The sequence below is a fragment of the Sandaracinomonas limnophila genome, assembly GCF_004005965.1.
Classification (GTDB): Bacteria; Bacteroidota; Bacteroidia; order Cytophagales; family Spirosomataceae; genus Sandaracinomonas; species Sandaracinomonas limnophila.
Genome location: NZ_SACY01000002.1, coordinates 346029 through 403699 on the forward strand (window position 1 = coordinate 346029; position 57671 = coordinate 403699).

Genomic DNA, 57671 nt, shown 5'->3' on the forward strand with positions numbered 1-57671 from the left:
CCTAGGTGTAAAGTTTATCAAATCGAGAAACATTAGAATATTACAACCTATCAAAATCAAAAACTACTATGATGTAGAAAACTCACTCTTGATTTTGTACAAAGGGCAAGTTTCATTTGGTGAAGAAGAAACCCATGTAGAAGAGGGTGATATGTTGTTTATTCCAGGGGGTAAAATGATCAGTGTTACTTATGGTAATTCTGAAAAACCAAAACCAGTAAACAACGAGGAGTTTTTAACACATAGGGAGTTGTATTTCGACTTAAACATGGACCCTCAATTGATTGGCAGCCAAGAGAATTCTTTTGGTATGGTATCTTTTGAAGCCAAAGTTTTTGATTCGGTAAATTTCTTTACGAGCTTAGACATTCCTCCTTTCATAATTAAGAAGGATGATAAATTAGCTCAAACGATTCGCGAGATTTTAACGGAAGATATGTCCGACTTTATTGGAAAAGGACGTATTATCAAAATTAAAACGGAAGAAATCGTAATTGAGATTATTCGTTATATCATAACGCATCGTTTGTTCGTTGAGCAATTAGCAACCAATTCAACTTATTTCAAAGATCCTCGCTTAATAGATATTTTTGCATTTATTAAAGACAATATTGGTGGTGACCTTTCGAACAAAGTTTTGGCTAACGTTGCAAATGTTTCAGAAGATTATGTTGGACAGTACTTCAAAATGTTAACGGGTATCAATCCACAAGATTATATAGAATACCAACGTATGGAGGCAGCGGTTGGTTTATTACGTACAACTAAAAAATCGATTCGTGCGATTGGTGCAGAAGTGGGTTACAAAGACACCGCATATTTCTGTCGCCGTTTTAAAATGATGTTCGGCATTCCGGCAGGAAAAATGAGACGAAGAGAATCATTGATGAATATATAAAACAAAAATCCCCGCCTTTCGACGGGGATTTTTTTATAATAAATACTTCAACTTAATCACTTCCCTTTCCGTCAAGTATCTCCAATTACCTCTTGGCAAATCTTTTTTAGATAAACCAGCAAAGGTTGTTCTATCTAACTTGGTCACTTCATAACCTAGGGATTCAAAGATACGGCGAACGATACGGTTTTTACCTGAGTGAATTTTCACACCAATCACATATCCATCTGGAGTGATTCGTGCCAAGTCGTCTACTTTGATTTCGCCGTCATCTAATTTTAAACCTGCCAATATTTTCTGAAAATCTTCCTCCGCTAAAGGCTTATTCAATTCTGCCTGATAAATTTTTTCGATTTCAAAGGAAGGATGGGTTAAACGATCTGCTAATTCTCCATCGTTAGTCAACAACAACAAACCTGTTGTATTTCTATCCAAACGACCCACTGGATAAATACGAGCATCTCCAGCATTTTTCACCAATTCCATTACCGTTTTGCGATCATTTGGATCTTCAGTTGTGGTGATGAAATCTTTTGGTTTATTCAATAATACATAAACAGGTTTTTCTCTGTTCAATTTTCTATTACCGTAACGAACCACATCCGTTGGACCTACTTGGTAACCCATTTCCGTAATTACCTTGTTGTTTACTTTGATTTCACCAGATTCAATCAACTTATCTGCATCTCTGCGGGAACAAATTCCTGCATTTGCAATAAATCTGTTCAAACGAATTGTATCAGAATGTTTTTCTTGTTGTTTAATCTTTCGCTGAATCTTGGAAGGCGCATTTTCTTTGAATCGATCAATGCGGTAATTCGGAGAATACCCCGGACCTTCGTCGTGGCGATTTCTTGATTTGAAAGTATCTCTCGAAGAAAAGCGTTTTCCGCCTCTTCCTTCTCCCGACTCTTCACGATTAAATTTTTCATCTGCACGCGCACGAAACTGCTTTTTCTTATCTTCAAAACGCGCATTTGCATCTGGTCTTTCTGTTCTTGCGTCTCTCGTTTCTCGTCTCTCGTCACCATTTTCCGAATTAAAACGTGGTTTAAACTCACGTTTTTCACCACCTCTATCTTCTGAATTGAAACGTGGTTTATACTCGCGTCTTTCCCCAACTTTATCCTCTGAATTGAAACGTGGTTTATACTCGCGTCTTTCTCCACCTCTATCCTCTGAATTGAAACGTGGTTTATACTCGCGTCTTTCTCCACCTCTATCCTCTGAATTGAAACGTGGTTTATACTCGCGTCTTTCTCCACCTCTATCCTCTGAATTGAAACGTGGTTTGTACTCGCGTCTTTCTCCACCTCTATCCTCTGAATTGAAACGTGGTTTGTACTCGCGTCTTTCTGGTCTTCCGTCTCTCGTCCCTCCTCTCTCGTCTCTATTTTCTGAATTAAATCTTGGTTTGTATTCGCGACGCTCTGGTCTCTCGCCTCTCGCTTCTCGTCTCTCTGGTCTTGGACCTCTGTTTTCTGAATTTGAACGAGGATTCTCGTTGTTTGGAATTCTTTTTCTCATAAAATATGCAACATCACTGCTGTATTACACCTGAAACCGTTTTCAGGATATTTAATAAATTTATGCAAAGGTACGAAAAATGATGTGGATAGCTTGCAACAAATCCTTAAATTTGATAATCTGTAATTCATACAAAGCCCTATGGCCACTTTTTTTAAAAAAAAATATTCGATTTTAGCCATCTCACTGCTTTTAATAGCATGTAAAGGAGATGAACATTTATTTACTAAAGGTCAAACTTATTTTGAAAAAGGAGAATATGAATTAGCAATTCAGTCGTTAAAACCGCTGGCAGCCAGAGGATTTGATCCTAACCAAACTAATTTTTTGATTGCAGAATCTTATCGCTTATCTAATAGAATCCAATTTTCAGGCCCCTATTATGAAAAGGCCAAAGCGGCTGGGAATTTAGACAAATCTATACCGTTTCAAATGGCTTTTGCAGCCAAGGCAAATGGTGATTATAGTTCCGAAAAGTCTTATTTACTAGAATTCATCAAATCGAAACCCAGTAAATCGCAGAAAACAAGGGCTGAATTGGAATTGGTTCAAATTGATAAAATAGCAGAAATATCCAAAAAGAAATACCCTGTAGAAATACAAAACCTAGAGGGTAACACTCCCATGGCTGAATTTGCGCCCAGAATTTTGGACGGCGATTTAATTATTTCCGCATCAAGAAAATCCGAAATTTATAAAAACAATGGACTACCGTTTTTGGGACTCTATCGTGCCAAACTTAGTTCACCAACAATAATAATGCAACCTGAGTTGTTTTCTAGTACCATTTTTCAAGGAAACGCAAATGAGGGAACTCCAGCATTTACAAAAGATGGCAACACCATGGTTTTTGCAAAAGGGAATAGTGGCAAAAATGACATTAGTCCAGATGTAGATTTATACATTTCAAAAAAAGATAATGGCAATTGGAGTACTCCTTCGCTTTTAAGTCTTTCTGATTCTTTGGCTTGGGATGGCAGTCCGACGTTTTCTGCTGATGGGAAAACCTTGTATTTCGCCTCCAACAGAAGAGGTGGAAAAGGCGGATTAGATTTATACCGTGCTAATATTGATAATTCAGGCAGAGTTGGCCGAGCAATTAATTTGGGCTCAGTGATTAATACGCCAGGAGATGAAATTTTCCCATTTGTTTCGGAAGACGGAAAATTATACTTTTCGTCCAATGGGCATCCAGGATTAGGCGGACTAGATATTTTTGTAGCCACTAGAGATGGCAATACAATTGAAGTAGAATCACTTGGGAATACCATTAATAGTATTTCTGATGATTTTGGTTTAATAATGTCGGATGAAAACAAAGGCTATTTTGCGTCAAATAGAGCCGGCGGCAAGGGTGATGATGATATTTATTATTTTGTTGGAAAGGGGAATGAGGATAGATGGTGGTCTGATGAAATCATTGAAAAAGTGAAGGAGGAAAACTCTCCAGAAAAATTGGTTCATTATTTCGTAAAAGCCCAATTTGTTGATTCAAAAAACAAAGGGTTACCAAAAGTGAAATATCGTTTACGAAAAAATGGAGAGACGATTTCGAATGAGAATTCAGACTCAATTGGGAATTTACCAATTTTAGAATTATCGGAAGGAGATGAATTAGAAATTTTGGCTGAAAAGGACGACTTTTTAACCAAGACCGAGAAATTCTCAATGGAAGGGCGAAACATTCCTGTTCAATTACTTACAAAAGCTGTTACTGATACGTCCTTTACTTGGAAAATTTTAATGGAGCAACCAGAGGTAGGTAAAGAACTGACTCAACTATTGCAAATTTCACCAATTTATTACGATTTAGACAAATCGGATATTCGTGCAGATGCCGCGATTGAATTGGACAAAATTGTACAATTTTTGAAGGATAATGAACAAATTTACATTGAATTAGGTTCACATACAGACTCTCGTGCAACTGCAAATTACAACATGAAATTGTCGCAAAGAAGAGCAGAGTCTGCAGTAAAATACATAACTTCAAATGGCATCAATGGAGCAAGAATTAAGGCCAAAGGATATGGGGAAACTCAATTGATTAATGAATGTGCAGACGGTGTAAATTGTTCGGAAGAAATGCATCAACAAAATAGAAGAACTGAATTTGTAATAACTGAAATAAAGTCTGAGTAGAATGAATTATGTGTTAAAAAATGGGCAAATTGTAAATGAAGGCAAAATTTTTGTTGCCGACATCCGTATTGTCAAAGGTAAAATAGAAAAAATTGCAAGTGAAATCACTGAACAGGCAGGTGACCACGTCATAGACCTTTCAGGAAAGCATGTATTTCCTGGAATGATTGATGACCAGGTACATTTTCGTGAACCTGGTTTAACGCATAAAGCATTTATTGGAAGTGAATCGAGAGCAGCCGTAGCAGGAGGTGTAACGAGTTTCATGGAAATGCCAAACACTGTTCCTAATGCATTAACCCAGGATTTACTTGAAGACAAATATCAAATTGCCGCCAAAACATCCGTAGCTAATTATTCCTTTTTCATGGGTGCTTCGAATGAAAATTTTGAGGAAGCAATGAAAACCAATAAGGTAAATGTATGTGGTTTGAAGATCTTTATGGGATCATCTACTGGCAATATGTTGGTGGATAAAAAAGAAGTTTTAGATAGATTTTTCAAGGAAGCTGACATTTTAATTGCCACACATTGTGAAGACGAGCATACAGTAAAAACAAGATTAGAACAATTTAAGGCTCAATATGGAGAAAATGCACCGGCAAGCCTCCACCCTATTATTAGAAACGAAGAAGCTTGCTTTATTTCTTCTTCAATGGCAGTAGAATTAGCCAAAAAATGGAATACTAAATTGCATATTTTACATATTTCAACGGAAGAAGAATTAGCTCTTTTTGATACCACAAAAGCCTCAAAAGACAAGCGAATTACCGCGGAAGCTTGTGTTCATCATCTTTGGTTTGATGCTGGCGATTACGAAACCAAAGGAAATTTGATCAAATGTAATCCTGCCATCAAAGAAGCTCGACATAAAAAAGCCATTCGCGAGGCCATTCGAACTGGAGCCATAGATGTGATTGCGACCGATCATGCACCACATACTTGGGAGGAGAAACAACAAGGTTATTGGAAAGCTCCATCGGGTTTACCTTTGGTTCAACACCCAATGTTGATGTTATTAGATTTGGCCAAGGATGGTGAATTTACATTGGAATTAATTGCGCAAAAAACAGCCCATGCTGTTGCGGATATTTTTCAAATTGCCGACAGAGGGTACATAAGAGAAGGTTATTGGGCAGATTTAGCAATAGTAGATTTAAACAAAACATATACCGTAAATAAAAGTAATATTTTATATCACTGTGCTTGGTCGCCCTTAGAAGGCCACACATTTTCAGCAAGTATCGATAAAACCTTTGTTTCAGGACAATTGGCCTATTCAGAAGGGAAAATCGTTGAAGGCACACAAGGAAAACGCATGTTATTCAATCGTTAGTTTATGCGGCAAGCTTCTACACTTAAATCATATTTCTCCGAGTATGCCATAGAAGCGGGATTGGACGAAGTGGGAAGAGGCTGTTTGGCTGGACCTGTAGTAGCTGCGGCAGTCATTTTACCCAAGGATTATTTCCATCCTTTATTAAATGATTCAAAACAACTTTCTGCCAAACAACGAAATACCATTAAATTAGACATCGAAAGAGAAGCCATTTCCTTCGCTATTTCGGAAGTAGATGCCCCTACAATTGATAAAATCAATATTTATAAGGCAAGTATGCTAGCCATGCACCAGGCTGTGGATGCTTTAAAGGTAATTCCAGAGCACCTTTTGGTCGACGGAAACAAGTTTATCAGCTACCCATTAACCCCTCACACCTGTATTGTAAAAGGAGATACAAAGTTTTTTTCAATAGCAGCTGCTTCTGTTTTGGCAAAAACCTACAGAGATGAGCTGATGGAAAAATTGGCTTTGGATTATCCAGGCTATGGTTGGGAGCGAAATGCGGGTTACCCAACAATTTTGCATAAAAAAAAAATTATTGAATTAGGTCTAACTCCATTGCATAGACTGACCTTTCGGAGAGAATTGTAAATTGTTAATTATTAATTGTAAATTGAAAGTTGAGAATTGAAAGTTAAAAATTGAAAATTCGAAATGAAGTTTAAACTATTTTTAATGCTTTATATTCTTCTAATGACATGTTCGTCCTTAGAAGCACAGAACTTTTCAACCTCAATTGAAAAGGCAAAATGGCATCAAAAAAACCTTAATCGAATCGTTATTTCTTCTGATTCGTCTTTTCAAAATGGTCGAAAATTAGCTCAAAAATTAGGTTATAAATTAAGAGACACATTAGGGAAGAATAAAATAATTAGCTTACAATCAATTACTCCGGGGGGAGAACCTTTATACCTAACAACCCACTCCACTACCTTGGCAGGTAAAATGACGAAAACAAATGCACTTTACAATGGGGGCAGTTTGGGCGTTTCCATTTCAGGCAAATCTGACACCTTAAAGGGCAAATTAGGCATGTGGGACGGTGGTTCCATTTTGGAAAACCATGTTGAATTAGTTGGGAGAACGACTAAACAGGCAAGTCAAACCAGTACACTGAGCAGCCATTCGACCCATGTAGCAGGAATTCTAATTGCCGCAGGAAAAAATGCAAGTGTTATTGGTATGTCGCCTGAGGCGGATTTGAAATTTTGGGATTACGACAACGATGCCACTGAAATAGCTGCTGCAGCTAAAGATTTATTGGTCTCAAATCACTCTTATGGCTATCAGGCAGGGTGGGTTTACGATGATACCCGCTCCAAATGGACTTGGTGGGGACTTGATCGGGTGAGCAAAACAGAAGATTATAAATTTGGAAATTACGATGATAATTCCAGACAATTAGACCAAATTGCCTACAATGCTCCGCAATATTTAATTGTAAAATCTGCTGGTAATTCACGTTCAGAAAATGGCCCGACAGTGAGCGCAAATAACAGCAATTATCTCGAAAAATATTACATACGTAATACTTCAACATTAGATTCTCTCCCAAGAAGTAAAAATGATGGATACGACATTATTTCCACCAATGCCAATGCAAAAAACATTCTAACCGTTGGCGCTTTGGAGTCAACTCTAACCATTCCACAAAGAGCAAGTGGATTTAATATTTCCTCCTATACTGCCTGGGGGCCTACCGATGATGGCCGAATCAAGCCAGATTTGATGGGGATTGGTTCAAATATTTACTCTTCAACCAACAGTACAACAGGTACACAAACCAATTTATACGAATACAATTCGGGCACCTCAATGGCTTCTCCTCAGGTTGCAGGTTCCTTACTTTTGTTACAACAATTGTACTCGCGCACAAACAAGGGCCAATTTATGCGTTCTGCTAGCTTAAAAGGACTTGCTTTGCATACAGCATTGGATTTGGATGTGGCAGGACCCGATTACAAAACAGGTTGGGGTGTTTTAAATATGGAAGAAGCGGGTTCAGTTTTATTGAATAAAAACAACAATTATTCTTTGAGCGAATTGAAATTAAGTCAGTCTGAAACCAAGAAAATTTCTGTTACTGCTTCAGGAAATGGACCATTGGTGGTCAGTATCAGTTGGACCGACCCCGAAGGAAAGACCCAGGGAGAAATTTTAAATGATAGAACGCCTCGATTAGTTAATGATTTGGATCTTCGAATTAAAGATGGCACTATCACTTTCAGTCCCTATATTTTAGACCCTTATTTCCCAGACAAATTGGCTGCAACGGGTGACAACATTTTGGATAACTTTGAAAAAATAATAATCCCAAATGCAGTACCTGGGAAAACCTATGAAATTTCAATTACTCACAAAGGAACGCTAACCTATGCCACTCAAGATTTCACGTTAATCATTTCAGGAATCAATGGCAAAACCTATTGTTCGCCAAATTCTCCCAAAACTGGCATTTTAAAACTAGTTAAAATCAATAATTCAACAAGCCAGGCAGCAGAAATGGGTAAAACTAGTCAAGTAAATTTAGATATCGCTAATTTAAGTTCAGGTTTTGTGAATGCATTTGTTGATTGGAATAAGGACGGCGATTTTGATGATGCAAACGAATGGGTTAAAAATGCAGGGAGCTTTACTGCCAGTACTTATAATTTTGACCTTTCTGTTCCAAATTCCTTATCAACAAATTATATTTATCGTTTACGAATATTTGTAGCAAATCAAAATGTAACAAATGCCTGCTCGGAGATTTCAGATGGAGAAGTTAAAGATTTTGGTCTTCAAATTTTAGAGTCTAGTTATGATTTGGGACTTGAAAAAATCAGCCAATCAGGTGGAGCCTTCTGTGCGGGCACTGGAAATTTATTGTATACGAGTATTCGGAATAAAGGTTCGAAAACCTTTGGAAAGTTTGATGTAATCTTTAACATTTTTGAAGAGGGGGCTCTCAAAAAATCCATCACAAAAAATGTAGATTCTTTGCAAACCAATCAAGTGAAAGATCTTGGCTTTACGATTGATGTCCCATTGATCAACGGGAAAAATTATACGTATGAAGCAAAAATAATTGCAGCAAACGATCAAATTAGCAATAATAACCAACTTTCTCAAAACCAACTATTAAGTCCAAACGGAAGCCCAAGTGTAACTGGATTGTCCTGCTCGTTGTCAAGTTTAGTAGCCCTAAGCTCCAACACAAATTCTTTTTGGTACAATTCTAAAAATGCATTATTGGGCACAGGGACAACACTTTCTGTCGATAAGGGAGATACATATTTTGCAACTATTGGGGGTGTAAGTCAAAACCTTGGTCCAAAAACTAAATATGAATTTGGAACAGGAACTTATTATTCCAATTTTGGACCTGAGCCAATATTTGAAATCAAGACTCCAATGGTTTTGGAAAGTGCAAGAATTTATACAGGAACCGCAGGAACGATAGATTTTTATGTGACGGATATGTCAACTGGTGAATTAGTTTCTAATTCTTCCATCAATTTACCGGCAACCAGAATACAAAAAAATATTGTTGCCCCTCCAACCCAAATTTCTGACGACAAAACCGACCAAGGAATTGTGGTCAATTTGAATTTACAATTTCCCAAGGTAGGAAAGTATAAAATTACGCAGGTTTGCCAAGGTGGAGCAAGTATTTTTAGAAGCAATCGTATAAAAACTGATACGGAAACTGCTCCAACAAATATTGGCTTCCCTTATAATTCAACAGACAATCTAATTTCTTTAACGGGTGCTTTGTACCAGGGCGGAGTAATAACTTCAGGCTATTATTACTTTTATGATATGCAATTTAAATCGCTTGGCTGTGCCTCAGAAAAAGTTTCGGTACCAGTAAAAGATATAGTTTCTCCCGTAATTACACTATCGCAAACCGGAACAAAAACTATTTGCCCAAATTCAACTGAAACAATTAACCTAACAGCAAGTGCAAATCAATCGATTGCATACCAATGGCAAAAAAACCAAGTAGATATTGCGGGACAAACAAGCTCTAAGTATAGTCCAACAACTTCCGGAATCTACCGAGTAAAAGCTACCAATGCAGATGGATGCGCAAATACATCTTCTACTTTTGAGTTAAAGGTCTTAACAACATCAGTGCCAACCTTGTATTACAACTCAAATGGGATTTTAGAATCAAATGCCAGTGGAAATATAAGTTGGACATTTAATGGAAACGCAATTCCGGGTCTTTCTACCAATACATATATGCCAACAAGTTCTGGCACCTATGTTGTAAAAGGGTTAGATGCTAATGGTTGTATTGGAAGCTCTTTAGGATTAACGATTACAATTTTAGGCAATCAAGAGTCAAACCAATTTAAAATTTTCCCAAATCCAAGCATTGGCAACCAATTATATGTACAATGGCCCGATTTGCCTATAGGTACAAATTTTACAATTGAAGTTTTAGATATTTTAGGGCAGCAAAAATTAACCAAGGATATCAACAATTTGAATGCAAATTCAATTTTAGATATTTCCAGCCTATCATCTGGGGTTTATTTTATCCGAATATTGAATGAGTTAAAATCAGAAACGATCAAATTTATTAAGAATTAAGTCTTATTTAACCCAGAAAAAAATCATTCGAGGCGAGGTCAATTCATCAAATGCTTCAAGGGCATAATTACCTCTTAAATCAATATTTTGGAATCCTGCTTGTGCGGCGTATGCCAAAAAATCATTTTTCTGAATCATTTCAACTTTTTCTTCGAAATGATATGATTTCCCCTTATCTGTAAACTGAATTGATTTAAACAAATATCCATTTTGGGCAAAACGTTCTATTTTAAACTTAATATCTCCTTTTTGTACAATTTCAGATGGCACCAAATTGGCCATTACATATACTGGATTAAAAAAATCTAAAATCAACAATCCATTCTTATCCAATCCTTGAAAAAAACGGTGGAAGGCTAATTGATTTTCCTCGGGTTGATCGAAGTAACCGAAACTAGTGAAAAAATTAAATATGACTTGGTAATGATGTTCTTTAGCAAGTGGTTTTCGCAAATCGTGTTCAAAAAAATGTAAACCAGATTGTTCAAATTTCTTTGCCTCCTCAATATTGGCAGAGGATAAATCAAAGGCCTCCACATCAAAACCTAAATCAAAAAGGGTTTTAGCATGTCGACCTTTTCCACAGGCAGCATCCAAAACCTTGGAGCCTGCTTGCAAATTTAATTTCTTTTGAAGGTTCGAAATAAAATCAAAAGCTTCTTGGTCGTTTCGTTGATCATACAAAATATGATAATAAGGTGAATTAAACCAGGTTGAAAACCATTCAGATTTCTCTTCCATTTTATTTTCGAATGGATGGATTCGTTAAAAAATCTTGGTAAGCTAATCGAATACCCTCATTCAATTCAATTTTATGCTTCCAGCCAAGTCCGTGTAATTTGGAAACGTCCATTAATTTTCGTGGAGTTCCGTCTGGACGGCTGGTATCCCAATGAATTTGACCTTCAAATCCAACGATATCTTTTACATTTGTTGCCAATTCTTTAATAGTAACATCCTCTCCGGTTCCAACATTCACCAATTCTTTTTCGTTGTAAGATTCCATCAAATACAAGCAGGCTTCAGCCAAATCATCTGCATGTAAAAATTCTCGCATAGGCGAACCAGTTCCCCAAAGCGTCATTTGTGTAAGATTTTTTTGTTTTGCCTCGTGAAACTTACGAATCATTGCTGGTAAAACATGAGAATTCTCGAGGGAGTAATTATCGTTTGGACCATACAAATTGGTCGGCATTACAGAAATAAAATTACAGCCATATTGATCGCGGTAAGCCTCACACATTTTAATACCTGCAATTTTGGCAATGGCATAAGGTTCATTCGTTGGCTCCAAAGATCCTGTCAACAGATACGATTCCCTCAAAGGCTGCGGAGCCAATTTAGGATAAATACAAGAAGAGCCCAGAAACATCAATTTTTTCACTTGCTGCAAATAACTTGCATGAATAATATTGTTTTGAATGGCCAGGTTTTCGTATAAAAAATCTGCTCGATACGTGTTATTAGCAACAATTCCTCCAACTTTAGCCGCAGCTAAAAATACATAGTCAGGTTTTTCCTCTTCAAAAAAATCAAAAACTGCCTGTTGATTTATAAGGTTTAATTCTGTAGAAGTTCGGGTAATAATGTTTGAATATCCATTTTTTTCTAAACCTCTTAAAATAGCAGAACCTACCATTCCCCGATGTCCAGCCACATATATTTTCGCGTTCTTTTCCAATTTTATTGCCAATTTTATGCAAAATTAAGCAATCAAAAATAAGTATGCGATTATTTGTTTAATTTTGCACAATATTTCGAAAAACTGTCGTTAAAGTCGAATGCAAAAGCTATTCTTACTTTTATTCTTTATCGGATTGAACCTGGGCATTCAGGCTCAAAAAATCGACTTTAGCTCAAATAAAAAGCCATTAATAGACACAACCGTTCATTCAAAAGGTTTATTGGGAGGGCGACTAAGCACTGGGTTAGAGGGTACAGGTGAGAAAGTGAAAAAGGCAAAAGAAGATTTCAATAAAATCAAAAATGATAGTCAAGACATTTTAAATGACCTAGGTATTCACCGAGTTGGAAAATCTATTTCCAGAAATATAAAAAAGAAATTTCAACCTAAAGATGAATACGAGGGTATTAAAACAATCAATCGCATTTCCACTTATGGAAGTGGGAATCGAGCCACGGTTGAGGAAGTTGCTGTGATAAAATATGTAGAAGACGAAAAAGTGAGTGGATACCTTCAAGAAATTTGGTGGTTTGATACCCAGCAAAATCGAATTGTAAATACGCCATTAAAGGATGCTAAAAATCCATTAATATGCCATGGACCCTACAGAAAATTTGTTAATCAAGTTTTGGTAGAAGAAGGTTTTTTTTATCAAGGAGGTAAAGATGGTCGTTGGGAAAAATATGGCACTGAAAACGAATTATTAGACAAAATAAGCTATCAAAAGGGCTTCCCGAAGGAATCAACCATCAATTATTACGATGCGGAAAAACAGAAAATAAAAGAGGTTATCCCAAGAGTATACGGGAAGGTTCGCGGCCAATACCTTTCTTTTTTCCCCAATGGATTATTGGCTGAAGAGGGTAAATTAGACGATAGTATAAAGGTGGGCCGGTGGAGAGAATTTCATGAAAAAGGAGCCTCGGGCAGATTGAAAAAAGAATGGCGTTTTGGAAAAGATAAATTTGAAGATTTCAAACCAGTTTTAATACAGGAGAGAGATAACCAAGCCAAGGTAATTTATCAAAATCCAGATAAGTGGGACTAACATGATTCAAAAAAGATTACTTTTTTTGATGTTACTTTTTATTGGACTCATTTTTAAAGCAGTTCCGGTAAACTCATTTGCCAATCCCCAACATACTGCTCATATTTCAGAAAAGTCAAATTATACTTTTTTTGATTTTAGTACTGATTTAGAACAAGTAAATTTCGACGATGACGAATCTGAAGACGATGATTCAGAATCTCTTAAATCAGCTAAGCCCTTTTTAGGAGAAGAGTCGGAATTAGAACACAAAGAATTAATTTTCGCTTTTTTCCCCCCTAAAAAAATAATGGGAGAATTTGCGCCAAATTATCATCCTCAACCTATCTTTTCAGCCCCTTTTTCTCCTCCAGATTTTTGTGCATAATAAGCTATTTATTATCGTACAAAAATTATTTTATGGAGAAAAATCAATATTTAAAATCATTTATTTCCACTGATTGGAAATCAGGAATTGCGGTATTTTTAGTCGCACTTCCGCTCTGCCTCGGTATCGCCTTGGCATCTGGTGCACCTCTAATTGCAGGACTCATTGCAGGAATTGTAGGTGGCACAGTGGTGGCCATTTTATCTGGTTCAGAACTTTCAGTTTCGGGACCCGCCGCAGGTTTAACTATTTTGGTATTCAATGCCATTCAAAGCTTAAACTCCTATTCAACCTTTTTGTTGGCGGTAGTTTTGGCCGGATTGATTCAAATTGGATTAAGTCTTTTAAAACTTGGCAAAATTGGTAGCTTTTTCCCATCCTCAGTTATTCGTGGCATGTTGGTGGCTATTGGAATTGTGATTATTCTAAAACAAATTCCCCATGCTTTAGGAGACGATTTCGATTTTATAGGGGAATTTGAATTTTTTCAACAAGACGGGAATAACACATTTGGAGAAATAATGGCGGCCTTTTCTACTTTTAAACCTGGCGCCATTATTATTTCCATTTCAGGCCTTTTTATTCTAAGTAATTGGACAAAAGCTGCTGAAAAATTAGAGTTTCTTAAAAATATTCCTGCTTCCTTAATTGTAGTATTGTTGGGCATATTTGCAAATTTTGGATTTAAACTACTGATCCCTGATTGGTATTTGGGAGATTCAAAAGACCACATGGTTAATCTTCCAAACTTTGCATCATTTGGCGATTTTTTGCACGTTTTCCAATTTCCAGATTTCTCTGCCCTGAACCAGGGTGGAGTTTACAAAGTTGCTCTGACCTTGGCAATTGTGGCAAGTTTGGAAACATTATTGTCCCTAGAAGCAACCGACTCCCTTGATCCTCAAAAACGGATTTCATCTGCCGACAAAGAATTATTGGCCCAAGGAATTGGCAATGTAACCAGTGGACTGATTGGAGGGATACCTTTGACCTCGGTAATCGTTCGTTCATCAACCAACATTTATGCCGGCGCAAAAACTAGAATGTCAGGAATCCTCCATGGTATATTATTATTGATTTCCGTATTATTTCTAAGCTCTTGGATGAACCTCATTCCTTTGGCCTGCTTGGCAAGTGTCCTTCTTTATACAGGTTATAAATTAGCACACCCAAAAGAATTCAAAAAGGTTTTGAGTGAAGGTTGGAAACAATGGGTTCCCTTTCTAACGACTATTGTTGTAGTAGTTTTTGTAGATCTTTTATGGGGCATATTTATTGGAACGAGTATCGGTTTATTATTTGTAATTTTTACAAGTTATGAATCTGTTATTACGGTCCACCAAAAAGAAAATTCTTTTTTAATTCGCTTCAAAAAGGATGTGACCTTTCTACATAAAATGACCTTAAAAACCATTTTACAAAAAATCCCGGAAAACTCTTTAGTCTTTATTGATGCTAAGCAAGCACATTTTATGGACCATGACATTCAATTGATGTTAAAAGAATATATGGAAACAGCCAATCTAAAAAATATTGAAATAGACTATCAAAAAACACATGAAAGAATATAAAAGATTACTGTTGAACAATAAGGCTTGGGCAGCAGAAAAACTAGAAATCAATGAATCGTATTTCAACGATTTAGCTCTTGACCAAAAGCCCTTATTTCTTTGGATTGGCTGTGCAGATAGTCGCGTGCCAGCGGAGGAAATTACACAATCAAATCCTGGGGACATTTTCGTACACAGAAATGTAGCCAATCTGGTGGTTCATACCGACATCAACCTGCTATCCGTTTTACAATATGCTGTAGAGGTTTTGGAGGTAAAACACATTGTAGTTTGTGGACATTACAATTGCGGTGGAGTAAAAGCAGCTATGACCAATCAAGACTTTGGATTGATCAATAAATGGTTGAGAAATATCAAAGAAGTCTATGAAAAACACTACCAAGAATTACAACAAATTGCTGACGAAAAACAACGATTTAACAAATTAGTTGAAATCAATGTATTGGAACAAGTCAACAATTTAGCAAAAACAACAATTGTTCAAAAGGCTTGGAACAATAGGCAATATCCACATTTACATGGTTGGGTATTTGATATGCACGTTGGAGAAATCAAAGAAATTGTGAATATCAATGCAGGTGAATATGAAAATCCGATTTTTAGTTACAAGTTTTAACAAAAAAAGAGGCCTCGGCCTCTTTTTTTATGCTTTAAATAACCGAAACTCCAAAGCTACTCTCGACTTATCCATTTCATCGTTTACGGCTAAACCGTGGATTAAATGCGATGTAAAAATTAATACTTGTCCATAATCAACTTTCGAACGTACCAAATCACTTTTACCTTCCCAAGACTTAATCATTCGAACTCGGTAAGTATTTCCCTCAATATGGGCACCTTCAAACGTCCGTACGATGTCCTTTTCGTTTATAAAATGACTCTTGGGCGCCAATGGCAAACTAGATTTTTCCGTTACTCCAGCAATGGGTATCCAAAAATTAATAAACTGAGGAATAAATCCTTTATCTACACCTTCGTAAATATCCTTATGCGGCGGATTGTAATCTGTTGACAAAGGTCTATTAATTCGAACAATGATGTGCATCGCCTCATTGGCAACCGGATCATGATCTGTCAATTTGAAATTTAATATCTTTTCTAATCGTGGAATTAACGATTTTACAGAAAAGCTAAAATCACCTGAAAACAAATCTCTGGTACGTTTAACAACTTTATAATGATCCTCATCTTTTTTCACAAAATGATGATAATTTTCGAGTGTAAATCCCGTAGTATCAATTCCACATTCTTGTTGAATTAATTGGGCAACACTTTCTGTTAATCCACCAATTAAAGCTTCAAACTCTTCTGCACTTAAAAAATCCGACTCCACATAGCCTTCATTGTACCAAGGCTGGTGAAAAGCAATATCTTGGGTTTCATTGGAAAGTACTTCATCTTTACCAGACCTAAATTCAGGAGCATTTTCAATAGAAAAGCTACGTTCAACTCCTTCGATGTTAAAACTTGTGGTATTGCTCATATTAAAGAGTTGATTTTATTTTCAATTCATCTAATTGTGCAGCAGCCAATGGAGATGGTGAATCAATCATCACATCACGACCCGCGTTATTTTTAGGGAATGCGATGAAATCGCGAATAGATTCTGTTCCACCAAATAATGAGCAAAGACGGTCGAAACCAAAAGCTAAGCCTCCGTGTGGTGGTGCTCCGTATTCAAATGCATCTAATAAGAATCCAAATTGTGCTTTAGCCTCCTCTGGAGTAAATCCAAGCACCTCAAACATTTTAGATTGCAAATCTTTTTGGAAAATACGAATTGATCCGCCGCCAACTTCCACACCATTTACTACTAAGTCGTATGCATTCGCACGAACTTTACCTAAATCGCCCGACATCATTGCGTCGATGTCCTCAGGCTTAGGACTTGTAAACGGATGGTGCATAGCAAACCAGCGATTTTCCTCCTCACCGTACTCCAACAAGGGGAAATCAACTACCCAGTGTACACTGTATTCATCTGGATTACGTAAACCCAAACGATTTCCTAATTCTAAACGCAATTCATTTAATTGCTTGCGTACTTTGTCGCCATCACCTGAAAGAATCAACATTAAATCTCCCGGCTCTGATTCAAATGCAGCAACCCAAGCTTTTAAATCCTCTTCTGTATAAAACTTATCTACAGAAGATTTAATTGTTCCGTCCAAATTGTATTTCACATTCACCAAACCTTTCGCACCAATTTGTGGACGTTTTACAAAATCAGTTAACTCATCAATTTGCTTTCTAGTATATTCAGAAGCCCCTTTTACATTGATTCCCACTACCAAATTGGATGCATCAAAAACCTGGAAATCCTTTCCACTGGTCAAATCTCTTTCCTCGCCCTTCAATTCCACAAATTTCATTCCGAAACGAATGTCTGGTTTATCGGAACCATAATATTTCATTGCATGCGCATAGGTCATTCTAGACACCTCGCCTACTTCTATATTTTTAACTGTTTTAAACAAATGTTTAATTAAGCCTTCAAACACATTCAACACATCTTCTTGTTGAACAAAAGCCATTTCACAGTCGATTTGAGTAAATTCTGGCTGACGATCGGCACGTAGATCCTCATCTCTGAAACACTTTACAATTTGGTAGTAACGGTCGAAACCAGAAACCATCAACAATTGCTTAAAAGTCTGTGGGGATTGTGGAAGAGCATAAAATTCTCCAGGATTCATACGAGAAGGCACCACAAAATCTCTTGCACCTTCAGGTGTAGATTTAATCAAAACTGGAGTTTCAACCTCAATAAATTCCAAAGAATCTAAATAATTTCGAACCTCTCTTGCCATTCGGTGACGCAATTGCAAGCTGTTTCGAACAGGATTTCTGCGTAAATCCAAGTATCTATATTTCATGCGAACATCATCCCCTCCATCAGTTTCGTCTTCTATCAAGAAAGGAGGCAATTTCGCAGGATTCAATATTTCAACAGAAGAAACCTTGATTTCAATATCTCCTGTGGCTATTTTATCATTTTTCGACAATCGCTCAACCACCACACCCTTTGCTTGAACTACAAATTCTCTACCTAAAGAACGTGCAATTTGCAAGGTATTGGCATCTGTTTTACCTTCCTCCAACATCAATTGGGTAATTCCATAACGGTCTCTCAAATCCACCCAGATCATACCCCCTTTATCTCTCATTTTTTGAACCCAACCACACAAAGTCACCTCTTGCCCAACATTTGCTAATCTCAACTCACCGTTCGTATGCGATCTAAACATAAAATTTTTCTATTTTTTTAAAAACAAATGCAAAATTACGTAAAATACAGGGCAGAGAAAAATAAACACTCAAATCTTTACAAAAATTGATTCAGATCAGACACAAAAAAAGGCGCCCAATTGAGCACCTTAAAAATTCAAAAAAATAAAACAAAAAATTTAAAGGGTTAGGTTTTAATTTAAGGGGTTAGGTTTTTAATTTAGGGTTAGGTTTTATAACAATTAGTGGTTTTGATGTTTCAAAATTACAAGACTGAAATTTAAGAAAAGTTGTGATTTTGCAACTTTTTCAATTTTTATGAAAAAATTTGGAATTATTGGTTCGGGAATTGCAGGAATCGCATTGGCAATAAGAGCAGCTAAAAAAGGGTATAAAGTGCACGTTTTTGACAAAAACCCCTACCCAGGAGGCAAATTAAGTCAAATTACCCTGCAAAATTACCGATTTGATGCGGGTCCCTCTCTATTCACCTTACCTCATTTGGTGGAAGAATTATTTGAACTCCATAGTAAAAACACAAGAAATTATTTTTCGTATCAAAGACTTCCAGAAATATGTAATTACTTCTGGACAGATGGAACTCAACTCAAAACCTACCAAGAAATTGACCAAACAATCCAAGAACTTGCCAGTGTTTTAGGTGAAGAAGAAACGCTACTTAAACAATATTTCAATCGAATAAAACAAAATTATGAAATTCTGAATCCCCTATTCATTGAAAAATCTTTACATAAATTCAGCACCTGGACAAGTAAAGAAGCCTTGAAAGGATACACAAACATTCCAAAACTTGGACTGTTTTCTACAATGAATCAATTTAACAAAAAGCAATTCAAGAACCCTAAAACGGTTCAATTATTCAATAGATATGCCACATACAATGGATCAGACCCCTACCAAACTCCTGCAACTTTAAGCATAATCCCGCACCTTGAATATCATTTAGGAGCCTATTTCCCCAAGGGAGGAATGATTGAAATAGTAAATTCTTTGGTAAAATTGGCACAAGAAGTAGGAGTAGAATTCCATTTGGGAGAAGAAGTACAAAAGCTACTAATTGAAAAAAATAAAATTTTGGGATTTCAAACTGCCAAAAACAGGTATGAATTTGACCAGGTTGGGTCCAATTTAGACATTGAGCTTTTTTACAAAAAATTTATTTTAGCAAACGAAATACCTGTAAATTATTCAAAATTAGTCCAAGAAAAATCAAGCTCTGGAATTATTTTTTATTGGGGCATCAATCGAACTTTCAAGGAATTGGGCGTTCACAACATCTTTTTTTCAGACAATTATCAACAAGAATTCACCGAAATATTCCAAGAAAAAACAGTTGCTCTTGACCCCACCGTTTATGTGCACATTTCCTCCAAAGTAGAAAAAAACGATGCCCCTGAAAATGCTGAAAATTGGTTTATTTTAGTGAATACACCAGCCAATTCGGGACAAAACTGGGAGGATTTCGCTCGAATTACCAGACAAAAGGTCATAGACAAAATCAATAAAATTCTAAAAGTTAACATAGAAGATCAAATTGAGGAAGAGGATTATTTAGACCCCATCCGAATTGAAAATCGAACAGGTTCCACCGGCGGAGCCTTGTATGGGAATTCATCTAATAATAAATTTTCTGCTTTCCTAAGACATCCAAACTTTAAAAAATCAATTGAAAACATTGTTTGGGTTGGAGGAAGTGTACATCCCGGAGGAGGTATCCCCCTATGCCTATCTTCTGCAAAAATTGCAGCTGAATCTTTAAAGGATTAAGGGAATTTATATAGCTTTGCAAAAAATTTAAGCAAATGATTCAAAGACCCCAATCGATATTTTTAGCCCTAGTTATTGTCTGCCAAGTGTTTGTGTTAACCGGTGTAAGAATTTGGACAAAAATTCACATCGACGGACAAGAGGTTTTTGTTACTATTACGCAAATGCAACAAGTATTGAATGGGAAGGATATTGCTGAAACATCTCATATTGCGCTTTCAGGATTATTAGGCGCGTCCTTGGTATTAACCATCGGAATTTTATTTTCCTTTAAAAACAGAATGCGTCAAATGATGATGGGTTTAATCAATTCCATGCTCATAGCTGGAACGGTTGGATATGCCTTTTTCATTATTTTCAAACAGGCAATTCCTCTATTCGCTCCAGAGCAAAATGGAAAATATGACCTAGGATTTTATGCCTTAGTTATTGCCCTTTTAGGAAATATGATTGCCAACAGACTGATTAGAAAGGATGAAATGTTAGTGAGAAGCTCGGATAGGATGAGATAGAAATTTTTAATTGTTAATTGTTAATTGTTAATTGTTAATTGATAATTGTTAATTTCTGAAACAACCCCATAACTCATAACCCATAACTCATAACCCATAACCCATAACTCATAACTCTAAACAATTCCCTCCTTCAACAAATCGTGTAAATGGACAAAACCAACGGCTTTTTGGTTTTCTAATACTACCAATTGTGTGATATTTTTTGATTGCATTGTTGCCAATGCCTCAGTTGCAAATTCATTGGAATTTATTGTTTTGGGATGGGTATTCATCATATCCTGAATAGTTAATTTAGACCAATCGGAATGATTTTCCAACATTCTGCGAACGTCGCCGTCAGTGATAATTCCCAATAAGTTGTCTCCATCAACTACTGCTGTTGCACCCAATCGTTTAGAAGAAATTTCATGGATTGCGTCTTTTATAGAAGCATTTGGACCAATTTGTGGAAATTCGTGTGAAGGATAAATGTCAGCAACTTTTAAATACAACCGTTTCCCCAATGCGCCGCCGGGGTGGTATTTGGCAAAATCTTGTGCAGAAAATCCACGTGCTTCCAACAAGCAAATAGCCACTGCATCTCCTAAAGCCAAAGCAACGGTAGTTGAAGTAGTAGGAGCTAAATTAAGAATATCGGCCTCCTTTTCTGCCAAAGCATGCAAACGAAAATCTGCCTGTTGACCCAAATAGGAATCCAAATTGGAAACCATTGCAATCAAAGTAACACCCAACCGCTTAATCAATGGAACCAAAACTTTAATTTCGGGTGTATCTCCCGATTTAGAAATGCAAATTACGGAATCCCCCTTTTGAATCATCCCTAAATCACCATGAATGGCATCAGCCGCGTGCATAAACAAGGCGGGAGTCCCTGTAGAATTGAAAGTTGCCACTAATTTTTGGGCAATTATAGCCGATTTACCAATACCTGTAAAAACCACTCGCCCCTCCTGATGCAACAAATGTTCAATACAAGAAATGAAAGAGTCATCAATTAATTCACTTACACGCAGAATTGCATTCGCTTCTTCTTGCAAAATTTTTTTTGCTGTAGATTCAATATTTTTGCTTAATTTCAATTTACAGAGTTTTTGGTGCTACAAAGATACCATAAAAGAAATTAAAGAGTAGGAACACTGAACCATTGTTTTTGATATATGCCTAATTCGATTTCAAATGATGTTTTAAAAGATCAGCTTAAAAAGACCTTTGGGTTTGACCAATTTAGGGGTGAACAAGAGCACATCATTCAAAATACCTTAGCAGGAAACCACAGCTTTGTACTAATGCCTACGGGTGCCGGCAAATCCTTGTGCTATCAGCTGCCTGCCATTGTAATGGAGGGAACAGCCATTGTTATTTCACCGCTCATTGCCCTCATGAAAAATCAGGTGGACCAGATGCTGGCCTTTGGTATCAATGCCCAATTTTTAAATTCTTCCCTAACAAGAGTAGAAATTAATAAGGTGAAAACGGAAATTTTGGCGGGCAAGGTCAAGTTACTTTACATTGCGCCAGAATCACTAAATAAACAAGACAATCTATCGTTTTTAAAACAAGCAAACATATCGTTTGTTGCCATAGATGAGGCTCATTGTATTTCCGAATGGGGCCATGATTTTAGACCAGAGTATCGAAAAATCAAATCCATCATTGAAGAGGTTAATCCGAAATTACCTATCATTGCGCTTACCGCTACAGCAACTCCTAAAGTTCAACAGGATATTCAAAAAACCTTAGGACTTGAAGATGCAAAGGTTTTCAAATCCTCTTTCAATAGAAAAAACCTTTATTACGAAATCCGTTCTAAACACGAGGTTGATAAACAATTGATTCGTTATATCAAATCACATACAGGTAAGGCAGGAATTATATATTGTCTAAGTCGTAAAAAAGTGGAAGACGTTGCCGACCTTTTGTTGGTCAATGGAATTAATGCACTTCCGTACCATGCTGGGTTGGACCCTCAAATTAGAATCAATAACCAAGAGGCATTTTTAAACGAAGAAGTGGATGTAATGGTGGCAACCATTGCGTTTGGAATGGGAATCGACAAACCGGATGTGCGTTTTGTAATACATTATGACGCTCCTAAATCTTTAGAAGGTTATTATCAGGAAACAGGTAGAGCCGGCAGAGATGGTTTAGACGGAACCTGCATCTTATTTTTTGATCATGACGATATTGAAAAATTAGACAAATTCAATAAAAATAAAGGGGTTTCGGAAAAAGAAAATGCCAAAATTTTATTGGCCGAAATGGAAGATTTTGCCAATTTAGGAATTTGTAGAAGAAGGCAATTACTTCATTATTTTGGAGAATATTTAGGAGAAAATTGTGGATTTTGCGACAATTGTCAACACCCTACCCAAAGTTTTAAGGCAGAAGAAGAGGCGGTTTGGGTTCTAAAAACTATCCAAGAAACAGAAGGAAAATTTACCATTGAACACATTGCCGACATTTTAGACGGCACACAAAATCAATTTGTTGAAAGTTATGGACACGACAAATTAGAATATTTTGGGAAAGGTGCTAATCCATTCTGGGCAAAGGCTGAAACAGATGAAGAAGACGAAGATGAGGATGACGAAGATGAGGAAGAGTTAGATGATGACTTTGATGATGAGGAGGAGGAAAAGCCGAAAACCAAAAAGAAAAAAGCTAAAAAATTAAAATCGAAGAAAAAAGAAGAGGAGAATATTATTCAAGTTTCACCTTGGATTTCATTTATCAAGCAATTGTCGATTTTTGGATTGCTAGAAAAAGATATTGAAAACATTGGCTGCTTAAAAATCAGTACCAAAGGAGAAGAATTCATTCAAAACTCCTATCCTCTAACCTTCCAAAAAGATCATGATTATAAAAAAGAGGTTCAAGATGCAATAGACGAAGAGGAAAATGCAGGGATGAATGCAAAGGCTTACGACCAAGAGCTTTTTGAAGTATTAAAAAATCTACGTAAAAAAATTGCGAAGGAAAAAAACCTTCCCCCATTTGTTATTTTCCAAGACCCTTCCTTAGAGGAAATGGCAACTACATACCCCGCCACGCAAGAAGAAATGGCTCAAATAAATGGGGTTGGTATGGGAAAAGTAGTTAAATTTGGGAAACCATTTTTAGAGGTCATCAACCGATACGTTGAAGAAAACGAAATTGAAACTGCGAAAGAGGTTGTAGTTAAGTCCACTGTAAACAAATCCATGATAAAAATTTACATCATCCAGCAAGTGGATCGTAAAATTGATTTGGACTTGATTGCAGAACAAAAGGAATTATCAATGGAGGAATTAATCAACGAAATTGAAGCCATTTGTTATTCTGGAACCAAATTAAATCTGGATTATTATATCAATCAAGTCATTGAGCCAGACAAGCAGGATGAAATTTATGATTATTTCTTAAATGCTGATACCGACAATATTTCTCAAGCATTGGAAGATTGCGATATTGACGATGTAGTGGAAGAGGAACTTCGATTAATGAGAATTAAATTTTTAAGTGAGTTAGCAAATTAAATTTATGAACGTTTTATTACTAGGGTCAGGAGGAAGAGAACATGCGTTTGCTTGGAAAATGTCCCAAAGTCCGCTTTTAAGCAACTTATACATTGCCCCAGGGAATCCGGGTACAGCTGAAATTGGCACGAATTTGCCGATTGCGGTTACCGATTTTGAGGGAATAAAAAGTGCAATTATTAGTCATCATATAGAGTTGGTAGTTGTTGGTCCTGAGGAGCCCTTAGTAAGAGGCATCAGAGATTTTATTGAGGCCGATGCAATGATTTCGCATGTGGGTATTGTGGGTCCAGGAAAATTAGGTGCACAATTGGAAGGAAGTAAAGATTTTTCCAAAAATTTCATGAATCGTCATAAAATCCCTACTGCAAAATCTGAAACTTTTATAAAAGATACTATTGAGGAAGGATTGGCCTATTTGGCCAATAATGTTTCCTTCCCAATCGTCTTAAAGGCCGACGGTTTAGCTGCAGGAAAAGGGGTAATTATTGCTCAAAACTTAAAAGAAGCTCAAGATACCTTGAAAGAAATGTTGTTGGATGCCAAATTTGGCGATGCAAGTTCTAAGGTGGTTATTGAAGACTTTTTACATGGCATAGAATTATCTGTTTTCGTATTAAGCGATGGTGAAAACTATGTTATTTTACCCGAGGCGAAAGATTATAAAAGAATTCGAGATAATGACGAAGGCTTAAATACGGGTGGCATGGGTGCCGTTTCTCCTGTACCTTTTGCCAATGAGAAATTCATGGAAAAGGTAAAGTCTAAAGTTGTTGAACCAACTATCAAAGGACTTAAAGAAGATGGAATCCCTTACCAAGGTTTTATTTTTATCGGATTGATGAACCAAAATGGAGATCCTTCTGTAATTGAATACAACGTCCGAATGGGTGACCCAGAAACAGAAGTAGTATTACCGAGAATCGAATCAGATTTCTTATCTTTGTTGTTTGCGGCTTCTAAAGGGAAGCTGAATGGCATAAAAATTGCATTGAGTGAACAATTTGCCGTTACCACGATGTTGGTTGCTGGCGGATACCCGGAGGATTATCGCAAGGGCGATGTGATGTCGGGCTTTGATCTAGTGAAAGATGCAATTGTATTCCATGCAGGCACCAAAGAGCAGGATGGCAAAATTGTTACATCGGGTGGACGCGTAATGGCCTTAACGGGCATGTCAAACACCTTAGAAAGTGCAATTCAAAAATCCCAAAAAGCAGCAAATGCCATTCAATACGAAGGCAAACATTTTAGAAAAGATATAGGTTTGGATGTATTGAGGTACAAACCTTAAAAAAAATATACAATGGCTTGTAAGTCTTGTTCAACAGGAGCTTGTGGTTCCATTTCTGGAGACCAAAAAGTAAGCGGCTGCCAAAGTAATGGTGGTTGTGGCTCGGGTGGTTGCAATAAAATGAACGTTTTTGATTGGTTAACTGATGTGGACGTACCCACGTTCCAGCGTTACCCAATTGTAGAAATAAAATTTAAAGGAGGTAGAAAAGAGTATTTCAAAAATGCTGACTCACTTTCTTTACATACTGGTGATGCCGTCATGGTAGATACTGGCACGGGGGCCCACCTAGGTATTGTTTCACTTCAAGGGGAGTTGGTTCGATTGCAATTGCTCAAAAAAGGGATTAAAGATGATGATTCCATCAAAAAAATTCTTCGACTAGCAACTGAAAAAGATATAGAAAAACACGAATTATCTATTTCAAAAGACATTGCTGCCATTCATAGATCTCGAGAAATTATTCGAGATTTAAAATTAAATATGAAATTGTCGGACGTCGAACATCAATCTGATGGTGTTAAAGCGACTTTTTATTATTCTTCCGACGACCGCGTGGACTTCCGCGAATTAATCAAGGTACTAGCGAATGAATTCAAAGTTCGTATTGAAATGAAACAAATTTCTTTGCGACAAGAGGCGGGAAGAATTGGAGGTATAGGAATTTGCGGTAGAGAATTGTGTTGTTCTACTTGGTTAACCGACTTTAAAAACGTAACAACTTCTGCAGCGAGATACCAAAACCTTTCTTTAAATCCAGTAAAATTAAGTGGCCAATGTGGTCGTTTGAAATGTTGTTTGAATTATGAATTGGAGACCTACATGGACGCCATCAAACATATTCCAACACTTGAAGGAAAATTAAAGATTAGAAAAGGGAATGCCAGCCTTCAAAAAACTGACATTTTCAAACGAATGATGTGGTTTGCAGTAGAAGGTGAAGAAAGCAATTGGGTGGCAGTAGGTTGTGACAGAGTGGCTGAAATTATCGAATTAAATAAAAAAGGAATCATTCCTGAATCTTTTGAAAATCTGAGTCCTGATAGTCCTGTAGTGGAAAAACTTAGTATTTCTGAGTTGAATTCAGACTTAGAAAGAATGGATAAAAAGTATGCGAAAGGCGGAAAAAGAAATCCTTCGCAACAAAAGGGAGGTTTTAGAAACGAAAGAAGAGATAATAGAGATCAGAGACCTAGAGACGAGAGACAGGGTAATAGAGACCAGAGGCCGAGAGACCAGAGACCGAGGGAAGATCGACCTGTTCAAGGACCGCGTGTGAATCCGCCGGGAGAGTTAAAAACTGACAATGCAAATACAAATGCAGGTCAAGAAGGAAATAAGCCTAAGAAAAAATTTAAAAAGAAATTCAGACCCAAACCAAATGGAGGAAATGACAAAAGCACTCCGTCTGCTGAATAATTTTCGTGTATTCCTTTTGATATTTTCATTGGGTATTATCTTTCAATCCTGCCAAATTGAGCCTGGATTTGAGGAAAATACATCTATGGGAACCAACGGATGGCCTGAAAAACAAATTGTTTCCTTTAAAATCCCAGAAATTCCTGAAAATGGACAGTATCAACTTTTTGTCAATATTAGACAAAATGAAGATTATCCTTTCTACAATTGTTATTTTATTCCTCAAATAAAAGACAGTAAAGGTAAAATTCTAAAAAGAACCTTAGCAGAAGGTATCTTTTATGACCCCAAAACAGGCAAACCCAAGGGAGAAGGGTCTGGAAATTTATACAACCATTCCTATTTGATTTTTGATAAATTAAGCTTTAAAAAAGGCGAAAAATTAACTATTGAAATCAACCAATTCATGCGTCGAGATACCCTACAAGGTATTTTTTCGGTTGGATACACCTTAAAACCAATCAATAAAGATGGCAAAAATTGATGAAATAGATAAGCAAATATTGTCGTTTCTAAACGAGGATGCCTTTATTTCAAACAAAGAAATGGCCACTCGGTTAGGAATGAGCCCCACACCTATCCACGAACGAATCAAAAGAATGGAACGTGATGGGGTTATCAAGGGATATAAGGCCATTATAGACACCCACAAATTGGGAAAAACTTTAACTGTATTTTGTGAAATAACACTTAAAGAACATGCTGCCAATTATTTGAACCAATTTGAAAAGGATGCTATGGCCCTGGCAGAGGTTCAAGAATGCTACTGCGTGTCCGGAAACAGCGATTTTTTACTAAAAGTGGTAGTTTCCGATATGGATGATTACCGAAATTTTATTTTGCATAAATTAGCAAGTATTAAAAATATTGGGAATGCCCAAAGTCATTTTGTGATGAATGAAGTAGAAAATAAAACATTTTCCCCATGGTTTCCTTCATAAAACCTACAAAATGGGATAAGATTAAAAGAATTAAACAGTAAATTGCCTAATAAAACCTATTTATATTTCAGAAAATGAATAAAAGCACAAAAACACTTGTCACAATCCTTGCAATTTTATTAATTGTTGGATTAGCCTTTTATCCGAAAATCAAAAAATTAACTGCCGAACCAGATAAAAAAGAAGCAGGAAAAGATAAAGGAGGAAAGGGTGGTCCCGGAGGAAAAGGTGGCAAAACTGCCGTAGTAGTAACTGTGGTAAAGCCTACCCGTTTAGATGACATGATTAGTTCCACAGGTAGTATTTTGCCAAATGAAGAGGTTGAAATACATGCTGAAATTTCAGGAAAAATCATCCAACTAAATTTAAAGGAAGGCGATATCGTTCAGCAAGGAGGTATCCTTTTTAAAATAAACGACGATGACTTGCAAGCTCGTTTGCGCAAACTGAGTTTCAATAAAAAGTTGGCAGAAGACAATGAGGCCCGCCAAAAAGTTTTATTACAAAAGGAGGCAATTTCGCAAAGAGAATATGACATTGCTGTAAATTCAGTCAATACGATCCAAGCTGACATTGAAGATCTAAAAGTGCAAATTTCAAAATGTATTGTAAAGGCTCCCTTCTCGGGAAGAATCGGTTTCCGTTACGTAAGTTTAGGAAGTTACATTACCCCTTCCACAAAAATTGCAACTTTGACCAGCTCCAATCCTGCAAAAATTGAATTTGCAATTCCTGCAAAATATGCAAATGCTATTCACAGAGGAAACACAATCGAATTTACAACTGAAAACGAAGAGGTAACCTATAAGGGAAATGTATATGCAATCGACCCAAAAATTGATCCGCAAACAAGAACCCTACAAATCAGAGCAACATCACCTAATCCAGCGAACAAATTGGTACCAGGTGCCTTTGCAAAAATTGATTTAATCCTGAAATCCAAAGGTTCTGCGATTATGATACCAACAGAAGCGATCATTCCGGAAGCAAGAGGAAACAAAGTGTTTTTGGTGAAAAATGGCAAATCGGTCCCTCAAATGGTCGTTTTAGGAACAAGAGGAGACAAAACAGTTGAAATCCTGTCAGGACTTTCAAAAGGAGATACTCTTATCACAAACGGAATCATTCAAGTGAAACCAGACGGAGAAGTAGAAATCAAAGAAGTAGTGGAATAAATCCGCCATGTATTTTTTGAATCCCAAAATATGGAAATTTAAGTTTCAAAAGCTTGCCTACACTTGGCAGGCTTTAAAAGCGTATAGTAAAATTTGGCAGGACATTCAAAAACAAAAGTCCGCCAATCCCGACAAACAATTTATCGGAATTTTATTAGCAGAGCACCTTGGAGATATCGTTGCTGCAACACCTATCCTTAAGGAATTAAAAGCAAAATATCCAAGCGCACATATTTCCTGGATAGTCAAACCTGCTTATGCTTGTTTGTTAGATAACAATCCATTTTTGGATCAAATAATAAAAGAAAAAAATCTGCTAACCAGCATTTGGTTGACGAAAAAGAATCCTTTCGATCATTTGTATAATCTACATTTGAATCAACTTAGATATGACAATTTTTACAAAATCTGGTTGGAAAATCCACAGGCCGACAATCTTGGATTAACCTATAAAAATTATTTAAATAAATATACCCTGTTGGAAATGTTTTCTCGATTAGCAGGCTTAGCCTTAAAAGAGGAAGCACCCAAATTATATCCATCCCTTCAAAAAAAACAAATAGAACACGAATATTGGATAATTCATAGAAAATCTAATTCAGATGAAAAAGATTGGAAAGATGAAAAATGGATGGATTTGCTTCCAAAAATATGGGAAAAATTTGATGTTCAAATAGTAGAAATTGGAACAGAAAACGGTCTAGAAATTAAGGATAAACGGTTTATTTCATTGGTAGGAAAATCTGATTTACCAATTAGTATGCAATGGATACAGCATGCCTCATTTTATATTGGAGTAGATTCTGGGCCTGCTCATATTGCCAATGCCTTTGAAATTCCTGGATTTATCATTTGTGGTAAATACAAGAATTTTGAAGAATATATGGTGTATTCAGGAGCCTATTTAAAACAAGATATTGCAACAGTTTTTTTCAAAGATGGAAAGGTTCCAGCTGAACATACCGTTGATGAAATTTTTAAAAATATTGAAAAAACCTATTTAAAAAGCCAAGTAGAAATGCTTGAACAATAAAAATTATGGCCTCTTTATCAGAAATTAGCATTAAAAGACCCGTACTTTCGGTTGTGATGTCCATCACAATCATCGTTTTCGGAATCATCGGTTATTCTTTTTTAGGTATTCGAGAATACCCTTCAGTTGACCCACCTGTAGTAACAGTTCAAACTGCCTATACAGGGGCGAATGCCGATATTATTGAATCCCAAATTACCGAACCTTTGGAAGAATCTATCAATGGTATTCCAGGTGTAAGAACTTTGACCAGCTCCTCACGTGATGGTCGTTCAACCATTACGGTGGAATTTGATGTTGCTGTTAACATTGAGGATGCTGCCAATGATGTTCGTGACCGCGTATCTCGGTCCATGGCACTTTTACCCAAAGACGTAGATCCACCAGTCGTTTCCAAGGCTGATGCGGATGCCATGCCAATTTACAATGTAAATGTATTTTCAAACTCACGAGATATTTTAAGTTTGAATGAAATTGCTACGAGAAATATCAAAGAAAAATTTCAAACAGTAGCTGGTGTGAGCTCAGTTCAAATGTGGGGTGAGCAAAAATATGCTATGCGTTTACGAATTGACCCCGAACGATTAGCTTCATTTAGATTAACAGCACCTGATATCGCAAATGCACTAACAAAACAAAACATAGAATTGCCTTCGGGAAGTATTGAAGGAGCTAATACCGAACTTACTGTTCGTACTCAAGGGCGACTTACCACAGTTGAGGACTTCAACAATATGATTATCAAGGAAGAAGGTGATAAAGTTGTTAAATTTTCAGACGTAGGATATGCCGAATTAGCTTCTGAAAACGACAAAACTCTATTCAAGAGAGACTTACAAAAAATGGTTTCTATTTCGGTAATTCCTCAGCCAGGATCAAATCAAATTCAAATTGTTGATGCAATCCGCAAAAAAACCATACAAATTCAATCTACACTTCCTAAGGATGTAATTATGAAGGAAGGATTTGATAATACAAAATTCGTAAGACGATCAATTGAAGAAGTAGAAGAAACCATCATGATTGCCATTTTCTTGGTAACAATCATCATTTTCCTTTTCTTAAGAGATTGGCGATCAACCATTATCCCTCTTACTGCAATTCCTGTTAGTTTAATTGGCGTATTTTTCCTAATGTATGCCGTCGGTTTTTCCATCAATGTACTAACACTTTTAGGGGTAGTTCTTTCCATTGGACTTGTAGTTGATGACGCAATCGTTGTTCTGGAAAATATTTTCTCAAAAATTGAAGAAGGAATGACCCCGTGGAAAGCAGCCATTGAAGGTTCAAAAGAGATTTATTTTGCTGTAATTTCAACGACCATCACACTCGCAGCAGTATTTTTACCAGTTATCTTTTTACAGGGTATCACTGGCCGCTTGTTTAGAGAATTTGGAATTGTTGTAGCAGGATCAGTGATCATATCTGCCTTTGTTTCCTTGACCTTGACTCCCATGTTAAGTTCAAAGCTATTGAAAGGTGGCCACCATCAACCATGGTTTTACCGCGTAACAGAACCTTTCTTCGTATGGTTAACCCAGGCTTATCAAAATTCATTAGAGGGCTTCTTAAGAATCCGCTGGTTTGCATGGGTTTTAATGATTTCTTTAGTTGGTATCATTTATACCCTATTCAAATTCGAAGCTATTCCTTCCGAATTAGCACCCTTAGAAGACCGCGGAGCTATTCGTATTAATAGTACGGCTCCAGAAGGGGTAACATTTGATTACATGCTAAATTATACCGATGCAATTTCCAAATTTTTAATGGATGAAGTACCAGCGAAAGAAAGAACAGCTGTTTATGCATTTACTTCCCCTTCATTTGGAAATGGTGGTTTCAACTCAGGAAATATGCGCGTATTATTAACTGAGGACAAAAAAAGTCGAAGGTCTCAGCAAGAAATTGCAGAAAGTTTACAAGGAAAAATTAAAAAATATACTGGAGCAAGATCTGTAATCATTCAAGAACCTACTTTGTCAACCGGACAAAGAGGTGGCGGTGGCCTTCCTGTTGCTTTCGTAGTACAAGCTCCAAATTTCCCTGCCTTGAAAAAAATGATTCCACAATTTATGAGCAAAGTGCGCGAATCATCCAAATTTGAAATGGCAGATGTTAATTTGAAATTTACAAAACCAGAGCTACGCCTTGAAATTGACAGGGCAAAAGCGCAAAACTTGGGAATATCAATTCAAGATATAGCTCAAACTTTGCAATTAGGACTTTCCGGACGTCGTTTCGGATATTTTGTAATGGAGGGTAAACAATACCAAATTATTGGACAAATCAATAGACCAAAACGTAATGATGTAACCGATTTAAAATCGCTTTACGTAAAAAATAATAGAGGAGATTTAATTCAACTAGACAACTTAGTTAAAATTACTGAACAAAGTACACCACCACAATTGTTCCGCTACAATCGTTATGTGGCAGCAACCGTTTCTGCCCAATTAGCCAAAGGTGTAACTTTAGGAGAGGGTTTAAATGAAATGGATAAATTGGCTAAAGAAACTTTTGACGTTTCTTTCTCCTTTGGATATGATGGTCAAAGTAAGGAATTTAAAGAGTCAAGTTCATCTTTATTATTTGCGTTCGCCTTGGCTATTTTGTTAATTTATCTAATTCTTTCGGCACAATTTGAAAGCTTTATTGACCCATTCATTATCTTATTTACCGTTCCATTGGCGGTAGCTGGAGCCTTATTAAGCCTTTGGGATTTCAGCCAAACCTTAAACATCTTCTCCCAAATTGGCATTATTGTTTTAATTGGTCTTGTAACCAAAAATGGTATCCTAATTGTAGAATTTGCAAACCAAAGAAAAGAAGCTGGCTCCGAAAAGAAGCTGGCAGCAGTAGAGGCTGCAGTGGCTCGTTTCCGACCAATTGTCATGACCTCTCTTTGTACTATTTTAGGTATTTTACCAATTGCATTGGCCTTAGGCTCAGGATCTCAATCAAGGGTTTCAATGGGTATTGCTGTGGTAGGGGGAATGCTGTTCTCAACCTCTCTAACTTTATACATCATCCCAGCTATTTACAGTTATTTGTCGAGAAACCTGAAAGCCAAAAAAGAAGAAATTGAAAATCTGGAATTAGTAAACCATGGGTAAAAAAGAAATTTGGATGCAACGTGCCCTTGACCTCGCCCTTTTGGGACAAGGCCAAGTTGCTCCAAATCCTTTAGTTGGTTGTGTTATAGTAAAAGATAATCGAGTAATCGGAGAAGGCTGGCACCAACGATATGGTGGTCCACACGCGGAAGTAAATGCTGTTAATTCAGTTTCAAACACCGATGATTTAGAGAACAGCGAGGTATATGTAACACTTGAGCCTTGCAGTCATTTTGGCAAAACCCCTCCATGCGCTGATTTACTAATCACCCACAAAGTTGGTAAAGTTTATATTTGCAATGTAGACCCAAATCCTTTAGTGGCCGGAAAAGGAATAGAAAAACTTAAAAATGCCGGCATTGATGTGCAATCAGGAATTTTACGTGAAAAAGGAACAATTATCAACCAAAAATTCTTCACTTTTCATAAAGTAAAAAGACCCTTTATAACCTTAAAATTTGCTTGTTCAGCTGATGCCTATATAGCAAAAAAAAATGGGGATGCTGTTCAATTTAGCAATTCTGTAAGTCAACAATTGGTTCATAAATTACGAGCAGAACACCAAGCAATTTTAATTGGGGTAAATACAGCAAACAACGACAACCCATCTCTAAGCACTAGAGATTGGCCTGGCAAAAATCCTTTGCGCATCATTTTAGACCCCTACAATAAATTAAAGCCAGATTTAACCTTATTAAAAGATGAAAACCCAACTTGGATTTTCAATAAAACTCTGCAAAAAGAAAGTTTTGGAAAATTTTGGTGGAAAATTTCTGCCGAAAATTCAATAGAGTTTCTTCAAGAAGTATTAAACTTTTGTACTGAAAAAAATATACAATCTATTTTAGTAGAGGGTGGCTCTCAAACTTTACAAAACTTCATTGAAAGTAATTTGTTTGATGAATTAATTCAAATCACTAACAATGAAATCGAATTGCAAGAAGGCATAAAAGCACCACAGATAAACCTTAGGTTTCAAACAAATAAAACATTTGGCACAAATAATACGTGGCAAATTTGGAATCGCTTAAAGGAATCCGAAAATTTGAGCTAATAAATATAAATTCAGACTCAAAATAAAAGCAGAAATAGCCCAAGAAATAAATTGTAAAAACTTAGAATTGACAAATTCTCCCATCTTTTCCTTATCACTCGTAAACATGACTAAAGGAATTACAGCAAAGCTCAATTGCATGGAAAGGACTACTTGAGAAAGCACTAACAAATCATTTATCTTAGATTCACCCCATAGCCAGGTCACAAAAAAGGCAGGAATTACAGCAATTAGACGAGTCAGCAGTCTTCGAATCCAGGGTTTTATCCGTAAATCCAAAAATCCTTCCATTACAATTTGTCCCGCTAAAGTACCTGTAACTGTAGCATTTTGACCAGAAGCTAACAAGGCTATGGCAAAAAAAGCCGAAGCAAACCTATCGCCCAACACAGGATTTAATAATTGATGGGCTTCACGAATATCCGCTACCTGCTGATTTCCCGTCACATGAAAGGCAGCAGCAGCTAAAATCAATATCCCAGAATTGATGAAAAAGGAAAAACCTAATGAAAAACTGGAGTCATAAGTCGCAAACTTGATAGCATTTGCTTTTCTGTCTCCAAAGGCTCTTGTTTGAACAATACTAGAATGCAAATACAAATTATGCGGCATTACTGTTGCCCCCAAAATACCTATAGAAACATATAGTTGCTTAGAATCTAATAATATACTTGAAGAAGGTAATAATCCTTTAGCAACCGCACCCCACTCAGGTTGAGAAACAATCAATTCATATCCAAAACTTAAGGAAATAATGGCTAACATTGCCATAACAATTGCTTCAAGCTTCCTAAATCCCCTATTTTGAAAATATAAAATGAGAAATACATCCAAAATAGTTATAAAAATTCCAACTAAAATAGGAATATCAAATAACAAATGAAGGGCCAATGCAGACCCAACTACCTCAGCTAAATCACAGGCAGCAATGGCCACCTCACAAATAATCCATAAAAATATAGCTACTGGTTTTGAAAAAGCATCCCCACAGGCCTGAGCTAAATCTCTACCTGTTGCAATGCCTAATTTTAATGCCAAATGCTGCAAAATCATTGCAAAAATGCTTGAAACTAGGATAACAAATAATAAGGTATATCCAAATGATGCCCCACCAGCCAAGTCGGTAGCCCAATTGCCCGGGTCCATATACCCCACGGCCACCATAAATCCTGGACCCAAAAAAGCTCTGATAGTTTGCCAAAAACCTTTACCCTCTGGTACAGGTATTGAAGCAAAAACTTCTCTAAGCGTATTTTCTTTCCTGTCTGATTTCCAATTAGCCACGGCAATTGTTAATTGTTAATTGTTAATTGTTAGTTGTTAGTTGTTAGTTGTGGTTGGGGAGTTTTCAAATTCAATTTAAATTGTTTTTTCGATAATTCAAAACAAATTTTTAGACTTGTCTAAATTTTTCTTTTGTTTGCCCTGAATATGTGAAGATTTTTTTTGTAATTTGTACGCAAATTAATCCCTATGTCAACATCTTTCGCCGAGGAAAATTATCTCAAAATTATTTATCGTTTATCGGAATCCAACCCAAACGAGATATCTACCAATGAGGTAGCGGAAATGATTCAAACCAAAGCTGCTTCTGTTTCAGATATGTTAAGGAAACTTTCTGAAAAAGGTTGGGTCAACTACCAAAAATATCAGGGAGTACGATTGACCGATAAGGGACAAAAAATTGCTTTAAGTATTGTTAGAAAACACCGACTTTGGGAGTTTTTTTTAGTAGAAAAAATGGGCTTTAATTGGGATCAGGTGCACGACATTGCCGAGCAACTAGAACACATCGAATCTGAAGAATTAATCAATAAATTGGATGAATTTTTGGGATTCCCAAAGGTAGATCCCCATGGCGACCCCATTCCAAATAAAGATGGGGTAATCCCAGATCTTGGGTATCAATTACTTTCAGATTGTAAACCAAATACCACCTGCACCTTAATGGGCGTTGCTCAAGATTCTACAGTCTTTTTGCAATTGGTAACGAAGCTTGACTTGAAATTAGGCTCAAAATTAAATTTAATTGAAATAAATTCATTTGACCGTTCCATATCGGTATCCATTGAAGGCCAAACTCCAGTATTTATAAGCCACGAAGTTGCTAAAAATATTTTGGTAAAAATAATATAATTACCAATTTTTCTCTACTTCTTTAGATTTAATATCTGGAATATATATTGTTTGACCTTTCCAAGAATGAACAACTCCCCGATCGTACAATTCCACTTGATAATACCCAGGTAAAACCCCCATTTCATATAAATTAGAATCAAATAAGGCTCCAATTTCATAAAAATCAGAATAGTTAAATAAATTCCGATAAGAATGTTTTGGATTCTGAATAAAAGGGAATAAAAAGATATTTTTCCTGTTCCTTAACAATAAATATAATCCATTATCTAACAAATTATTATTTAGATAATCAGATACTTCAAAATGAACCTTATCCCTAATTTTAATTGAATTAGTAGAATCAATCTTATTCACTTGATTTGAATAAACAAAAGGGATAACTCCTTCCCAACTCTGAAGTTGATTTTCACCAGTATTAGATTTTAAATTTCCCCAATTGAATACCATTGTAGTAAAAAAATGTCTTTGATTTATTGTAAAAAATAAAAAATAATGTTGAATACACACAAACCAAAATAATACTGAGATGAGAATAAATAGTTGTATAACACCTCCAAAATTAAAAGATTCAACAAAAGAAATCAGTAACACACTAACCAACAATACAGAATAAACCTTATACCTACTTAACAAAAACCCTTCTAATTCTATTTGTCCACACCTACTAAATACAACCATAAAAATTGTGCCAAAACAAAAAAATAAAATGGCAAACAGAGAAAGTTCCGAATTTGAAAATTCCTTTTTAGTAAAAATTTTAAATCCTAATATAAAGATTTTATAAAATGAAAATAATGAAATTATAATACCAAAAACCATTACAAATAAATATTGCTTAACTGGCAAAATCAAACCTTCTGTCATTGAGCCGGCTAAAAGAAATACTGATTTCAAAAAAATTAAAAAATCAAATTGGGTTAAATTATTTTGAGACGGTATTCGGTAATTAAAAAAGTAGGCAATGAGAATTATAAATCCAAAAATAATCCATTTTAAAAAAAGCCTAGTATCTTGTTTTACTAAAAAAAACAAAGAATAAATTGAAATAAGCAAAATCCCATTTCCACTTGTATAAACAGCAATTAGTGTAAAAAAATATACCAAAATTCGATATTTGGAATTATTTAATAAAAAATATAAGCTAAGAAGAAACCAAGCAATTATCCAAAAATTTTGGATGGCGGCCATACCCCAAAAAATATTTTCATAAAAGCAAAGAGAGTGCCAAAATAGCAAAAGAACGAAACATAAAATAAATTTTTTAGTTTTTTGAAAAACCATTTTTACAATCAAAAAAACGATCAACAATAAAGCCAAATTTCCAACAAACATAAGGTGAATAAAATTTACCTTACCAAAAATATAATAATCAACTAAAGCAATTACCCTAGTAAATACGATGCGATGTTCATTATGCTGCTTTAATAAAAAAGAAATTTTGTTGCTTAAATTTGGCTCATTGCTTATTTCATTTACGAATTGAATTATCGCAAAATCATCCCATTTGGGTGCATTAACCGCATATTGAAAAAACAAAAAATAATATAATATAATTGGGAGACTATAAACAAAATATTCAAATTTGATATTTGTTTTCATAAGATTAATGGTTTTAGCTCAACAAATCTAACAATTCGTCTTCGCTCAGATTACGCAAAATACTTTCATCTGAAGTTACTAACTCATTTGCAAGGTCTAGTTTTCTTTGTTGAAGTGCGAGAATCTTCTCTTCTACAGTTTGTTTACTAATAAACTTATAGGTAAATACCGTTTTCTTTTGGCCAATTCTGTGCGCACGGTCTATTGCCTGTGCCTCCGCAGCCGGATTCCACCATGGGTCGAGTAAAAATACGTAATCCGCAGCCGTAAGGTTTAATCCTACCCCTCCAGCTTTCAAAGAAATGAGGAAAACAGATTGACCACCCTCTTTTTGGAAACTCTCTACCTGCCCTTTTCTATCTCCGGTTGCGCCATCCAAATAGGCATAAGTAACGCCCAAGTTGTCAAGTTTTTTACGAATTATATTTAGGTGTTGAACAAATTGACTAAATATTAAAACCTTGTGATGCTGTTCCAAAACCGTCTCCAATTTCTCCATTACAGCATCCATTTTGCCTGACTCTCCCTCATAATTTTCATCAACCAATAAAGGATGATTCGCCAATTGCCGTAATTTGGTCAAACCTTGCAAAACAGAGAAACGTGATTTTTGCAAACCTTCGTCTTTAATCTGCTTCAAAAGGGCATCTCGGTAAAATGATTTAGTCTTATCATATAATTTCTCCTGCTCCTCTGTCATACCACAATAGGTCACAGATTCCATTTTCTCAGGCAAATCTGCAGCAACTTGTCGCTTCTCTCTTCTCAATAAATAAGGCTTAATCAAATGATACAAGCGCTTTTTCTTTTCAACATCTGCCTTTTTCTCAATTGGCACTTGAAAATGATCTTTGAAGTATCTTTGCGAACCCAAAAGTCCTGCATTCACAAAATTCATTTGCGACCAAAGGTCGAGTGTAGAATTTTCCAAAGGTGTTCCAGTCATTACCAAACGAAACTTTGCATTTAGCTTCTGAACCGCCTTAGTAATATTTGCCAATGGATTTTTAATTGCCTGCGACTCATCCAAAATTACATAGGCAAAGGCTTGTTTTTCAAACCAATCGATATCTGAACGAACCATACCAAAGGAGCAAAGGACTAAATCCACTTTCCCAATTTGACTTTGAAGCTTCTCTCTTTGATTTCCACTATAAACCAAAACACGCAATTGAGGAGTAAATTTCTTCGATTCCATTTCCCAATTGTATAAAAGAGAAGTTGGCATCACCAACAAACTTGGCAAGGTTTCGCCTGATTCCTTCAAACTTTGCAATAAACATAGAGTCTGAACTGTTTTACCCAATCCCATGTCATCCGCCAAACAAGCACCTAATCCAGCCGTTTGGCGAGTCCGCATCCATCGGTACCCTTCTAATTGGTAAGGACGCAGCGTGCCTTTAAAATTCTTTGGCACAGGAAATTCCTTGGTCATCAAGGTTAAATCTTGAACCGTTTTTTGTCGCAAGGCAGTTTTGATCAAATCTTGATTTTCCCACTCCTGTACCAGCTGAAAATGTTGCTTCTTTAAATATATTCCATCGTCTCCCGGACGAGTCTCTGAGAAGTAAAACAAATCTTGATAATCATGGAACCAATTGTCGGGAATCATGGCAATGGAACCATCTGGTAAATGAAACTCGTGTTTTTTAGCCAAAATCAATTGACGAATTTTCAAAAATGGAATTTGAAACTCACCAAATGAAATCACTGCTTGAACATCAAACCAGTCTAGTTTTTCACCAATTCGAATTTTTATTTCAGGCTTTCCTAAGAAATATCTTGGTGCCTGACCATCCCCTTTGAATTGGAGTGAAAATCCAGCCTGATCTAAGGCCTGTTTATTTACAGTGAGCCATTGAACCGCCTCTCCTCTAGAAATCATAGCCCTTCCATCAAAATCCATGGGCAAACCCATGTTTTTTAAAGTTGTAAAGGCTCTTTTTTCCTTAGCCAAAGTCCTCATTATTTTCTGAAAGGCATAAGAATCTCCTTTTTTCTCAAATAAAACATTGGCCTCAGCACCTAAATTATCCCAAGGAAATCGATTATTTCCATATTGAAAAGAAAGTACAAATTGCCAACGATCGGCGGCTTCCAAACTTGCTTGACTTTTCTTGCCAGGTTTCGCTGCATCTGCATCTTCAATTTTGGGACCTATTGGACCATAAGAAAGCAAATACTGACAATTTTTTTCTGAATTAACAATATCAAATCCTTTAGCGTGCACAGGATATCGTGCCACCATGCTTTTAACAAACTTTTTGAAGTAATCTTCCTCCATGTTTTTTGGAATAACTACAAATTTTTTGTTTAAAAAAGCCTTTAATTTTTTACCCTCAAGGGCCGGTTTGAAATGATATAATTTCTGGTTCAACAACATCCAGGCAGGATCGTCGCACAAAATCAGTGCATCTTTGTATTGAAATTCAAGCTTATTTCCTTGGTATTTAAGAGTAGGAAAATAGTGCGTATTTTCCTCATTTCGCATAAAATGGAAAAGAACCTCCACCGGTTCCGGCTGAATTTGAACAGCTTGGCGCATCGGATTCCCGTCATTTCCCATGACAAACAAAGTTCTATCCGGAAAAATTAATTCGAAAATTTGGGCACGCTTCTTTTCAACTATTTGTAAAATAGCATCTGCAACATCCTTTTCACCTTTTTCGGCGTCAAATATTTTCAGGAAAAATTCTTCTTGTAAGCGCTTTTTTTGCGTATTAAACTTCTCATAAATCATAGTTGGCTTAATGGACTCAATCAAAGCAACGGCAGCCCTGTCCTTTTCCTCCAAACCGTGTTCAAATTCATTGAAATTTCGAGAAGTAAGCGTCTGGTACTCCCAAGTAAGTTGATTTTTTTCATTCAACTGCACAACAAACACCTCAAACAAATACCCAAGGCATTCATGTGAGAGAATGGAATAAACAATTTGAAAGGGTTTACTTGGAACAATTTTCATCTTACAATTACCCAAATTAATGGATAGTATATGTCAAACTTCCAAAAATAACAGAAAAAAAATGAAAATTGTTTATTTTTTTTGCAAAAGCATGGATACCCAATTATTCTTTTCCAAAAAACTTAATTTTTGAATTCCGAATTGAGCTGCCTTTTTTTCTAAAGCAGGGATGTCTTGTGTGTAAAACCCACTCAACAACAAATATCCACCAGACTTCAATCGAGAAGCATATTCACCCATCTCGTCTAATAAAATGTTTCGGTTGATATTAACAATCAACACATCATAGGAAAAATCGTCTTCCTCACGGATAGTACCTTGTACAAATGGAATATCTGAACAGTTGTTTAAAGCTGCATTTTCAATTGAATTTTCAACAGACCAGGCATCTACATCAAATCCACGAACTATACTTGCACCCAATTTTTGGGCCACAAATGCTAAGATCCCGGTTCCCGTTCCTGCATCCAAAACAGATTTATTCTTTAGATCTAAGGAAAACAAATTTTCAACCATTAAATGGGTGGTTTCATGATGACCCGTTCCAAATGACATCTTAGGATTAATAACCAATTCCATAGCATATCCAGGCTCAGTTGGATGAAATGATGCGCGAATAAAAACCTTATCGCCTATACGAATGGGCTCATAATTAGATTCCCATACCTGATTCCAATTCTCTTTTTCAATTTTCTCAATTGAATATTCAATGGGGCTTACTGCACGATATCTTGCAATTATTTCCTCCATTTGGAGCAAATCAAACAAATTTTCTTCACAAAATGCGTCCAATCCATTGGGATTTTCTTCAAAAATATCAAAGCCAATTTCGGCGAATTCGGCCATTAAAATTTCACACATTTCTTCAGAAGCAGAAATATGAACCTTAATCGTTTGAATATTATCAGTCATTGCTTGGTGTTGGCGGTGGTGTTTTTTTGCCAAAAACAGAAATGTTTAAATAACGCTTGGGCTGAAGTCTAAAATCTAATAAAAGCTTATCCAAATTTACCAAAGTCTTATTTAAACTAACATAAACGCTATCATTTTTAAGAAATTTACCTGCTGAGCCTTGGCCTTGTTCCAAAGATTTAACAATCTTGTTTACAGAAACCATGGTTGCATTAATTTCCTGTAGGGTTTTTCCCAATTTCAATGCCTGCAAAGAATCTGCAATTACATTAAACTTGCTCAGCATGGGCTTTAATTGCTTTTCGGTTTCTACCAGGTCGGTAGACAACAATTTCAAATTTGTAGAAATTTGAGCTAAATTCTCACGATTATCTGTCAAAATACCATTCACAGAACCATCTAAATGAGTTACAGTTGCATTAGAATTTTTCAGCAATTCGTTTAAAATAGTACCCGTGTTTTCGAATTTTTTAGAGATCGTTCTAAATGAAATCAACAAAGAGTCTGCATTTGAAATCACTGGAATAGCTCGCTCTTTCAATAAGGTCGTTAGACCTGTTTCAGTCATACCTTTTATATAGACACCTTCCTCCAAATCTTTTGTACCAGCCAGGGCTATTCGGATAATTTTACCTCCTAAAATACCACCATCTGCTAAAATCGCAACACTTTGGTCTTTTAAATGAAGATCTTTATTTAACCGAAGTGTAACCAATATTTTATTCCCCTTTTCTGGTTCAAGCGCAACTGATTTTACCTTTCCCACCTCAATTCCATTCATCATCACCGGATTGGAAACCAAAAGTCCATCTACATTATCATACTCAACGTAATAGATATTGGCCTTGGTAAAAAGATCATTGCCCTTCAAAAAATTAAATCCGAAGTAAATAATCAGAAAAGTGATTAATGCCAAAAAACCTACCTTTAACTCGTTGCTCTTAAACATATTTATTTTTCTAGGTCTTCTTTATATTGCTTGAAAGCCTTTACAATAGCATCTGAAACCTCTTGCTGTCCTTTTTCTGAGGATAAATAATCTTCCTCCTCTGGATTGGTCAAAAAGCCTGTTTCCACCAAAACACTTGGCATTGCAGTTCTCCAAATCACCAAGAACCCGGCCTGCTTAACACCAAAACTTTTACGGTTATAGGTTTTAGCAAAATTATTTTCTACAAAGGAAGCAAATTTAACAGAGTTTGCCATAAATGCGCTCTGATAATTTACCATCATTATATACGACAAAGGCGAATTTGGATCAAAGCCACCATAGGTATTTTCATAATCCTTCTCTTGTAAAATAACAGCATTTTCACGCTTTGCAACGTTCAAATTACCATCTGATTTATGCAAACCCATGGTATAGGTTTCTGTTCCGTATGCCGATTTATTCAAAGCGGCATTACAATGTACAGAAATAAACAAGTCAGCTTTGTTTCTGTTGGCGATGTTTGCTCTTTCATTTAACTCAATAAACGTATCTGTATCCCGCGTGTAAACAATTTTCAAATCGGGATAGGCTTCTTTCAACATCCTCCCTACACCTAAAATAATTTTTAGCGTAACCTTCCCCTCTTGATTCCCCTTTGGTCCGTGACAGCCAGGGTCTTTCCCACCATGTCCGGCATCCAAACAAACTGTTTTTAATAAATTCTTTTTAGATGTTTTTATCGGCTCATCAAAATCAAATGAACCGAAAAATAAAATAGAACCGATCAATAAAACGTTAAAAAGTATTCGCAACGAAAACATAAATGTTAAAATATTACGCGTAAGAACGAACAATAATGTAATTTTGTATTCTTTTTACAACAAATATACGTTTTTAACCTAGATTTTTTTGAATTCAATCGGTAAAAATATCATTCTTCTGCTTTCGGTTTTATTCTTTTGGAGCCTATCAACACAGGCAATTGCCCAAAAAGTAATATCAACAGATAGTACACAAAAAGTTGTTGTAAAAAAAGATTCTTCCACAACACAATTAGAAACTACCGTATTTTACTCTGCAATCGACTCTACCATTTTGGATGCAGAAAATCAAGTGGTCAATTTATACGGCGGAGCAAAAGTAAAATATGGGCAAATCAGCTTAGAAGCAGATTACATTCGACTAGACTGGGCTAAAAATGAAGTTTTTGCCAAGGGAACTTACGACAGCACTTCAAAAAAAGAAATTGGGCTACCCTTGTTTATGCAAGGCTCTGACAAATACGACTCCAGGGAAATTCGCTACAATTTCAAATCGAAAAAAGCCATAATTAAGGAAATAGTTACCCAACAAGGTGAAGGTTTTATTCAGGGAAGTAATGTTAAAAAGGATGAGGAGGAAAACATGTATATCCGAAATGCCATTTATACAACCTGTAATTTATCTCATCCACATTTCAACATCCGTGCGCGAAAAATCAAAGTTGTCGGCAGAAAAGAGATCATTTCAGGACCCTTCAATTTTGAATTAAACGACATTCCTTTGCCCATTGGACTACCCTTTGGATTCTTCCCTTATTCTCAACCCAAAGAGGCTGGCAAATCAGGCATCTTGTTTCCAACCTATGGTGAAGAACCTAATGGAAGAGGTTTTTATTTAAGAGATGGAGGGTATTATTGGGCGGCAAGTGAAAACATAGGAATCCGATTTACTTCTCAAATTTATTCAAAAGGCGGATGGGGATTGGGCGCCAATTCGCAATACAATAAAAAATACCGCTATAGTGGTAATTTTAATTTAGCCTATAATAGAAATTCCAATGGTGCAGAGTTTAGCCCTACCTACAGAACAGATTTTGCCCTTCAGTGGTCGCACAGTCCGAGAGCCCGCGGAAACTCTTCTTTTTCCGCATCCGTCAATTTAGTTTCCAACTCTTATAATCAATTTAACACCTTTAATTCGCAACAATATATGTCGAACACGGTTAGTTCGGCTATTCAATATGCTAAAAACTTTGGTCAAAATATAAGAACAGGTATATCTTTCCGAGTTAACCAAAATACAACTACCAGAATTTTAGATGCGGGAACAGATTTCAATTTTGGAATGAACCAGTTTCAACCCTTCAAAAAGAAAAAATCTATTGGAGATCGATTCATCGATCAATTCAGAATTGGTTTAGACTTTTCAGGGAGCGTTAGTTTAAATAACCAGGTATCAGATCTATATACTCGCTACGAATTTGATGTTTATCCTCGTTCCTCCAATGATTTACGAGGTACCATTCAAAAACCTTATGTTCCGAAGTCAATAGATGACCTTCCTCCTGGCGTATTGCCTGTAAATTTGAATACCTTGCCAACCTTACTTGAGAAGGCGCAAACCAAATTCACCTATAGCATACCACTTTCCTTGCCAAACATTAAAATCAATCGGTACATCAATTTAACACCTGGTATATCATGGGGAGGAAATATGTACACCAGAAGTTACAAATACACTTACATGAAATCGGACTCCACCGTTCGAATTGATACTATTGGAGGTTTGCCTAAGTTTTCTCAACAAATTGCGTTTTCAGCAAGTATGAATACCCGTTTGTATGGAACATTAAATATCAAAAAGGGCCGATTAGAAGGGATTAGACATACGATGGCTCCTTCCATAAGTGTTAGTTATACCCCAGATTATTCTGACCCTACGTATGGATTTTTCCAAGATGTACGTATAAATAACCGAAAATTCATCAATGCAGATGGGGTGGAACAAATCGGTGATATTAGAAGAATTAGTACGTTTGACCCTAAAATAACAAGTTATGGTGGCGCATCTGGTGCCATCAGCTTTGGACTCCAAAACACTCTAGAAGCTAAAATTAAATCCAAATCCGATACAGCGACTAAGCAAAGTGAAAAAATTTCCATCTTAGACAATTTCGGCATCAATGGAAGTTATAATTTATTGGCCAAGGAATACCCCCTTTCCAATTTAGGATTTAATGCTGCTTCACGCGTTAAAAAATTTGACATTAACTTTGGTGGCTCACTTGACCCCTATTTATATGTTGAAGACCAATTTTTCCCACAAGTAGGCAGAAGGACTCCCGATTTGATGATTAAGCTTGGCGAAGGTTTAGCGCGACTACAATCTTTCAATTTTTCCATTGGTAAAAGATTTGCCCCGAAAGGATCCGACAAACCCAAACAAAGTTCATTTGGAAGCACTGCGCAATTAAACCAAATCAATAGAAATTTGGAAGATTATGTAGATTGGAACATCCCATGGACTCTTTCATTTAGTTACCAATATAGCATGTTTAAAACCGGTTTGGCTACTCCTCAGGTAATTAGTGGCATGACCTTTCAGGGTGATTTAAGTCTATCTGAAAAATGGAAATTATCGGTTAATTCAGGTTATGATTTCAAATTCAAAGGCTTAACCTACACAACCCTTTCCGTCCATCGTGATCTACATTGTTGGGAAATGAATTTCAATTGGACACCAATTGCCAGTCCATTTTATGGTAGAGCGAGTAATTATTCGTTTGATTTAAGGGTCAAATCTTCTTTATTGCAAGATTTGAAAATCTCCCGCAGAAGAAGTTTCTATGACAAAGGTGGTTTTTAATTATTTTAAAACCGACTTAAATTCCTTTAAAAATTTATCCATTTTAGGTTTAATCACCACCTGGCAATAAGGTTCCTCCCCATTTTCCTGGAAATAATTTTGGTGATAATCCTCCGCGGGGTAAAAAGTTGAAGCCTGTGTAATTTCAGTCACAATAGGGTTTGGAAACACTTTTTTATCATTTAACTGTTTTTTCCATGAAGTTGCCTTTGCCTTTTGCTCTTCATTATGAAAAAATACAGCCGAACGATATTGCGTACCTATGTCATGCCCTTGCCTGTTTAATGTGGTCGGATCGTGTGTCTGCCAAAAGATTTCTAATAATTTATCAACTGAAACCACCTTCGAATCAAATACTAATTGACACACTTCTGCATGGCCTGTTAAACCAGAACAAACCTCCCGATAAGTAGGATTTTTTAATTTCCCTCCCATGTAACCAGACGTTACTTTTGTAACACCTTTGACTTGCTGAAATACCGCCTCCACACACCAAAAACAACCTGCACCAAATGTTATAGTATCTGTTCCTATCGACATATCTTCTTTCAATTTTTGTTTAGAATTTACCTTTCCCGTACAAGAAAGTACCAAAAATGTCATCAAAATACTGATGAAAATAAAAGTTTTTTGAAATTGACAGAATAGTTTTGACATTTTTTAATAGTTTTGCCACCCAAATTTAAAAGGAATCTTTTGTTATAATGAGTCAAACTACTCAAAATTTTAAGGCTAATTGGAAAAAAAATCTTTCAAACCCCAAATTCAAGTATTTGTTTTTGAGTTCATTGATTTATTTTTCAATTTTCCCTTTAAAGGCAGACTCTTTTTTTCAATGGATTCAACAAAGAAACGGAATTCAATTAAATGATTTTATATTAAACGCGATTGAACCTTCCAATAACTCGCATTTAATTTTTGGTATCATTTATGTTTCTGTTATTTATTTATTAATTAGTTTAATCAAACGGCCCAAAGATTTTATTGTTTTTGCTTGGGCATTCAATATTGAAACAACCTTTCGATTTTTGTGCATTTACTTCATTCCCTTAAATCCACCTTTTAATTTAGTGGATCTACATGACCCCTTAGCAGAAATTTTTATTTACGGGGAAAATCTTGCCATCACAAAAGATTTGTTTTTTTCAGGACACACTGCAACTATGATTTTCGTTTGCTATTTCCTTGTTAAACCTTGGGAAAAAATAGGAGCATACCTATTAACTGCGCTTTTAATTGCCTTATTATTAATTCAACATATCCACTACAGCATTGATATTTTAGGTGCATTTTTCTTTACAGCACTTTCAATTGGAATCAGCAAAAAATTGATTACTTACGAAGAATAGTACTTTTATCTAATTGTTCAAATACAGAATTATTTGATAGATATTCAGGTATAATTTCCTTTATTTTTGCCACTAAATGTGTATTCGTACCCATTTCTAAAATAGTTTGAATATCATTCAATTGAATTTCCATAAAGGCAAAAGAAGGAGTATTTAATTTAGCGATTAATATTTTTGGGTGATGAGTTGGCAAGGTATTTTCGTTGTTACTCAATAATTCTTCATATAATTTTTCTCCCGGGCGTAATCCAGAAAAATGCAATTTAATATCCTTATCAATCGTCAAGCCACTTAAAGTGATCATCTTTTTGGCCAAATCTACAATTTTAACCGGCTCTCCCATATCAAACACAAAAACCTCGCCTCCAACACCCATTGTAGCTGCCTCTAATACCAATTGGCAAGCTTCAGGAATTGTCATAAAGTAGCGCGTAATTTCTGGATGAGTAACTGTTAATGGGCCGCCGTTTTCAATTTGTTTTTTAAACAAAGGAATTACAGAACCGTTTGATCCCAAAACATTTCCAAATCGAGTGGCAATGAATTTGGTTTTACCATCTTCCAATTGATTCATCGACTGCGTGTACATCTCTGCCAAACGCTTAGTGGCTCCCATCACATTTGTTGGATTCACTGCCTTATCAGTAGAAACCATTACGAATTTTTTAACACCTGATTCAATAGCTAGGTCAGCCATTAAACGAGTACCTAAAACATTCACGCGAATGGCCTCATACGGATTATTCTCCATCAGTGGCACATGTTTATAGGCTGCTGCGTGGAAAACGATATCTGGTTTATATTTCTTAAAAATTTTCGCCATTCGAATTTTATCTGTCACACTACCAACAATAAAATTCACATTAACATTTTGTGGAATCTGCCCTTTCAATTCAAATTCCAAATCATAAATTCCTGTTTCCGATTGATCGATTAAAATCAATTTATTGGGCAAATATTGGATCAATTGTCGAACCAACTCACTCCCAATACTACCGGCAGCACCTGTTACGAATATTGTTTTTGAATTAATCTCACTAGAAATACTTGAATTATTGGTTTGAATAACCTCTCTTCCTAATAAATCTTCAATCTTTACGTTATGTATTTGATTAAGCGAAAATCCACCGTCAACCCATTTATTCATTGGTGGCAAATTCTTAACCACTATACCCTTTTCCAAAAATAAATCTGAAACATATCTTCGTTTTTCCTTACTTAAATTATTGACAGCAATAATTACTGAAAGATTCCTATAATGGCCCACAAACCTCTCTATTGCCTGCTCTAAATTATAAACACGAATACCTTCTAAAGATTTATTGATCTTTGTTTCATTTTCATCTATAAATCCTAAAACAGCATAATTACTTCTACTATCTGCAGAAATAATATTTTTTGTCAATAATCCTGAATAACCCGCTCCAAAAATTAAAACATTTGAAACAGGTAAATTATTTACATTGAAAAATTCATAAAACGCTTTAGCAAATATTCTAATACCAATTAAAAATACTAAGGTTAAGAAAAAATCAATTATATAAACTGCAAGTGCATTTGAAATGAAATTTAAGGTTTCAAATTGAAATTTATAGCCCCAAGAAATAGCAAGGATAAATAAACTACTCAAGAAAATTGTTTTAAAAATTTTCAGTGCATCCTCCATACTTGTATGGCGAATAATTCCTTCATAGGATTTAAATAGAAAGAAAAATACAATGCGTGTAGATAAAATCAAAAAGAAATTAAAACGCAATAAATCTAAATCGATATCGGAAATACGAAAATTTCTTCTAATTAGTGTTGCAAAAAAAATACAAAAAACAACTACAGAAATGTCTACAGCTAGAACCAACCACCTGGAAATGAAGCGGTCTGAAAACCTTCTAATAAAATAATTCGTAGAACTGATAGTCATAAATTTACATCTAACGAGTGGCTTTTTCTCAATGCAAATTTACTTATAAATCAAAAGCAATTAGTAATTTATATGTATTAATATGTAAAATCATATGATATCAAAGGCAAATAAAACTGACAAAATCTCCTCTTTTTTGTTCCACATTAGTATATCAATGATAGACAAATAAGGAATAAATTCAGTTTGACCTCCTTGTTTATAGGAAATAATCTTTGGGGCGACAAAGGATAAATCTACTCCCATTTCCTTAAAATCGGGCTTATTGTACAATTCTTGACCATTCACGGCATTAATGTATTGTGTACAGTTAAAATGCTTTGTAATTTCAATCAGGCGTTCGGCTCGACCTGCATCCTTTGAAATTCCTAAATCTGAACTTTTGTGAAAAACTTTATTTAAACCCAAATATTCACAAGTTAACAAAATACTATGAATAGCTAAACTTGCTAAATTTTGATCCTTGTTAGAAAGAACCTTTTCAATTAAAAGTCGTACTTCCTGGTAATTAGGAGCATTTTTATAACTCGATTCCAATTGATTTAACCATTTTTCAGCAAAACCACTCTCCCAAAAAATTTCTGTTTCATTAATCAATTTATTTTGACTTGCTGCCAAAAGTGGAATAGTAAACTTATAGGCCTCCTTACCCAATAGCATTTGATTTCGATGAATCCATCCTTTTTTTATAAAATTTACATCATCATAAAATACAAAAATGTCTGATGCTGCAATCAGATGAAAATAACCAATATAAGGAAAAAAATAAGGCTGCATAATTGCAACCTTTTGTTGATTATTGTCCAAAACCTGGGGCGCTTAATGGAACAACCTGTTCCGATTTCAGTACTAATATTTTTTCAGAGGGGTCACTAGTAATAAATCCAACAGCAGCAACATCTGCTAGTTTGGATATTTTTTCATAGTCTTTTTGAGACACGGTGAAAACCAACTCATAATCTTCTCCTCCATTTAAAGCAGCCGTTAAAGGGCTAAAATTAAATTCCGTAGCTACCAAATACGTCTCGTCATCAATGGGGATATTTTTTTCAAAAATTCGAGCTCCTACACCTGAGGCATTACACAAATGAATAATTTCAGAAGAAAGTCCATCTGAACAATCAATCATAGAAGTTGGAACAACGCCCAAAGAACGTAATTCATGGATTATATCAAAACGTGCAGAAGGCTTTAATTGTCGCATGATTACATAACTTTTACCTTCTAATTCTGGCTGCATTCCTGGATTAGCCAAAAACACTTGCTTTTCTCTTTCCAAAGCTTGCAAGCCCATAAAGGCTGCACCCAAATCACCCGTAACACAAATTACATCATTTACTTTAGCTCCAGACCTTTTAACCAAATGCTCTTCGTCAACTGTTCCAACAACATTTACAGAAACCAATAAGCCGGTAGGAGATGCCGTAACGTCACCGCCAACCAAATCGACTTTATATTCTTCGCATGCCTGTTGTACACCTTCATAAAAAGATTCAACTGACTCAACAGAAAAACGATTACTTAAACCAAGTCCCAAAGTGACTTGCTTGGGCAAGGCATTCATTGCCGCTAAATCTGAGAGCGCTGCACTTATCAATTTATATCCTAAATGAGGTAATGGGCTATAGGCCAAATCAAAATGTATACCCTCTATGTATAATTCTGTGCTATGAACTATATTGTCGGCGCTTTTCAAAACCGCCGCATCATCACCAATACCTAAAACTGTTTCAGAATTTCTATTTGAAAATTTTTCTTTTATGATTTGAATGAGTCCAAACTCACCCACTTGTCCAATCTCCGTTCGTTGAGTCATAATTTAAGCGCCTGCTAAAATTAATTTTACTTTTTTATTTGAGGCTTTGATATAAGTAGTTGTTGTTTCCAAGGTCATTGCACCGCCAGCAGGTTTAGAAAGAATAGTAAAATCTAAATTACCATTGGTTCCAGAAGGAACTCCACTACTAGAAGTTAGACCACTTAATTTTAAAGTAGTTTCATCTGTAGAAATAGAATAATTTCCTGTAAAAACATTGCCATCAAATTCGGTTAATTTTACGGTTCCGGCAACACTTAAATCTAATTTAAATCCTGAATAACCACTTACTAAATTTGTGGTAGAGGTTTTATCGAATTGTGAAACACCATCCCAAGAGACCTGAGACACTGTCCAGGATTTTTTAATGGTAGTTGCCACTGTTTCAACTGGCGTTGGTGGAGTGGTCCCCCCCCCTGAAGAACTTGAACATGCTTGAACAAGAACAACAGAAATAATTAGCAGAAGTAGGTTTATTTTTTTCATAAAAAGAAATTATCTTCAAAGATAAAAATCTTTAATTGAAAAAAACTAAAATGAACATTTTTATAAGTAGCTTCGACAAAAAATTAAATTGAAAGAATACACTAAAAGTCAATTGGCCTTGCGAAACGGAACCGATAAACCCGAAATTTGGGTGGCATTTCAAGGAACTATTTATGATGTGACTTCTTCTAGATTATGGAAAAATGGCAAACATTATGAGCATTGGGCAGGCCAAGATTTAACTGCCGAATTAGCTGATGCTCCCCATCAAGAAAATGTATTCAAAAAATTTACCATTATCGGAAAATTAATATGATTTTAGTAATTGAAAGCGGTTCAACAAACACTACATGGAGAATCTTACAAGATTCTGTAAACAAACCAATTGAATTTCATTCATCAGGAATTAACCCCTATTACGAAAACATTGACCATATCAAAGCCTCGCAATTGAAGGTTTTAGAAGAAATTAAACAATATACCGTCCAAAAAATATACTATTATGGAACTGGCATAACTAGCGATAAGGAAAAACAAATCTTAAGCACCCTCTTTAACGAATTTTTACCTACTTGCCAATATATTGTCATAAAAAACGATTTAGAAAGTGCCGCCATTTCCTGTGTTGGAAAGGAGAAGGGAATTGCATGTATTTTAGGAACTGGATCAAATTCGGGTTACTTTGAAAATGGATTATTAATTCACCAAGTGCCACCCTTAGGATTTTGGCTTGGAGATGAGGGCTCCGGAGGCCATTTAGGAAAATCTTTGGTTTTAAGTTATCTACACAAGGAAATGCCAGATGATATGTTAGGTTTCTTTAACAAACGATTTGGGGAAATGACACGCACCGACATTCTACAAAAAGCATACAAAGAAGAATTCCCCAACAGATGGTTCGCCACTTTTAGCAAATTCATTTTTGACCACAGAAAACATCCATTTGTCTATCACCTTATCCAAAATTCCTTTCAAGAATTTGTTTCAAAATATTTAGTAAAATATCCACAAATTAGATCCTCAAAAGTTCATTTTACGGGAAGTGTCGCCTTTTATTTTAGCGATATTTTACGATCAGTTTTGGCAGAAAATCAAATTGCTTGTGGTATTATTTGTGAAAACCCCATTGCTGGACTTACACTTTTTCACAAAAAAGAGCTAGAAGGGTAAATTATTGAATCTTTTCAAGAAAAAATCAGTTATTTGAGTAGTTTTATATAACTTTGTTTATATGCCTTCTTAAAACTATTCGAGCGATGAGCAATAGAATTAAATCCATCGGGACCAAACAAAAAGCACTTCAAATAAATCTAGATCGTAGTATTTATGGCTCATTTGCCGAAATAGGCGCCGGTCAAGAAGTTGCTGCAAATTTTTTTAAGGCGGGTGGAGCCTCAGGAACGATTGCCAAAACGATATCTGCTTACGATATGGCTTTTTCAGACGCTATTTATGGCGAAGAAGCCTCTGGGAAATATGTTTGTGAACCTCGATTAATGAAAATGCTGAATCGTGAATTCAAACTCCTTCAAGTACGTTTGATGGATTCGGCAGATGAAAAACGATTTTTTGCCTTTGCTAATACAGTTGCAGCACTTAATTTTCAAAAAACAAATGATCCCCACGGTTGGATTGGTCTACGTTTTCAGTTGACTCCCAACGGGCCCTTCAATGATGTTGTCATACATGTTAACATGTTAGACAACGACAATGTATTGCAGCAGCAAGCCATTGGTATCATCGGTGTTAATTTGCTTCATGCCTGCTTCAACTATTCAGATGACCCTGAAAAAATATTAGTTTCCTTATTAGATGACCTTTCTACAGACAGAATTGAAATTGATATGATCCGTTTTGTTGGTCCCGATTTCAAAGAAGTAGATAACCGATTGATGTCTCTGTATTTAGTAAAATATGGCTATACGCAAGCTGCGGTTTTTGGTCCTGATGGAAATGTTATGCAACCTTATGATGCCCTAGCAAAAAAACATATCGTTGCCATTAGAGGCCGTTTTAGACCCGTAACCAACATCTTCTCAGATATGTTGAAAAAGGGCCTCAGACAGTTTGAAAATGAACCTGACGTGGACGATGATAAAATTTGTGTATTGGCAGAATTAACCTTACGAAATTTAACAGACGGACACAAAACAATCAATGAAAAAGACTTTTTAGACAGGGTGGATATTTTATGTTCACTAGGACAAACAGTTTTAATTTCAAATTTTCATGAGTATTTCAAATTGGTATCTTACTTAGGCCAATTCACCAAATTGAAAATGGCGCTCATCATGGGTATGCCCAATTTGGAATATATTTTTGAAGAAAAACATTACAAAGAATTACCGGGCGGTATATTAAGTGCCTTAGGCCAATTATTTGGTTCAAATATTAAACTTTTTCTGTATCCTACGGTAGATGAAGAGGGAGAAGTCATTGATTTACAAAATTTCAAACCTGAAGAACATTTAAAAGGTTTGTTTCAATATTTATTAGATAACAACAAATTGGCAGACATCGAAATGTCTGACAAAAGCCTTATGAATATTCATACGGATCAAGTATTGAAATTAATTGAGAATGGTGATGCCGAATGGGAAAAGTATGTACCCAAATTGGTTGCAACACAAATTAAGAAGAATAAATTATTTGGAATAAAATAAATAAAAGAGCCGGTTTAAAACCGGCTCTTTTTTATTTCAATAAATCAACAAACTGATCAAACAAATACCTTGAGTCATGAGGACCAGGTGCAGCCTCGGGGTGATGTTGAACTGAAAAAGCTTTTTTACCCTTAACACGTAGTCCTTCAACTGTGTTGTCGTTCAAATTAATATGTGTTAATTCAGCCCGGTCACTAACTTGAATATCCTCCAATTTCACTGCAAAACCATGATTTTGCGAAGTAATTTCAGAAAGTCCCGTAATCAAATTTTTAACAGGATGATTTAAACCTCTATGGCCATTGTGCATTTTATAGGTATGTAGACCACAAACTTGAGCCAATATTTGATGCCCCAAACAAATCCCAAAAACCGGTTTATCTGAATTCAACATCTGAGTAACAGTTTCTACTGCATATGGCATCACTGCTGGGTCACCTGGACCATTGGACACAAAAAATCCCGTTGGGTTCCACGCATTTATTTCTTCAAATGATGTTTTTGCAGGGAAAACCTTCAAATAACAATTACGATCAGTAAAGTTTGTTAAAATTGATTTTTTAACTCCCAAATCTAAAACGGCAACCTTAAATTCAGCATTTTCTTCACCTAAATTATATGCCTCCTGCGTGCAAACGGTAGAAGATAATTCAAGTCCTTCCATGGAAGGTATTTTATTCAATTCCTTTTTTAGGTCTTCAATTTCGAAGATTTCAGAGGAAATCAAACAGTTCATAACACCTTTTGTGCGAATATGGCGAACTAAAGCACGCGTATCAATTCCTGAGATTCCAACAACACCAGCGTTTTCTAAAAAGTCTTGCAAAGAACCATCTGCTGTATGTCTAGAATGTAAAGGAGCAAACTCATTACAAACCATTCCTGCAATTTGAACTTTTGAAGATTCACTTTCTTCAGCTGTCATTACGCCATAATTACCAATATGTGAGGTAGTATTGATAATAACTTGCCCGGAATAAGAAGGGTCTGTATAGATTTCTTGATAACCGGTCATTCCTGTATTAAAACAAATTTCTCCTCCATGCGTACCTATTTTTCCTAAGGCTTTTCCTTGGAAAATGGTACCATCTTGAAGTAGAAGAACAGCTGGTTTAGACAAGGTGCTTTTCATAAATTTTGATATAGAATAATTTAAAGGGCAATTTAGTTCAAAAAAAGGGCTTCAACTAAAATTGAAGCCCTCTAAAAAAATATGGTTGGATGCGTATTAAGCGTCTTCTCCTTTTTCTTCGCTTGACTCCTCAGCAGCAGGTGCTTCTTCAGCAGCTGGAGTTTCCTCAACAGCAACCTCTTCTACAACTTCTGCACTTGGCTCTTCAGCAACTACTGCAGCTTCTTCAACTACTTCAGCAGCTGGCGCAGCAGCAACAGTCTCTTCTTTCTTAGCACCACCTCTTCTGCTTCTACGTGTCTTAGCTCCTTTTTCAGCAGCTGCAGCCAACATAGTCTCGTTGAAGTCAACTAATTCGATGAAACAAACTTCAGCGTTATCACCTAAACGATTTCCCAATTTGATGATACGTGTGTATCCACCAGGACGAGTTGAAACCTTTTCAGAAACAATACCAAACAATTCTTTAATAGCTTCCTTATTTTGCAAATAAGAGAAAACCACACGACGATTGTTTGTGTTGTCTGTTTTAGATTTTGTGATTAAAGGCTCTACATATTTACGTAATTCCTTAGCCTTAGCAACAGTCGTTTCGATACGCTTGTTCAAGATCAAAGAAGAAGCCATATTTGAAAGTAAAGCCGCTCTGTGTGAAGATGTTCTTCCTAAATGATTAAATTTTTTACCGTGTCTCATTATAATATTTCGTAAGTTAAAAGCACGAAGGCTGCGGTTAATTTACTGTTCAGCAAATCACCTATTACTTTGTTTAAATTTTAGTCCTCATCTAAACGGTACTTCGCAACATCCATACCGAAAGTAAGACCTTTGTCTTCGATTAATTGTTCTAATTCTGTTAATGACTTCTTACCGAAATTTCTGAATTTCATCATATCAGAAATTTCTAAAGCAGCTAATTCACCTAATGTACGAACATCTGCAGATTTCAAGCAGTTATAAGCACGAACAGATAAATCAAGATCTGCTAATGAAGTCTTCAACAATTTACGCATGTGTAACATTTCCTCATCAACAATGTTATCTTCCTCCGTCTTAGGTGCTTCGAAAGTCATCGTTTGATCAGAGAATAACATGAAGTGTTGAATCAAGATATGAGCAGCACCTTTCAATGCATCTTCTGGGTGGATAGATCCATCCGTTTCAATATCTAAAATTAACTTTTCGTAGTCAGTCTTCTGCTCCACACGTGTATTTTCAACACTGAATTTTACATTCTTAATAGGAGTATAGATTGAATCGATAGCGATATGACCGAAAGCTAACTCGTTAGCTCTTGGCTCGTCAGCTGGAACGTATCCACGACCCTTTTCGATGATAATTTCAACCTCTAATTCTTTGGAAGAATCTAAGTGACAAATTACCAACTCTGGATTCAAAATGGTAAAATAAGGAGTGAATTTTGCGATATCACCAGCAGTAAAAGCCTCTTGGCCCTTTACTTTGATGCTTACTTTGTTATCTAAAATTTCTTGTGCTTTTTTGAAGCGAATTTTTTTCAAATTCAAGATAATTTCAGAAACATCTTCGTGAACGCCTTCAATTGCAGAGAATTCGTGTAAAACTCCTGAAATTTTAACGCTTGTGATCGCATAACCTTCCAAAGAGGAAAGTAAAATTCTACGAAGCGCGTTACCAATGGTAACACCGTAGCCTTTTTCGAGTGGCTTGAACTCAAATAACCCGTGGAAGTCATCGGCTTTTTCCATTACAACTTTTTCGGGCATTTGGAATGCTAATATTGACATATTTCGTAGCTTAAAATGTTTTTTAAAAAACTTTACTGTTACTCTAAATGTATCTTTTTCAGACAGATTATTTCGAATACAATTCGACGATAGCCTGCTCGTTAAAGGTTTCAGGAATTTGGTCTCTCTCTGGGAA

The 57671-nt window shown here is 35.9% G+C and carries 47 protein-coding genes (2 of these 47 cut by a window edge); 26 read left to right on the forward strand and 21 right to left on the reverse strand.

All coding sequences use genetic code 11. From position 1 onward, the window contains the following. On the forward strand, positions 1 to 898 hold the 3' portion of the coding sequence (locus EOJ36_RS05120) for a helix-turn-helix domain-containing protein (RefSeq protein WP_127803021.1). 29 nt of this gene lie to the left of the window's left edge; 898 of the gene's 927 nt are visible here — the last part of the coding sequence; the start codon falls outside the window, past its left edge; its stop codon occupies positions 896 to 898. Positions 899 to 931: 33 nt separating this feature from the next. On the opposite strand, the gene EOJ36_RS05125 is transcribed toward EOJ36_RS05120, so the two are convergent. After that, entirely contained in the window at positions 932 to 2425 is a 1494-nt protein-coding gene (locus tag EOJ36_RS05125) for a pseudouridine synthase (protein ID WP_127803023.1), read from the reverse strand. A 141-nt stretch (positions 2426 to 2566) separates the two neighbouring features. Here EOJ36_RS05125 and EOJ36_RS05130 point away from each other — a divergent pair, with 141 nt between their 5' ends. The 4 genes from EOJ36_RS05130 (at position 2567) to EOJ36_RS05145 (ending at position 10490) form a co-directional block, all read left to right on the forward strand. Next, positions 2567 to 4567 carry an OmpA family protein gene (locus tag EOJ36_RS05130; protein WP_127803025.1) on the forward strand — a complete coding sequence of 667 codons (2001 nt, stop codon included), beginning with the start codon at positions 2567 to 2569 and terminating at the stop codon, positions 4565 to 4567. 1 nt (position 4568) lies between these two features. Beyond that, a complete protein-coding gene (locus EOJ36_RS05135) occupies positions 4569 to 5903 on the forward strand; it encodes a dihydroorotase (protein WP_127803027.1) in 1335 nt (444 codons plus the stop codon). A 3-nt stretch (positions 5904 to 5906) separates the two neighbouring features. Continuing rightward, complete coding sequence (locus tag EOJ36_RS05140) at positions 5907 to 6500, forward strand: ribonuclease HII (protein ID WP_127803029.1); 594 nt, start codon at positions 5907 to 5909, stop codon at positions 6498 to 6500. A gap of 63 nt (positions 6501 to 6563) precedes the next feature. Then, entirely contained in the window at positions 6564 to 10490 is a 3927-nt protein-coding gene (locus EOJ36_RS05145; RefSeq protein ID WP_127803031.1) for a S8 family peptidase, read from the forward strand. Between the two features lie 3 nt (positions 10491 to 10493). Here EOJ36_RS05145 and EOJ36_RS05150 read toward each other — a convergent pair whose 3' ends face one another. Continuing rightward, positions 10494 to 11231 carry a class I SAM-dependent methyltransferase gene (locus tag EOJ36_RS05150; protein ID WP_127803033.1) on the reverse strand — a complete coding sequence of 246 codons (738 nt, stop codon included), beginning with the start codon at positions 11229 to 11231 and terminating at the stop codon, positions 10494 to 10496. Between the two features lies 1 nt (position 11232). After that, complete coding sequence (gene fcl, locus EOJ36_RS05155) at positions 11233 to 12171, reverse strand: GDP-L-fucose synthase (RefSeq protein WP_127803035.1); 939 nt, start codon at positions 12169 to 12171, stop codon at positions 11233 to 11235. 100 nt (positions 12172 to 12271) lie between these two features. On the opposite strand from fcl, the gene EOJ36_RS05160 reads away from it, so the two are divergent. From EOJ36_RS05160 to EOJ36_RS05175, 4 genes are read left to right on the forward strand one after another with little or no spacing between them, the layout of a single operon-like run. Next, complete coding sequence (locus EOJ36_RS05160; protein ID WP_127803037.1) at positions 12272 to 13222, forward strand: toxin-antitoxin system YwqK family antitoxin; 951 nt, start codon at positions 12272 to 12274, stop codon at positions 13220 to 13222. A gap of 28 nt (positions 13223 to 13250) precedes the next feature. Beyond that, entirely contained in the window at positions 13251 to 13589 is a 339-nt protein-coding gene (locus EOJ36_RS05165) for a hypothetical protein (protein ID WP_164847849.1), read from the forward strand. Positions 13590 to 13621: 32 nt separating this feature from the next. After that, entirely contained in the window at positions 13622 to 15160 is a 1539-nt protein-coding gene (locus EOJ36_RS05170; RefSeq protein WP_127803041.1) for a SulP family inorganic anion transporter, read from the forward strand. Next, a complete protein-coding gene (locus EOJ36_RS05175; protein ID WP_127803043.1) occupies positions 15147 to 15776 on the forward strand; it encodes a carbonic anhydrase in 630 nt (209 codons plus the stop codon). Before EOJ36_RS05170 ends, EOJ36_RS05175 begins: the two co-directional genes overlap by 14 nt. Before the next feature lie 27 nt (positions 15777 to 15803). On the opposite strand, the gene EOJ36_RS05180 is transcribed toward EOJ36_RS05175, so the two are convergent. Together EOJ36_RS05180 and aspS are read right to left on the reverse strand one after the other, a co-directional pair. Beyond that, positions 15804 to 16643 carry a phytanoyl-CoA dioxygenase family protein gene (locus EOJ36_RS05180; RefSeq protein WP_127803045.1) on the reverse strand — a complete coding sequence of 280 codons (840 nt, stop codon included), beginning with the start codon at positions 16641 to 16643 and terminating at the stop codon, positions 15804 to 15806. Position 16644: 1 nt separating this feature from the next. Further along, positions 16645 to 18408, reverse strand: a complete 1764-nt coding sequence (gene aspS, locus EOJ36_RS05185; RefSeq protein ID WP_127803047.1) for an aspartate--tRNA ligase — start codon at positions 18406 to 18408, stop codon at positions 16645 to 16647. Between the two features lie 298 nt (positions 18409 to 18706). Here aspS and crtD point away from each other — a divergent pair, with 298 nt between their 5' ends. Together crtD and EOJ36_RS05195 are read left to right on the forward strand one after the other, a co-directional pair. Next, the gene (crtD, locus tag EOJ36_RS05190; RefSeq protein ID WP_127803049.1) at positions 18707 to 20176 is read left to right on the forward strand and encodes a 1-hydroxycarotenoid 3,4-desaturase CrtD; all 1470 of its coding nucleotides are present in this window, start codon (positions 18707 to 18709) and stop codon (positions 20174 to 20176) included. 35 nt (positions 20177 to 20211) lie between these two features. Further along, on the forward strand, positions 20212 to 20688 hold the full coding sequence (locus tag EOJ36_RS05195; RefSeq protein WP_127803051.1) for a DUF4293 domain-containing protein: 477 nt from the start codon (positions 20212 to 20214) through the stop codon (positions 20686 to 20688). Positions 20689 to 20804: 116 nt separating this feature from the next. Here the strand turns inward: EOJ36_RS05195 and EOJ36_RS05200 are convergent, their stop codons facing one another. Then, positions 20805 to 21770, reverse strand: coding sequence for a KpsF/GutQ family sugar-phosphate isomerase (locus tag EOJ36_RS05200; protein WP_127803053.1), 966 nt, complete (start codon positions 21768 to 21770; stop codon positions 20805 to 20807). Between the two features lie 78 nt (positions 21771 to 21848). Here EOJ36_RS05200 and EOJ36_RS05205 point away from each other — a divergent pair, with 78 nt between their 5' ends. The 9 genes from EOJ36_RS05205 to ribD all read left to right on the forward strand — a co-directional run bounded on the left by EOJ36_RS05205 (position 21849) and on the right by ribD (position 34235). Then, positions 21849 to 24206, forward strand: coding sequence for a RecQ family ATP-dependent DNA helicase (locus EOJ36_RS05205; protein ID WP_127803055.1), 2358 nt, complete (start codon positions 21849 to 21851; stop codon positions 24204 to 24206). Positions 24207 to 24210: 4 nt separating this feature from the next. Continuing rightward, positions 24211 to 25500 (forward strand): phosphoribosylamine--glycine ligase, encoded by a 1290-nt coding sequence (purD, locus tag EOJ36_RS05210; RefSeq protein WP_127803057.1) that lies wholly within the window; start codon positions 24211 to 24213, stop codon positions 25498 to 25500. A gap of 12 nt (positions 25501 to 25512) precedes the next feature. After that, the gene (gene ricT / locus EOJ36_RS05215; RefSeq protein ID WP_127803059.1) at positions 25513 to 26919 is read left to right on the forward strand and encodes a PSP1 domain-containing protein; all 1407 of its coding nucleotides are present in this window, start codon (positions 25513 to 25515) and stop codon (positions 26917 to 26919) included. After that, positions 26891 to 27403 carry a gliding motility lipoprotein GldH gene (locus tag EOJ36_RS05220; RefSeq protein ID WP_164847850.1) on the forward strand — a complete coding sequence of 171 codons (513 nt, stop codon included), beginning with the start codon at positions 26891 to 26893 and terminating at the stop codon, positions 27401 to 27403. The genes ricT and EOJ36_RS05220 overlap by 29 nt, the downstream gene beginning before the upstream one ends. Then, positions 27390 to 27860: an Lrp/AsnC family transcriptional regulator gene (locus EOJ36_RS05225; RefSeq protein ID WP_127803063.1), complete on the forward strand. Its 471-nt coding sequence runs from the start codon at positions 27390 to 27392 to the stop codon at positions 27858 to 27860. The genes EOJ36_RS05220 and EOJ36_RS05225 overlap by 14 nt, the downstream gene beginning before the upstream one ends. A gap of 74 nt (positions 27861 to 27934) precedes the next feature. Beyond that, entirely contained in the window at positions 27935 to 29035 is a 1101-nt protein-coding gene (locus tag EOJ36_RS05230; RefSeq protein ID WP_127803065.1) for an efflux RND transporter periplasmic adaptor subunit, read from the forward strand. A 16-nt stretch (positions 29036 to 29051) separates the two neighbouring features. Beyond that, entirely contained in the window at positions 29052 to 30068 is a 1017-nt protein-coding gene (locus EOJ36_RS05235; RefSeq protein WP_164847851.1) for a glycosyltransferase family 9 protein, read from the forward strand. A 5-nt stretch (positions 30069 to 30073) separates the two neighbouring features. Beyond that, positions 30074 to 33181, forward strand: a complete 3108-nt coding sequence (locus EOJ36_RS05240; RefSeq protein WP_127803069.1) for an efflux RND transporter permease subunit — start codon at positions 30074 to 30076, stop codon at positions 33179 to 33181. Then, positions 33174 to 34235, forward strand: coding sequence for a bifunctional diaminohydroxyphosphoribosylaminopyrimidine deaminase/5-amino-6-(5-phosphoribosylamino)uracil reductase RibD (gene ribD, locus EOJ36_RS05245; protein WP_127803071.1), 1062 nt, complete (start codon positions 33174 to 33176; stop codon positions 34233 to 34235). The genes EOJ36_RS05240 and ribD overlap by 8 nt, the downstream gene beginning before the upstream one ends. Here the strand turns inward: ribD and EOJ36_RS05250 are convergent. Further along, positions 34209 to 35519 (reverse strand): Nramp family divalent metal transporter, encoded by a 1311-nt coding sequence (locus tag EOJ36_RS05250; protein ID WP_238944412.1) that lies wholly within the window; start codon positions 35517 to 35519, stop codon positions 34209 to 34211. The genes ribD and EOJ36_RS05250 overlap by 27 nt on opposite strands. Positions 35520 to 35708: 189 nt before the next feature. Here EOJ36_RS05250 and EOJ36_RS05255 point away from each other — a divergent pair, with 189 nt between their 5' ends. Continuing rightward, the gene (locus EOJ36_RS05255) at positions 35709 to 36371 is read left to right on the forward strand and encodes a metal-dependent transcriptional regulator (RefSeq protein WP_127803075.1); all 663 of its coding nucleotides are present in this window, start codon (positions 35709 to 35711) and stop codon (positions 36369 to 36371) included. Here the strand turns inward: EOJ36_RS05255 and EOJ36_RS05260 are convergent, their stop codons facing one another. The 5 genes from EOJ36_RS05260 to EOJ36_RS05280 form a co-directional block, all read right to left on the reverse strand. Continuing rightward, a complete protein-coding gene (locus EOJ36_RS05260) occupies positions 36372 to 36821 on the reverse strand; it encodes a hypothetical protein (RefSeq protein ID WP_127803077.1) in 450 nt (149 codons plus the stop codon). Between the two features lie 1165 nt (positions 36822 to 37986). After that, complete coding sequence (locus EOJ36_RS05265) at positions 37987 to 40935, reverse strand: DEAD/DEAH box helicase (protein WP_127803079.1); 2949 nt, start codon at positions 40933 to 40935, stop codon at positions 37987 to 37989. 72 nt (positions 40936 to 41007) lie between these two features. Then, a complete protein-coding gene (prmA, locus tag EOJ36_RS05270) occupies positions 41008 to 41880 on the reverse strand; it encodes a 50S ribosomal protein L11 methyltransferase (RefSeq protein ID WP_238944413.1) in 873 nt (290 codons plus the stop codon). Further along, a complete protein-coding gene (locus EOJ36_RS05275; protein ID WP_127803081.1) occupies positions 41840 to 42796 on the reverse strand; it encodes an MlaD family protein in 957 nt (318 codons plus the stop codon). Before EOJ36_RS05275 ends, prmA begins: the two co-directional genes overlap by 41 nt. Before the next feature lie 2 nt (positions 42797 to 42798). Continuing rightward, positions 42799 to 43599: an N-acetylmuramoyl-L-alanine amidase family protein gene (locus EOJ36_RS05280; protein ID WP_127803083.1), complete on the reverse strand. Its 801-nt coding sequence runs from the start codon at positions 43597 to 43599 to the stop codon at positions 42799 to 42801. Positions 43600 to 43687: 88 nt separating this feature from the next. On the opposite strand from EOJ36_RS05280, the gene EOJ36_RS05285 reads away from it, so the two are divergent. Continuing rightward, positions 43688 to 46405, forward strand: coding sequence for a putative LPS assembly protein LptD (locus EOJ36_RS05285; RefSeq protein ID WP_127803085.1), 2718 nt, complete (start codon positions 43688 to 43690; stop codon positions 46403 to 46405). Here EOJ36_RS05285 and msrA read toward each other — a convergent pair whose 3' ends face one another. Beyond that, a complete protein-coding gene (gene msrA / locus EOJ36_RS05290; protein ID WP_394342707.1) occupies positions 46406 to 47062 on the reverse strand; it encodes a peptide-methionine (S)-S-oxide reductase MsrA in 657 nt (218 codons plus the stop codon). It lies immediately after the preceding gene. A 47-nt stretch (positions 47063 to 47109) separates the two neighbouring features. Here msrA and EOJ36_RS05295 point away from each other — a divergent pair, with 47 nt between their 5' ends. Next, positions 47110 to 47754 (forward strand): phosphatase PAP2-related protein, encoded by a 645-nt coding sequence (locus EOJ36_RS05295; protein ID WP_127803087.1) that lies wholly within the window; start codon positions 47110 to 47112, stop codon positions 47752 to 47754. Here the strand turns inward: EOJ36_RS05295 and EOJ36_RS05300 are convergent. The 4 genes from EOJ36_RS05300 to EOJ36_RS05315 form a co-directional block, all read right to left on the reverse strand. Continuing rightward, on the reverse strand, positions 47738 to 49672 hold the full coding sequence (locus tag EOJ36_RS05300) for a polysaccharide biosynthesis protein (RefSeq protein WP_127803089.1): 1935 nt from the start codon (positions 49670 to 49672) through the stop codon (positions 47738 to 47740). The genes EOJ36_RS05295 and EOJ36_RS05300 overlap by 17 nt on opposite strands. 90 nt (positions 49673 to 49762) lie before the next feature. After that, positions 49763 to 50449: a WbqC family protein gene (locus EOJ36_RS05305; RefSeq protein ID WP_127803091.1), complete on the reverse strand. Its 687-nt coding sequence runs from the start codon at positions 50447 to 50449 to the stop codon at positions 49763 to 49765. 19 nt (positions 50450 to 50468) lie between these two features. After that, positions 50469 to 51488: a thiamine-phosphate kinase gene (gene thiL, locus EOJ36_RS05310; protein ID WP_127803093.1), complete on the reverse strand. Its 1020-nt coding sequence runs from the start codon at positions 51486 to 51488 to the stop codon at positions 50469 to 50471. Between the two features lie 3 nt (positions 51489 to 51491). Beyond that, positions 51492 to 51974, reverse strand: coding sequence for a hypothetical protein (locus EOJ36_RS05315; RefSeq protein ID WP_127803095.1), 483 nt, complete (start codon positions 51972 to 51974; stop codon positions 51492 to 51494). An 88-nt stretch (positions 51975 to 52062) separates the two neighbouring features. Between EOJ36_RS05315 and EOJ36_RS05320 the strand changes: the two genes are divergently transcribed. The 3 genes from EOJ36_RS05320 (at position 52063) to EOJ36_RS05330 (ending at position 54637) form a co-directional block, all read left to right on the forward strand. Beyond that, the gene (locus EOJ36_RS05320; protein ID WP_127803097.1) at positions 52063 to 52290 is read left to right on the forward strand and encodes a cytochrome b5 domain-containing protein; all 228 of its coding nucleotides are present in this window, start codon (positions 52063 to 52065) and stop codon (positions 52288 to 52290) included. Continuing rightward, complete coding sequence (locus tag EOJ36_RS05325) at positions 52287 to 53144, forward strand: N-acetylglucosamine kinase (protein WP_127803099.1); 858 nt, start codon at positions 52287 to 52289, stop codon at positions 53142 to 53144. Before EOJ36_RS05320 ends, EOJ36_RS05325 begins: the two co-directional genes overlap by 4 nt. 86 nt (positions 53145 to 53230) lie before the next feature. Next, complete coding sequence (locus EOJ36_RS05330; RefSeq protein ID WP_127803103.1) at positions 53231 to 54637, forward strand: TonB-dependent receptor; 1407 nt, start codon at positions 53231 to 53233, stop codon at positions 54635 to 54637. Between the two features lie 31 nt (positions 54638 to 54668). On the opposite strand, the gene carA is transcribed toward EOJ36_RS05330, so the two are convergent. The 4 genes from carA to rpsD form a co-directional block, all read right to left on the reverse strand. Further along, positions 54669 to 55769 (reverse strand): glutamine-hydrolyzing carbamoyl-phosphate synthase small subunit, encoded by a 1101-nt coding sequence (gene carA / locus EOJ36_RS05335; protein WP_127803105.1) that lies wholly within the window; start codon positions 55767 to 55769, stop codon positions 54669 to 54671. Positions 55770 to 55865: 96 nt separating this feature from the next. Continuing rightward, positions 55866 to 56465 (reverse strand): 50S ribosomal protein L17, encoded by a 600-nt coding sequence (rplQ, locus tag EOJ36_RS05340; RefSeq protein WP_127803107.1) that lies wholly within the window; start codon positions 56463 to 56465, stop codon positions 55866 to 55868. A gap of 80 nt (positions 56466 to 56545) precedes the next feature. Next, positions 56546 to 57535, reverse strand: coding sequence for a DNA-directed RNA polymerase subunit alpha (locus EOJ36_RS05345; protein ID WP_127803109.1), 990 nt, complete (start codon positions 57533 to 57535; stop codon positions 56546 to 56548). A 67-nt stretch (positions 57536 to 57602) separates the two neighbouring features. Further along, on the reverse strand, positions 57603 to 57671 hold the final stretch of the coding sequence (rpsD, locus tag EOJ36_RS05350) for a 30S ribosomal protein S4 (protein WP_127803111.1). The gene runs 537 nt beyond the window's last position; only the last 69 of its 606 coding nucleotides appear in the window; its start codon lies beyond the right edge, outside the window — the gene reads right to left on this strand; its stop codon occupies positions 57603 to 57605.

What these genes read in the sequence shown, in the direction of transcription:
- EOJ36_RS05260 (WP_127803077.1), bottom strand. Translation starts at nt 36,821, where the DNA reads ATGGTATTCAATTGGGGAAATTTAAAATCTAATACTGGTGAAAATCAA.
- EOJ36_RS05315 (WP_127803095.1), bottom strand. Translation starts at nt 51,974, where the DNA reads ATGAAAAAAATAAACCTACTTCTGCTAATTATTTCTGTTGTTCTTGTT.
- EOJ36_RS05165 (WP_164847849.1), top strand. Translation starts at nt 13,251, where the DNA reads ATGTTACTTTTTATTGGACTCATTTTTAAAGCAGTTCCGGTAAACTCA.
- EOJ36_RS05145 (WP_127803031.1), top strand. Translation starts at nt 6,564, where the DNA reads ATGAAGTTTAAACTATTTTTAATGCTTTATATTCTTCTAATGACATGT.
- ricT (WP_127803059.1), top strand. Translation starts at nt 25,513, where the DNA reads ATGGCTTGTAAGTCTTGTTCAACAGGAGCTTGTGGTTCCATTTCTGGA.
- EOJ36_RS05205 (WP_127803055.1), top strand. Translation starts at nt 21,849, where the DNA reads ATGCCTAATTCGATTTCAAATGATGTTTTAAAAGATCAGCTTAAAAAG.
- EOJ36_RS05280 (WP_127803083.1), bottom strand. Translation starts at nt 43,599, where the DNA reads ATGTTTTCGTTGCGAATACTTTTTAACGTTTTATTGATCGGTTCTATT.
- EOJ36_RS05180 (WP_127803045.1), bottom strand. Translation starts at nt 16,643, where the DNA reads ATGAGCAATACCACAAGTTTTAACATCGAAGGAGTTGAACGTAGCTTT.
- thiL (WP_127803093.1), bottom strand. Translation starts at nt 51,488, where the DNA reads ATGACTCAACGAACGGAGATTGGACAAGTGGGTGAGTTTGGACTCATT.
- EOJ36_RS05255 (WP_127803075.1), top strand. Translation starts at nt 35,709, where the DNA reads ATGTCAACATCTTTCGCCGAGGAAAATTATCTCAAAATTATTTATCGT.
- EOJ36_RS05195 (WP_127803051.1), top strand. Translation starts at nt 20,212, where the DNA reads ATGATTCAAAGACCCCAATCGATATTTTTAGCCCTAGTTATTGTCTGC.
- EOJ36_RS05135 (WP_127803027.1), top strand. Translation starts at nt 4,569, where the DNA reads ATGAATTATGTGTTAAAAAATGGGCAAATTGTAAATGAAGGCAAAATT.
- EOJ36_RS05225 (WP_127803063.1), top strand. Translation starts at nt 27,390, where the DNA reads ATGGCAAAAATTGATGAAATAGATAAGCAAATATTGTCGTTTCTAAAC.
- EOJ36_RS05220 (WP_164847850.1), top strand. Translation starts at nt 26,891, where the DNA reads ATGACAAAAGCACTCCGTCTGCTGAATAATTTTCGTGTATTCCTTTTG.
- EOJ36_RS05125 (WP_127803023.1), bottom strand. Translation starts at nt 2,425, where the DNA reads ATGAGAAAAAGAATTCCAAACAACGAGAATCCTCGTTCAAATTCAGAA.
- EOJ36_RS05300 (WP_127803089.1), bottom strand. Translation starts at nt 49,672, where the DNA reads ATGACTATCAGTTCTACGAATTATTTTATTAGAAGGTTTTCAGACCGC.
- EOJ36_RS05160 (WP_127803037.1), top strand. Translation starts at nt 12,272, where the DNA reads ATGCAAAAGCTATTCTTACTTTTATTCTTTATCGGATTGAACCTGGGC.
- EOJ36_RS05150 (WP_127803033.1), bottom strand. Translation starts at nt 11,231, where the DNA reads ATGGAAGAGAAATCTGAATGGTTTTCAACCTGGTTTAATTCACCTTAT.
- carA (WP_127803105.1), bottom strand. Translation starts at nt 55,769, where the DNA reads ATGAAAAGCACCTTGTCTAAACCAGCTGTTCTTCTACTTCAAGATGGT.
- msrA (WP_394342707.1), bottom strand. Translation starts at nt 47,062, where the DNA reads ATGTCAAAACTATTCTGTCAATTTCAAAAAACTTTTATTTTCATCAGT.
- crtD (WP_127803049.1), top strand. Translation starts at nt 18,707, where the DNA reads ATGAAAAAATTTGGAATTATTGGTTCGGGAATTGCAGGAATCGCATTG.
- EOJ36_RS05170 (WP_127803041.1), top strand. Translation starts at nt 13,622, where the DNA reads ATGGAGAAAAATCAATATTTAAAATCATTTATTTCCACTGATTGGAAA.
- EOJ36_RS05240 (WP_127803069.1), top strand. Translation starts at nt 30,074, where the DNA reads ATGGCCTCTTTATCAGAAATTAGCATTAAAAGACCCGTACTTTCGGTT.
- EOJ36_RS05305 (WP_127803091.1), bottom strand. Translation starts at nt 50,449, where the DNA reads ATGCAGCCTTATTTTTTTCCTTATATTGGTTATTTTCATCTGATTGCA.
- EOJ36_RS05330 (WP_127803103.1), top strand. Translation starts at nt 53,231, where the DNA reads ATGAGCAATAGAATTAAATCCATCGGGACCAAACAAAAAGCACTTCAA.
- EOJ36_RS05345 (WP_127803109.1), bottom strand. Translation starts at nt 57,535, where the DNA reads ATGTCAATATTAGCATTCCAAATGCCCGAAAAAGTTGTAATGGAAAAA.
- EOJ36_RS05140 (WP_127803029.1), top strand. Translation starts at nt 5,907, where the DNA reads ATGCGGCAAGCTTCTACACTTAAATCATATTTCTCCGAGTATGCCATA.
- EOJ36_RS05175 (WP_127803043.1), top strand. Translation starts at nt 15,147, where the DNA reads ATGAAAGAATATAAAAGATTACTGTTGAACAATAAGGCTTGGGCAGCA.
- EOJ36_RS05295 (WP_127803087.1), top strand. Translation starts at nt 47,110, where the DNA reads ATGAGTCAAACTACTCAAAATTTTAAGGCTAATTGGAAAAAAAATCTT.
- EOJ36_RS05325 (WP_127803099.1), top strand. Translation starts at nt 52,287, where the DNA reads ATGATTTTAGTAATTGAAAGCGGTTCAACAAACACTACATGGAGAATC.
- EOJ36_RS05230 (WP_127803065.1), top strand. Translation starts at nt 27,935, where the DNA reads ATGAATAAAAGCACAAAAACACTTGTCACAATCCTTGCAATTTTATTA.
- EOJ36_RS05265 (WP_127803079.1), bottom strand. Translation starts at nt 40,935, where the DNA reads ATGAAAATTGTTCCAAGTAAACCCTTTCAAATTGTTTATTCCATTCTC.
- rplQ (WP_127803107.1), bottom strand. Translation starts at nt 56,465, where the DNA reads ATGAGACACGGTAAAAAATTTAATCATTTAGGAAGAACATCTTCACAC.
- EOJ36_RS05275 (WP_127803081.1), bottom strand. Translation starts at nt 42,796, where the DNA reads ATGTTTAAGAGCAACGAGTTAAAGGTAGGTTTTTTGGCATTAATCACT.
- EOJ36_RS05130 (WP_127803025.1), top strand. Translation starts at nt 2,567, where the DNA reads ATGGCCACTTTTTTTAAAAAAAAATATTCGATTTTAGCCATCTCACTG.
- ribD (WP_127803071.1), top strand. Translation starts at nt 33,174, where the DNA reads ATGGGTAAAAAAGAAATTTGGATGCAACGTGCCCTTGACCTCGCCCTT.
- aspS (WP_127803047.1), bottom strand. Translation starts at nt 18,408, where the DNA reads ATGTTTAGATCGCATACGAACGGTGAGTTGAGATTAGCAAATGTTGGG.
- purD (WP_127803057.1), top strand. Translation starts at nt 24,211, where the DNA reads ATGAACGTTTTATTACTAGGGTCAGGAGGAAGAGAACATGCGTTTGCT.